Annotated in this window: 49 protein-coding genes and 1 tRNA gene (2 of these 50 only partly in view); 27 read left to right on the forward strand and 23 right to left on the reverse strand. The window is 62.9% G+C overall.

The annotated features are described in order from the left end of the window. Both EI983_RS07450 and EI983_RS07455 read left to right on the forward strand, forming a co-directional pair. Positions 1–3,067 carry the 3' portion of a vitamin B12-dependent ribonucleotide reductase gene (locus tag EI983_RS07450; RefSeq protein WP_157706747.1) on the forward strand. It extends 626 nt beyond the left edge of the window, so only the last 3,067 of its 3,693 coding nucleotides appear in the window; its start codon lies off the left edge, out of view; its stop codon occupies positions 3,065–3,067. Positions 3,068–3,092: 25 nt separating this feature from the next. Continuing rightward, the gene (locus EI983_RS07455) at positions 3,093–3,368 is read left to right on the forward strand and encodes a hypothetical protein (protein ID WP_157706748.1); all 276 of its coding nucleotides are present in this window, start codon (positions 3,093–3,095) and stop codon (positions 3,366–3,368) included. Between the two features lie 309 nt (positions 3,369–3,677). On the opposite strand, the gene EI983_RS07460 is transcribed toward EI983_RS07455, so the two are convergent. Beyond that, a complete protein-coding gene (locus tag EI983_RS07460; protein WP_157706749.1) occupies positions 3,678–4,214 on the reverse strand; it encodes a hypothetical protein in 537 nt (178 codons plus the stop codon). Positions 4,215–4,364: 150 nt separating this feature from the next. On the opposite strand from EI983_RS07460, the gene EI983_RS07465 reads away from it, so the two are divergent. Both EI983_RS07465 and EI983_RS07470 read left to right on the forward strand, forming a co-directional pair. Further along, on the forward strand, positions 4,365–5,120 hold the full coding sequence (locus EI983_RS07465) for a glycosyltransferase family 2 protein (RefSeq protein WP_157706750.1): 756 nt from the start codon (positions 4,365–4,367) through the stop codon (positions 5,118–5,120). A gap of 17 nt (positions 5,121–5,137) precedes the next feature. Further along, positions 5,138–5,908, forward strand: a complete 771-nt coding sequence (locus EI983_RS07470; RefSeq protein ID WP_157706751.1) for a TylF/MycF/NovP-related O-methyltransferase — start codon at positions 5,138–5,140, stop codon at positions 5,906–5,908. Between the two features lie 26 nt (positions 5,909–5,934). Here the strand turns inward: EI983_RS07470 and EI983_RS19220 are convergent, their stop codons facing one another. Further along, positions 5,935–6,102, reverse strand: a complete 168-nt coding sequence (locus tag EI983_RS19220) for a hypothetical protein (protein WP_198389393.1) — start codon at positions 6,100–6,102, stop codon at positions 5,935–5,937. Between the two features lie 98 nt (positions 6,103–6,200). On the opposite strand from EI983_RS19220, the gene EI983_RS07475 reads away from it, so the two are divergent. Continuing rightward, positions 6,201–7,364 carry a M24 family metallopeptidase gene (locus tag EI983_RS07475; protein WP_157706752.1) on the forward strand — a complete coding sequence of 388 codons (1,164 nt, stop codon included), beginning with the start codon at positions 6,201–6,203 and terminating at the stop codon, positions 7,362–7,364. Between the two features lie 9 nt (positions 7,365–7,373). Here EI983_RS07475 and EI983_RS07480 read toward each other — a convergent pair whose 3' ends face one another. Then, complete coding sequence (locus tag EI983_RS07480) at positions 7,374–7,877, reverse strand: RNA polymerase sigma factor (protein ID WP_157706753.1); 504 nt, start codon at positions 7,875–7,877, stop codon at positions 7,374–7,376. A 270-nt stretch (positions 7,878–8,147) separates the two neighbouring features. Between EI983_RS07480 and EI983_RS07485 the strand changes: the two genes are divergently transcribed. Beyond that, complete coding sequence (locus tag EI983_RS07485) at positions 8,148–8,390, forward strand: EF-hand domain-containing protein (protein ID WP_157706754.1); 243 nt, start codon at positions 8,148–8,150, stop codon at positions 8,388–8,390. Between the two features lie 99 nt (positions 8,391–8,489). Here EI983_RS07485 and EI983_RS07490 read toward each other — a convergent pair whose 3' ends face one another. Together EI983_RS07490 and rocF are read right to left on the reverse strand one after the other, a co-directional pair. After that, the gene (locus EI983_RS07490) at positions 8,490–9,545 is read right to left on the reverse strand and encodes an ornithine cyclodeaminase (RefSeq protein ID WP_157706755.1); all 1,056 of its coding nucleotides are present in this window, start codon (positions 9,543–9,545) and stop codon (positions 8,490–8,492) included. Between the two features lie 11 nt (positions 9,546–9,556). Beyond that, positions 9,557–10,483, reverse strand: coding sequence for an arginase (gene rocF, locus EI983_RS07495; RefSeq protein WP_157709020.1), 927 nt, complete (start codon positions 10,481–10,483; stop codon positions 9,557–9,559). A 121-nt stretch (positions 10,484–10,604) separates the two neighbouring features. Here rocF and EI983_RS07500 point away from each other — a divergent pair, with 121 nt between their 5' ends. Then, the gene (locus tag EI983_RS07500) at positions 10,605–11,033 is read left to right on the forward strand and encodes an Lrp/AsnC family transcriptional regulator (protein WP_157706756.1); all 429 of its coding nucleotides are present in this window, start codon (positions 10,605–10,607) and stop codon (positions 11,031–11,033) included. 9 nt (positions 11,034–11,042) lie between these two features. Here the strand turns inward: EI983_RS07500 and EI983_RS07505 are convergent, their stop codons facing one another. The 3 genes from EI983_RS07505 to EI983_RS07515 are packed head-to-tail and all read right to left on the reverse strand — an operon-like array spanning position 11,043 to position 13,130. Further along, positions 11,043–12,044: an aromatic ring-hydroxylating oxygenase subunit alpha gene (locus EI983_RS07505; protein WP_157706757.1), complete on the reverse strand. Its 1,002-nt coding sequence runs from the start codon at positions 12,042–12,044 to the stop codon at positions 11,043–11,045. A gap of 43 nt (positions 12,045–12,087) precedes the next feature. Beyond that, a complete protein-coding gene (locus tag EI983_RS07510; RefSeq protein WP_157706758.1) occupies positions 12,088–12,555 on the reverse strand; it encodes a disulfide bond formation protein B in 468 nt (155 codons plus the stop codon). Beyond that, a complete protein-coding gene (locus tag EI983_RS07515) occupies positions 12,552–13,130 on the reverse strand; it encodes a YqaA family protein (RefSeq protein WP_157706759.1) in 579 nt (192 codons plus the stop codon). The genes EI983_RS07510 and EI983_RS07515 overlap by 4 nt, the downstream gene beginning before the upstream one ends. 137 nt (positions 13,131–13,267) lie before the next feature. Here EI983_RS07515 and EI983_RS07520 point away from each other — a divergent pair. Together EI983_RS07520 and EI983_RS19425 are read left to right on the forward strand one after the other, a co-directional pair. After that, positions 13,268–13,351, forward strand: a tRNA-Leu gene (locus tag EI983_RS07520). Between the two features lie 764 nt (positions 13,352–14,115). Continuing rightward, positions 14,116–16,458, forward strand: a complete 2,343-nt coding sequence (locus EI983_RS19425; protein ID WP_281356457.1) for a Hint domain-containing protein — start codon at positions 14,116–14,118, stop codon at positions 16,456–16,458. A 143-nt stretch (positions 16,459–16,601) separates the two neighbouring features. Here the strand turns inward: EI983_RS19425 and EI983_RS07530 are convergent, their stop codons facing one another. Further along, the gene (locus tag EI983_RS07530; RefSeq protein WP_157706761.1) at positions 16,602–17,216 is read right to left on the reverse strand and encodes a nucleotidyltransferase family protein; all 615 of its coding nucleotides are present in this window, start codon (positions 17,214–17,216) and stop codon (positions 16,602–16,604) included. 60 nt (positions 17,217–17,276) lie between these two features. Then, positions 17,277–19,694 carry a GcvT family protein gene (locus EI983_RS07535; protein ID WP_157706762.1) on the reverse strand — a complete coding sequence of 806 codons (2,418 nt, stop codon included), beginning with the start codon at positions 19,692–19,694 and terminating at the stop codon, positions 17,277–17,279. Positions 19,695–20,059: 365 nt separating this feature from the next. Between EI983_RS07535 and EI983_RS07540 the strand changes: the two genes are divergently transcribed. From EI983_RS07540 to EI983_RS07550, 3 genes are all read left to right on the forward strand, one after another. Then, on the forward strand, positions 20,060–20,524 hold the full coding sequence (locus EI983_RS07540; protein ID WP_198389394.1) for a hypothetical protein: 465 nt from the start codon (positions 20,060–20,062) through the stop codon (positions 20,522–20,524). Positions 20,525–20,535: 11 nt separating this feature from the next. Then, entirely contained in the window at positions 20,536–21,201 is a 666-nt protein-coding gene (locus EI983_RS07545; RefSeq protein ID WP_157706764.1) for a hypothetical protein, read from the forward strand. Between the two features lie 164 nt (positions 21,202–21,365). Next, positions 21,366–23,795: a GcvT family protein gene (locus tag EI983_RS07550; protein ID WP_157706765.1), complete on the forward strand. Its 2,430-nt coding sequence runs from the start codon at positions 21,366–21,368 to the stop codon at positions 23,793–23,795. A 175-nt stretch (positions 23,796–23,970) separates the two neighbouring features. Here EI983_RS07550 and EI983_RS07555 read toward each other — a convergent pair whose 3' ends face one another. Continuing rightward, complete coding sequence (locus EI983_RS07555) at positions 23,971–25,284, reverse strand: HlyC/CorC family transporter (protein ID WP_157706766.1); 1,314 nt, start codon at positions 25,282–25,284, stop codon at positions 23,971–23,973. A 69-nt stretch (positions 25,285–25,353) separates the two neighbouring features. Between EI983_RS07555 and EI983_RS07560 the strand changes: the two genes are divergently transcribed. Then, on the forward strand, positions 25,354–26,175 hold the full coding sequence (locus EI983_RS07560; RefSeq protein ID WP_157706767.1) for a metallophosphoesterase family protein: 822 nt from the start codon (positions 25,354–25,356) through the stop codon (positions 26,173–26,175). Here the strand turns inward: EI983_RS07560 and EI983_RS07565 are convergent. Continuing rightward, on the reverse strand, positions 26,109–27,077 hold the full coding sequence (locus EI983_RS07565; protein WP_157706768.1) for a site-specific tyrosine recombinase XerD: 969 nt from the start codon (positions 27,075–27,077) through the stop codon (positions 26,109–26,111). The two genes, EI983_RS07560 and EI983_RS07565, sit on opposite strands and share 67 nt — an antisense overlap. Further along, positions 27,074–28,606 carry a hypothetical protein gene (locus EI983_RS07570; protein WP_246162335.1) on the reverse strand — a complete coding sequence of 511 codons (1,533 nt, stop codon included), beginning with the start codon at positions 28,604–28,606 and terminating at the stop codon, positions 27,074–27,076. Before EI983_RS07570 ends, EI983_RS07565 begins: the two co-directional genes overlap by 4 nt. A 299-nt stretch (positions 28,607–28,905) precedes the next feature. On the opposite strand from EI983_RS07570, the gene EI983_RS07575 reads away from it, so the two are divergent. Then, complete coding sequence (locus EI983_RS07575; protein ID WP_246162394.1) at positions 28,906–29,415, forward strand: shikimate kinase; 510 nt, start codon at positions 28,906–28,908, stop codon at positions 29,413–29,415. Beyond that, the gene (aroB, locus tag EI983_RS07580; protein ID WP_157706770.1) at positions 29,412–30,518 is read left to right on the forward strand and encodes a 3-dehydroquinate synthase; all 1,107 of its coding nucleotides are present in this window, start codon (positions 29,412–29,414) and stop codon (positions 30,516–30,518) included. The genes EI983_RS07575 and aroB overlap by 4 nt, the downstream gene beginning before the upstream one ends. Before the next feature lie 109 nt (positions 30,519–30,627). Here aroB and arsB read toward each other — a convergent pair whose 3' ends face one another. The 3 genes from arsB to tyrS form a co-directional block, all read right to left on the reverse strand. Next, positions 30,628–31,683 carry an ACR3 family arsenite efflux transporter gene (gene arsB, locus EI983_RS07585; RefSeq protein ID WP_157706771.1) on the reverse strand — a complete coding sequence of 352 codons (1,056 nt, stop codon included), beginning with the start codon at positions 31,681–31,683 and terminating at the stop codon, positions 30,628–30,630. Beyond that, complete coding sequence (locus EI983_RS07590) at positions 31,680–32,024, reverse strand: ArsR/SmtB family transcription factor (RefSeq protein WP_157706772.1); 345 nt, start codon at positions 32,022–32,024, stop codon at positions 31,680–31,682. The genes arsB and EI983_RS07590 overlap by 4 nt, the downstream gene beginning before the upstream one ends. Positions 32,025–32,163: 139 nt before the next feature. Next, positions 32,164–33,417 (reverse strand): tyrosine--tRNA ligase, encoded by a 1,254-nt coding sequence (gene tyrS / locus EI983_RS07595; protein ID WP_157706773.1) that lies wholly within the window; start codon positions 33,415–33,417, stop codon positions 32,164–32,166. A gap of 63 nt (positions 33,418–33,480) precedes the next feature. Between tyrS and EI983_RS07600 the strand changes: the two genes are divergently transcribed. From EI983_RS07600 to EI983_RS07615, 4 genes are all read left to right on the forward strand, one after another. Further along, complete coding sequence (locus tag EI983_RS07600) at positions 33,481–34,590, forward strand: anhydro-N-acetylmuramic acid kinase (protein ID WP_157706774.1); 1,110 nt, start codon at positions 33,481–33,483, stop codon at positions 34,588–34,590. After that, on the forward strand, positions 34,587–35,321 hold the full coding sequence (locus EI983_RS07605; RefSeq protein ID WP_157706775.1) for a maleate cis-trans isomerase family protein: 735 nt from the start codon (positions 34,587–34,589) through the stop codon (positions 35,319–35,321). Before EI983_RS07600 ends, EI983_RS07605 begins: the two co-directional genes overlap by 4 nt. Positions 35,322–35,598: 277 nt before the next feature. Next, positions 35,599–36,768 (forward strand): class I SAM-dependent methyltransferase, encoded by a 1,170-nt coding sequence (locus EI983_RS07610; protein ID WP_157706776.1) that lies wholly within the window; start codon positions 35,599–35,601, stop codon positions 36,766–36,768. A gap of 198 nt (positions 36,769–36,966) precedes the next feature. Further along, positions 36,967–38,919 carry an acyltransferase family protein gene (locus tag EI983_RS07615; protein ID WP_157706777.1) on the forward strand — a complete coding sequence of 651 codons (1,953 nt, stop codon included), beginning with the start codon at positions 36,967–36,969 and terminating at the stop codon, positions 38,917–38,919. Between the two features lie 527 nt (positions 38,920–39,446). Here EI983_RS07615 and EI983_RS07620 read toward each other — a convergent pair. The 3 genes from EI983_RS07620 to guaA all read right to left on the reverse strand — a co-directional run bounded on the left by EI983_RS07620 (position 39,447) and on the right by guaA (position 43,287). After that, the gene (locus EI983_RS07620) at positions 39,447–40,637 is read right to left on the reverse strand and encodes an OmpP1/FadL family transporter (RefSeq protein WP_157706778.1); all 1,191 of its coding nucleotides are present in this window, start codon (positions 40,635–40,637) and stop codon (positions 39,447–39,449) included. Positions 40,638–40,775: 138 nt separating this feature from the next. After that, entirely contained in the window at positions 40,776–41,687 is a 912-nt protein-coding gene (locus EI983_RS07625) for a DMT family transporter (protein WP_246162337.1), read from the reverse strand. Between the two features lie 16 nt (positions 41,688–41,703). After that, positions 41,704–43,287 (reverse strand): glutamine-hydrolyzing GMP synthase, encoded by a 1,584-nt coding sequence (gene guaA / locus EI983_RS07630; RefSeq protein WP_157706779.1) that lies wholly within the window; start codon positions 43,285–43,287, stop codon positions 41,704–41,706. A gap of 641 nt (positions 43,288–43,928) precedes the next feature. On the opposite strand from guaA, the gene EI983_RS07635 reads away from it, so the two are divergent. Beyond that, a complete protein-coding gene (locus EI983_RS07635) occupies positions 43,929–45,473 on the forward strand; it encodes a trimethylamine methyltransferase family protein (RefSeq protein ID WP_157706780.1) in 1,545 nt (514 codons plus the stop codon). Positions 45,474–45,514: 41 nt separating this feature from the next. Here the strand turns inward: EI983_RS07635 and EI983_RS07640 are convergent, their stop codons facing one another. After that, the gene (locus EI983_RS07640) at positions 45,515–45,850 is read right to left on the reverse strand and encodes a DUF6477 family protein (protein WP_157706781.1); all 336 of its coding nucleotides are present in this window, start codon (positions 45,848–45,850) and stop codon (positions 45,515–45,517) included. 290 nt (positions 45,851–46,140) lie between these two features. On the opposite strand from EI983_RS07640, the gene EI983_RS07645 reads away from it, so the two are divergent. Further along, complete coding sequence (locus EI983_RS07645) at positions 46,141–47,253, forward strand: DUF6456 domain-containing protein (RefSeq protein WP_157706782.1); 1,113 nt, start codon at positions 46,141–46,143, stop codon at positions 47,251–47,253. 49 nt (positions 47,254–47,302) lie between these two features. On the opposite strand, the gene EI983_RS07650 is transcribed toward EI983_RS07645, so the two are convergent. Together EI983_RS07650 and katG are read right to left on the reverse strand one after the other, a co-directional pair. After that, entirely contained in the window at positions 47,303–48,028 is a 726-nt protein-coding gene (locus EI983_RS07650; protein WP_157706783.1) for a VIT1/CCC1 transporter family protein, read from the reverse strand. 120 nt (positions 48,029–48,148) lie between these two features. Then, complete coding sequence (katG, locus tag EI983_RS07655) at positions 48,149–50,323, reverse strand: catalase/peroxidase HPI (protein WP_157706784.1); 2,175 nt, start codon at positions 50,321–50,323, stop codon at positions 48,149–48,151. A 147-nt stretch (positions 50,324–50,470) separates the two neighbouring features. Here katG and EI983_RS07660 point away from each other — a divergent pair, with 147 nt between their 5' ends. Then, on the forward strand, positions 50,471–51,451 hold the full coding sequence (locus tag EI983_RS07660; RefSeq protein ID WP_157706785.1) for a LysR substrate-binding domain-containing protein: 981 nt from the start codon (positions 50,471–50,473) through the stop codon (positions 51,449–51,451). Between the two features lie 124 nt (positions 51,452–51,575). Continuing rightward, positions 51,576–52,523 carry a lipoyl synthase gene (lipA, locus tag EI983_RS07665; protein ID WP_157706786.1) on the forward strand — a complete coding sequence of 316 codons (948 nt, stop codon included), beginning with the start codon at positions 51,576–51,578 and terminating at the stop codon, positions 52,521–52,523. A gap of 290 nt (positions 52,524–52,813) precedes the next feature. Here lipA and mepK read toward each other — a convergent pair whose 3' ends face one another. Next, the gene (gene mepK, locus EI983_RS07670; protein ID WP_157706787.1) at positions 52,814–53,383 is read right to left on the reverse strand and encodes a peptidoglycan L,D-endopeptidase MepK; all 570 of its coding nucleotides are present in this window, start codon (positions 53,381–53,383) and stop codon (positions 52,814–52,816) included. 344 nt (positions 53,384–53,727) lie between these two features. On the opposite strand from mepK, the gene EI983_RS07675 reads away from it, so the two are divergent. The 4 genes in view from EI983_RS07675 to EI983_RS07690 are tightly spaced (at most 34 nt apart) and all read left to right on the forward strand, a layout consistent with a single transcriptional unit that may run on beyond the window. Continuing rightward, positions 53,728–55,341 (forward strand): L,D-transpeptidase family protein, encoded by a 1,614-nt coding sequence (locus EI983_RS07675; protein ID WP_157706788.1) that lies wholly within the window; start codon positions 53,728–53,730, stop codon positions 55,339–55,341. Between the two features lie 27 nt (positions 55,342–55,368). After that, complete coding sequence (locus EI983_RS07680) at positions 55,369–56,463, forward strand: UDP-3-O-(3-hydroxymyristoyl)glucosamine N-acyltransferase (protein ID WP_157706789.1); 1,095 nt, start codon at positions 55,369–55,371, stop codon at positions 56,461–56,463. A 34-nt stretch (positions 56,464–56,497) separates the two neighbouring features. Next, the gene (locus EI983_RS07685) at positions 56,498–56,755 is read left to right on the forward strand and encodes an acyl carrier protein (RefSeq protein ID WP_157706790.1); all 258 of its coding nucleotides are present in this window, start codon (positions 56,498–56,500) and stop codon (positions 56,753–56,755) included. Further along, positions 56,752–57,671, forward strand: partial view of a beta-ketoacyl-[acyl-carrier-protein] synthase family protein gene (locus tag EI983_RS07690; RefSeq protein ID WP_157706791.1) — the 5' portion only. 289 nt of this gene lie beyond the right edge of the window; the window shows 920 of its 1,209 coding nt (coding positions 1–920); its start codon is at positions 56,752–56,754; the stop codon falls past the right edge of the window. Before EI983_RS07685 ends, EI983_RS07690 begins: the two co-directional genes overlap by 4 nt.

Here is a 57,671-nt window from a genome sequence, read left to right on the forward strand (position 1 = left end):
TCTCTGGGTGCGCGAGGCACGTCTTTTCAAATACGGCTCCGGCACTGGCACGAACTTCTCCTCCCTGCGCGCCGCTGATGAGCCGCTGTCGGGCGGGGGCAAGTCCTCGGGCCTGATGGGCTTCCTGAAAATCGGGGATCGGGCGGCTGGCGCGATCAAATCCGGCGGCACCACGCGCCGCGCGGCCAAGATGGTCATCTGTGACGCGGACCATCCCGATATTCAGGAGTTCATCAACTGGAAAGTGAAAGAAGAGCAGAAAGTGGCGAGCATCGTCGCGGGCTCGAAAATGCACGAGGCCAAGCTGAACGAGATCTTCAGCGCGATCCGGGCCTGGGACGGCAGCAGCGAGGATGCGGTTGATCCCAAGAAGAACGAGCAGCTGAAGGCAGCTATTCGCGGCGCCAAACAGGTGCAGATCCCTGAGACTTATGTAAAACGCGTGCTGGATTATGCGCGGCAGGGCTACGATTCGATCGAGTTTCCGACCTATGACACCGATTGGGATAGCGAAGCCTATGCCAGCGTTTCGGGGCAGAACTCCAACAACTCGATCCGCGTGACCGATGCCTTCCTCAAGGCGGTCGAGGAAGATGGCGACTGGGCGCTGATCAACCGCACCGACGGCAGCGTCGCCAAGACCATCAAAGCCCGCGATCTGTGGGAAGATGTGGGCCATGCGGCCTGGGCCTGCGCCGATCCGGGCATTCAATATCACGACACTGTCAATGCCTGGCATACCTGCCCGGAAGATGGCGAGATTCGTGGATCAAACCCTTGTTCTGAATACATGTTCCTGGACGATACGGCGTGTAATCTGGCCTCCATGAACCTGCTGCAATTTTACAAAAACGAACAATTCGACGCAGAAAGCTACATGCACGCCACGCGTCTGTGGACCGTGACTTTGGAAATCAGCGTGATGATGGCGCAGTTCCCCTCGAAAGAGATTGCGCAGCTTTCCTATGAGTTCCGCACGCTGGGTCTGGGCTATGCCAATATCGGCGGCCTGCTGATGAACATGGGGCTGGGCTATGACAGCGCCGAGGGCCGTGCCCTGTGCGGTGCGCTGACGGCGATCATGACCGGTGTCAGCTATGCCACCTCCGCCGAGATGGCGGGCGAGCTGGGACCGTTCGAAGGCTACAAGCGCAACAAGAAACACATGCTGCGCGTCATGCGCAACCACCGCAACGCCGCTTATGGCGCCACCGAGGGCTATGAAGGGCTCGCCGTCAAACCGGTGCCGCTGGACCTGGCCAACTGCCCCGACAGCCGCCTTGTGGATCTGGCGATGGCCAGCTGGGACGAGGCGCTGAAACTGGGCGAAAAGCACGGCTATCGCAACGCGCAGGCCACGGTGATTGCCCCCACCGGCACGATCGGTCTGGTGATGGATTGCGACACGACCGGGATCGAACCCGATTTCGCTCTGGTGAAGTTCAAGAAGCTTGCCGGTGGCGGCTACTTCAAGATCATCAACCAATCGGTGCCCGCCGCCCTTGCCAAACTGGGCTATGGCAGCGCACAGATTGAAGAGATCGTCAGCTACGCGGTCGGCCACGGCACCATCGGCAACGCGCCGGGCGTCAACCACACCTCGCTGGCAGGGCACGGCTTCGGCGCAAACGAGCTGGCCAAGATCGACGCCGCCCTGGGCAGCGCCTTCGACATCCGCTTTGTCTTCAACCAGTGGACCCTTGGCGAGGAGTTCTGCAAGAACGTGCTGGGCATCCCGGCGGAGAAGCTGAACGACCCGACCTTCGACCTGCTGGCCAGCCTCGGCTACTCCAAGGCCGATATCGACGCGGCGAATGACCATGTCTGCGGGACGATGACGCTGGAAGGCGCGCCGCATCTGAAGACAGAGCACTATCACATCTTCGATTGCGCCAACCCCTGCGGCAAGAAAGGCAAGCGCTTCCTCAGCGTGAACAGCCACATCGATATGATGGCAGCCGCACAAAGCTTCATCTCGGGCGCGATCTCGAAGACGATCAACATGCCCAACGATGCGACCATCGAGGATTGCCAGGCTGCCTATGAGCGCAGCTGGCAGATGGGGGTGAAGGCCAACGCGCTCTACCGTGACGGCTCCAAACTGTCACAGCCTCTGGCCGCCGCCCTGGTCGAGGATGACGACGACGCCGCCGAAATCCTCGAAACAGGCACGCCGCAGGAAAAGGCCGCTGTACTGGCCGAGAAGATCGTCGAGAAGGTGATCGTCAAGGAAGTTGTCAAATCGCACCGCGAGAAGATGCCGGAGCGCCGCAAGGGCTATACCCAAAAGGCGGTCGTCGGCGGGCACAAGGTTTACTTGCGCACGGGCGAATATAGCGACGGTAGCTTGGGCGAAATCTTCATCGACATGCACAAGGAAGGCGCGGGCTTCCGCGCGATGATGAACAACTTCGCCATCGCGGTGTCGGTGGGCCTGCAATATGGCGTGCCGCTGGAAGAATTCGTCGATGCCTTCACCTTCACCAAGTTCGAACCGGCGGGCATGGTGCAGGGCAACGACTCGATCAAGAACGCCACGTCGATCCTCGACTATATCTTCCGCGAACTGGCGGTCAGCTACCTCGACCGCACCGATCTGGCGCATGTGAAGCCCGAGGGCGCGAGCTTTGACGATCTGGGCCGCGGCGAGGAAGAAGGCGTCAGCAACATCTCGGAAATGTCCGACAGTGCGGCCAACCGCTCGCTCGAGGTGCTCAAGCAGATCAGCTCGACGGGCTACCTGCGCAAGCGTCTGCCGCAGGAGCTGGTCGTGCTCAATGGCGGTCAGTCGGCCGAGGCCGTGGCGCTGAACGGTGCCGTGGACCCGGTGGCGGCGCTTGAGACGCTGGTGCCCGAAACCGCCGTTGCGGCGGCGGGGTCGGTGACCGCCTCGATCAGCACGACCACGGCAGTGGCGACGGGCACGGTCGAGATGGACGCGCGCACCAAGGCCAAGATGCAGGGCTATGAGGGCGAAGCCTGCGGCGATTGCGGCAACTACACGCTGGTGCGCAACGGCACCTGCATGAAGTGCAACACCTGCGGCGCCACGTCGGGCTGTAGCTGAGCCGGGGCCGCGAGGGAGCAGAGCCATGGCCAGGATGAGCTACACCGCAACGATCGAATGTGACGGGGTGACGTCGGAACCCCTTGAGATCGAGGTGACGCTTGACGGCGGTCTGGGGCGCGGCTCTTTCGCGGTGCCGCCGGGGCTGGCGGGGGTGGTGATGAACGCCTCCACCCACGCCACGGTACGCACCGAGGAAGGCGAGGAGTTCAAGATCCTCTTTCACCGCGTGCTCTTTCCGGAATGCGTGGCGGAGTTCGAAACAAGCGGGCCGGTGCCGATGGGCCGGAAGGTCGCCTAGACAGGGCGGCGCCGCGACAGAGATCACGCACCTCTGGTGGGGGCGTGTAGGGGGCAAGGGGCTGAACCTCCACCAGCGACAGCCCGCCCCCGACGAAACAAAGGGCCAAGCGCGCACATGCCAGCGCGGGCCGAGGGACAGGGTGGGGGCGGACGATCAGTCCTTGCCCATCCTCACACGGGGCGGGTGCGCTCGCCCCCGACGACGTTCAGGCCGCAGGCAGAAACCGGGCGGTACAATCAAGTGAGCCTGGACGGCGAAACTTATCGGGGGGCCTTGTGCCCCCCGTTTTTCTTTTGAAAAAAGGGGCTAACGTGTCTGCTCTTCGGCCGTTTTGGGTTTCTCCGGCTCGGAGAAAAGCGTGAAGCGCGCGCCTTTGCCCCGCGTGCCATCGGGCGCCACAAAACGTGCTTCGATCTCGGCGCTGATGGTCTTGTGGCGGGCAGGCGGGCCTTCGAACCAGCTTCCCAGATGCTGGAAGTCTTCCCGCGCGCCAAGGGTGGAGCTGATCGGGCCTTCGGGCAGGGCGTACCTGGGAAAGCTGCCGTCGATCACGCGCAACTCAAGCCCAAGATCGGCGAAGGTGACCGGCGCGCCCGGGGGCAAGGCGATGGTGAAAGAAACATAGCCCTGGCCGCCGCAGAGCGATTCCTGCGCGGCGGAGCCGCGGCCGAGCGAGACATCCCGCACGACCGGGGCATTTTGGCTTATGAAACTGGTGATGTCCGCGTTCGCCGCGCGCTCTGTGCTGAAGGGCGCGTAAAAGACCGGCGGCGGCTCGCAAGCCTCAGCCATGGGTGACCAGGCCAGCAACATGCCGACCGAGATGGGGATCAATCGGATCATCTCATGCGTCCTCGAAATACGCTCTTTCAAATAGGCCCAGTTTAGCACAGAGCCGGTCAGATGTGCACTTTTACCATCCCCGTGACGAGTTTGCCTGCGTGAATGGTATTAAATGTTGCGCAACCCCGGGCGCTGGGGCAAGCAGCGGCCATGGCGCGCGATCCCTATATCAGCATCTGCATCCCGGCCTATGAAATGGGCGGGCAGGGGGCAGAGTATCTGCTGGACAGTTTCGAGCACCTTTTGCGCCAAAGCTACGAGCAATTCGAGGTGATCGTCTCGGACCAGTCCGACGATGAGGGCGTGGCGACGATCTGCAAGGCCTATGCCGACAGGCTGGATATCACGCGGCTCGACAATCGCGGCGGTGCGCGGCAGGCTTCGGCCAACACCAACAACGCGATGCGCGCGGCCCGGGGACAGGTGCTCAAGGTGCTGTTTCAGGACGATTTTCTGTGTGATCCCACGGCCCTTGCCCAACATGCCGACGCCTTCTCGAAAGAAGGTGCGCAATGGCTGCTCTGCGGCTCGGGGGTGACCCATGACGGGCAAAGCCTGGAAAACACCATGGTGCCCCGGCTCGATCCCAACCTTTACCTTGGCAAGAACACGGTCAGCAGCCCCTCCGTGCTGGCCCTTCGGGCGGGCACCGGGCTGGAGTTTGACGAAGAGCTGATTTGGCTCATGGATGTGGATATGTACAAGCGCTGTCAGAAGGTGCTTGGCGCGCCGCATATTCTTGAGGCGCCGATGGTGGCCAACCGGCTGCATCTGGGGCAGGTGAGTGCGGGCGTGTCTCCCACCCTCAGACGCCGTGAGCTGCGCTATATGCGCGCGAAGCATCAAGCCGATGAGACCTTGGGCAACCGCCTGCATTACTATAAACAGATGCTCAAGGCCCGCTGAGGCCGCAAGGAGAGCCAATGGATCCGTTTACCGCCATCGTTCGCCGCCTGCGCAAGGCGCTGACCCGCGCGCCCTACAAGTATGACTATTACGGTGACCACCTGGCTGTACGGAAAAAATATATTCCGTTTCAGCATGATGCGCGGTTTCAGCAAGCCTGGGAACAAACCTGCCGCGAGAGCGAACCGCACTGGATTGGCGGTACGCCGGATATCCGCTGGCGCGTGCATGTCTGCATCTGGGCCGCCGAATGCTGTCTGCGTTTGCCCGGGGATTTTGCCGAGTTCGGGGTCAACACCGGGCTGCTGTCCACAATGATCCTGCGCAACACCGAGTTTGATGCGTCGGGCAAGAAGTTCTTCCTCTTCGACACCTATGACGGCATCCCCGAAGACATGGCCTCGGAACGTGAGCTCAAGGGCGTGCACAAGATGAACCGGAACATGTATTCCGGCAATCCGGCGAATGTGAACATCATCGAGTTTTGCAAAAAGCAGTTCGGCCCGCATCCCGGCGCGGTGCTGGTGCCCGGGTTGTTGCCGGGCTCGATCGACGATGTGGAATTTGACGCGCTCAGCTATATCTCGATCGATCTGAACATCACCGCGGCCGAGATCGGCACGATCGAGAAGATCTGGGATCGGATCACGCCCGGCGGGATCATCGTGCTGGATGATTACGGTCTGACCGGCCATGAAGAGCAGAACGCGGCGTGGAACGCGTTCGCCGGCGCGCAGAACCGGATGATCATGGCGCTGCCCACGGGGCAGGGGATCCTGATGCGCTGAGAGATTGGTGCGTGAAATCACGCACCCTACGGCCCCTCCCGATCCTGCTCTAACCGCTCAAGCCCCACGAAAGGCGGAAGCCAGTTGTCGCGCCGCACCATCCAGAGTTCATAGATGGGGCTGAACTGGTCCGGCGCGCCTGAGGCCTCAAAGCGCAGATCGCCGCAGAAGCACCCGCCGCTGGTCGTCTTCATGATCACTCTCCGTGCCTTTTGCCTGGCCCTCTATTCTCTCCGGCGTCATGTCCCAATTCAAATGGTCCGGTCCGGCCTGATGATCTATTGTGCGTCGTATGAGCCTCACACTTGCTTTGCCCCGTTCAACCTATGACCAGCGCGCTGAGCGCCTCACCTCCTATCTGGCCGAGCAGCAGCTTGACGCCGCTCTCATTCTCGGACCGGAGGCACAATATTGGCTTTGCGGCTATGACACGTTTCTCGGCGCGGTTCTGCCGCAGGCTTTGATCTTCGCGACAGATGGGCCGGAGCCTGTTCAGATGGTTTGGGATGCGGATGTGGCCCTTGCCCGCCAGACGAGTCTGATCCGCGATATCCGGACCTACCGGTTTGGCGTCGATACACCGGCATCGACCTTCGCTCGTGTTCTCAAGGAGACCGCGAGCCCGTTACGACGGGTCGGTGTTGATCTCTCCAGCCATGCCGTGCCTTATGCCTTTGGGTCTGAGCTTGTGGCGCAGATCGATGGCGTTGAGATCGTTGACATTGCCCCTGAGCTTGCGCGCATGCGGAGCGTCAAGACACCTCAGGAACTCGCATTGATGCGCGTCGCGGGCCGCTACGGAGACGCAGGGCTTCGTGCGGCAACGGATCGTGCACGCCCCGGCATGACCGAAATCGAGCTGGCGGCAGATATCGAATATGCCATGCGTAAGGCGGGCAGTGATTATGCCTCCATCCCGACCGAGCTGGCCAGCGGCACCCGGTCGGTCTTGGGCCACGGTACACCAACGGACCGGGTACTGGAGGCAGGTGATCTCGTTCATGTTGAAATCGGAGGTGTCGCACGGCGCTACAATTGCGTGGCCATTCAGAGCTTTACCGTGCCGGGAGCTGATCCCGATCCAAAGGCGGTTGAGCTTTACGGCGTGGCGCGGGATTGTCTTGGCATTGGGCTTGCTCAGCTCAAGCCCAATGTCCGCGCCTGCGATGTTGAAGCTCCTGCACTGCAACGTCTGCGGGACGCGGGGCTGCGCGACGGCTTCAAGATGCGCTTCGGCTATGGCGTGGGTATTGGATACCCCCCGACTTGGCTGGAGCCCCTGAAGATCACTCGGACCTCTGACGATCTGCTTGTGCCCGGAACGACCTTTGTGCTGCATGCCTGTCTGCTGGATGAGGCGCATCAGCTTGGGGTGTTGGTGGGCGGCACCTATGCCATCACGAACGACGGCTACGAGATGTTGTCGGGCGCGGGGGCTATGGAGCTGACGGGCTAGCTGGCCCATTCAAATCAACTCGGCCACCGGCGCGGTTTTGGACAGGCCCATTTCCGTGCGCAGCTGCCCGCGAGCGCGCGCCAGCCTGGACATCACTGTGCCGGTGGGCACGCCGGTGATCCTTGCAAGCTCCGCCGGGCTGGTTTCGCCCGCAGCTACAAGCCGGATCAGGCGGGCCTGGTCCGCGGGCAGTTTGCCGATCGCCTCGGCAATCTCCTGCAGCGCCAGGCAGGCAAAGGCGTCCGGTGGGGCCGTCAGCATGTTCTCTTCCAGCTCACTGCCGGGCAGGCGGTTGCGCAGATGCTGGCGAAAGGTATTGCGCAGCGTGGTCATGGCATAGGCACGCAGATTGTCGATGGGATCGCCGCGCGACATCTTTTGCCACAGTTTCACCAGCACATCCTGGGTCAGGTCCTGCGCCTGATCGGCATTGCCGGTCAGGTGGCGTGCCACGCGCAGAAGGTCGGGCTGCAAACCGGCGATATCGCCGGGCAGTGCGTGGATTTGGGGCATTCTGGGATCACTCCGCTCAAGGGGTGAGGCTGCTCAGCTCAACCTGACCCTTTGGCATGGCGATTTCAAACCGGCATTTTCCGCCGATGGTTGCATCCGGGCCTTTTTGGGCAACCTCTCGCCAACACAGTGCGCCACCATGGGCAAGGCTTCGCGCGTCCGCATTGATGCGGCGTGCCGGGCGGATGCAAACCGCGCAAACCCCGTCTTGTTCGGTGAGCGTCGCAAAACGCGGCGCCTCGCCTGAACACTGTCTAAAGGAGACAACTCATGACCAAATTCATCGCATCCCTTCTCAGCCTCGGCTTTATGGCCACCGCGGCCATCGCCGCCAGCGAGATCGACACCAATGGTGACGGGATGATGACCATCGACGAAGTGCAGGCCGTCTTCCCTGACGTGTCCGCCGAGGCCTTTGCCGAAGCCGACACCAATGATGACGGTGCGCTGGATGACGCCGAGATGGTGGCCGGGCAAGAACAGGGGCTGCTCCCGGTCGCGGCTGACGGCTGACCACCGTCGGTTCCCCCGGGTCGGCACTCTCGTTCCCCAGTACCCAGACCGGCCCGGGGGCATATCAGAGTAGGGTGCGTGATATCACGCACCTTACCTCTAGCCCTTCGCGCGTTGCAGCATCCCGAACAGATCGCGCGGGTCATCCGGATCAGCCAGCAGGTCGAGATCGAAATAGAGGTCGGTCCCCGCAATCCGGTCGCGCACGAAACGCAGCGCCGAGAAATCCTCGATCGCAAAGCCGACGCTGTCAAAAAGCGTGATCTGCTTGTCCGAGCTGCGCCCCGGCTTCAACCCGCTCATCACCTCCCACATCTCGGTGACGGGATGATCCTCGGCAAGTTGCTGGATTTCGCCTTCAATGCGGGTCTGCGGCGGATATTCCACAAAGATATCAGAGCGGTGCAGCACCCCCGGGGCAAGTTCGGTCTTGCCCGGACAATCGCCGCCGATGGCGTTGATATGCACGCCCGAGCCGACCATGTTGTCGGTCAGGATGGTCGCGTATTGCTTGTCGGCGGTGCAGGTGGTGATGATCTGCGCGCCTTCCATGCTTTCCTCGGCACTTTTGCAGGCCACCACGTTGAGCCCGGTGCCTTCGAGGTTGCGCCGCGCCTTTTCCACCGCCGCAGGGTCGATATCGTAAAGCCGCACGGTCTTGAGCCCGCAAATCGCCTTCATCGCCAGCGACTGAAATTCAGACTGCGCGCCCGAGCCGATCATCGCCATCGTGTCGGCGCCCCTGGGGGCCAGATAGCGCGCCACCAGACCCGAGGTGGCCGCCGTGCGCATCGCGGTCAGCATCGTCATCTCGCTCAGCAGCACCGGATAGCCCGTGCCGACATCCGCCAGCAGGCCAAAGGCCGTGACGGTCTGCAACCCGTCTTTCGTATTCTTGGGGTGGCCGTTGACGTATTTGAAGCCATAGACCTCACCATCCGAGGTGGGCATCAGTTCGATCACCCCTTCGGCCGAGTGGCTGGCCACGCGCGGGGTCTTGTCAAACAACTCCCAGCGTTTGAAATCGGCCTCGATATAGTCGGCAAGGCCGCGCAGCATCGGTTCGATCCCGACATGGTGAATGAGCCGCATCATGTTATCGACCGACACAAACGGCACCAGCGCCTTGTCAGAGGGGTTGAGGTTGATCGTCATGGCGGGCTCCTTCACGAATAGGCGCGCGTGGGACGGGTAAAGACCCGGCGGCCCAGGGCGGAACAGGCAAGGTCCACCATCACCTGCGCGGTGCGCCCGCGCTCGTCGAGAAACGGGTTCAGTTCGACCAGATCGAGCGAGGTCATCAGCCCGCTATCGCTGATCATCTCCATCACCAGATGCGCCTCGCGCATGCTGGCCCCGCCCGGCACGGTCGTGCCCACGGCAGGCGCAAAGCTCGGGTCGAGGAAATCCACGTCGAGCGAGACATGCAGAAACCCGTTGGCCCGCTTGACCGTGTCGAGGAAGGCCGCCAGCGGTCTGGCAATGCCGCTCTCGTCGATCTCGCGCATGTCGTGGTAGCGGATGTTGGAGGCCTGCATCACCTCGCGTTCGGGCGTGTCGACCGAACGCAGCCCGATGATGCAAATCTGCTCTTGCGGGATCGGATGGCTGACCTCGGGAAAGCCGTCAAAGCCGGGCTCGCCCGCCACATAGGCCAGAGGCGTGCCATGCAGGTTGCCCGAGGCCGTGGTCTGCGGCGTGTGATAATCGCTATGGGCATCGAGCCAGAGCACGAATTGCGGGCGGCCTTGTGTTGCGGCGTGGCGGGCCGCACCGGCAACTGATCCAAGCGACAGGCTGTGATCGCCGCCCAGAAAGATCGGCAAGCCGCCATTGGCCAGCGCCGCTTCGGCGGCATCGGCAAGGGTGACCGTCCAGCCGATGGTCTCGGCCGGGGCAACGAGGTGTTCCGGCAGGCTTGCAGGGGCCTCGGCCGGAGCAGGGGACAGGTTCCCCATATCGCTGAGCCCGTGCCCAAGCTCCACCAGCGCGTCGGCAATGCCGGCCACGCGATAGGCATCGGGCCCCATCAGGCAGCCCCGTCGCGCCTTGCCGCTATCCACGGGCGCTCCAATCAGAATACAGTTTGTCATCCCGGCCTCATCGGTCATGTCGTGATTTCGCACAGAATTATTCCGAAACGAGTTGATTTGAACGGATCAATTTGCACTAATCGGGCGGTGAATCGACAAAACGAATGAAAGAAGTGCCATTATGGACGAAACCGACCGCCGCCTGATCTCTGCCCTGCGCCACGATGCGCGCGCCTCGCTGTCGGATCTTGCGCAAACCCTCGGGGTGTCGCGTACCACGGTCCGGGGCCGGATCGAGCGGTTGCGCCGCTCTGGTGAGATCCTGGGCTTTTCCGTGGTGCTCAAGGGCGATGCGGCCCGCGACCCGGTGCGTGGGTTGATGATGCTGGGGATCGAGGGGCGTGGCACAGACCGGATTCTGCGCCAGTTGCACGGCCTGTCGGCAGTGCGCGCGATTCACGCCACGAACGGCCGCTGGGATGTGATCGTGGAACTGGGCACCGAAACGCTGGAAGAACTTGATGCGATCCTGTCCCAGATCCGCCGCTTCGACGGTGTGGCCCAGTCCGAGACCAGCCTCTTGCTCAGCACCCGCAAATCCGCCTCCTGAGCTTTGCCGTCAGGCCCCAGAAAATTCGCAGGATTTTCTCAGCCGGTCCTGAAAATACGCCACCCCTTGCTCATGCCGGGGCGACAGGGGGCCGGGCCTGTAGCCGCCGCTCTCATAGTTTTTCTGCGTCTCGATACAAATCTCGAAATCTTCCCGGACGACCGCCAGATTGTCTGCAATCGTCTTGTCGCATGACGGATCGTTCGGGTCGGCGAAGTAGAAATTGTAAATCAGTTCCGTGCGCCGATGGTCGATCGGATTGATCCGCGAGGTGTTCATGCCCCCCGAGAACAGCGACAGCGTCCAGTTCGGCCACATCCAGAGCCATTTGCCGCGATAGAACAGCCCCGCCTTGGGTGGCGCCGACATGCGCACCAGCCCGTCAAGGGCCACGGTCTCGAATGCTTCGAATTCGATGGCGGCATGAAAGGCCGGATGAATGCCCGGAATATGGTAGCCTTCGACGAAATTGTCGGTGTAGATTTTCCAGTTCGCATCGAAAACAAGCCGCTCTTCATGGACCCATTGGAATTGTTCGATCGGCTCGTCCTGCAATTCGGCCAGGGTCGCGCCAAGCTGGGCCTCAAGGCTCTGCTCGGGGGCGATGGCGACAAAAAGCAGTCCACGCCAGATCTCGAAGGCGACGGTATCAAGCGCCCATTCGGACATCTCGAACCCCGGATCATCCCCCCACCACGGCACGTTCAGAAGCGACCCATCCTCGCCCCAGACCCATTGGTGATAGGGGCAGCGGATCGTATTGCAGCGCCCGGTGCCCTCGGGCAACAGGCGCGCACCGCGATGCCGACAGACATTGCGAAACGCGCGCAGTCCATCCTTCGCATGAATGACAAACACCTTCTGCCCGGCGATTTCCGTGGCGATGTAGTCGCCGCGCTCGGCCAAACGGGAAGCCGGGCCAATCAACTGCCACGTTCTGGCAAAAATGGTCTGCACATCACCGGCGTGAATATCGGGGCAGGTATAGTGTCTGGGGTCGAGATTGCGCATGCGCGCAGGCTAGGCGCAGCCGGTCCACCCGGTCAAGCGGTGTTCACACCCGAGCCCGCGCCGCCATCGCCCAGAGCAGCGCAAATCCCAGCGCCGCGACCGCGTTCCAGCTGGCCATCGAGAGGCCCAGCATCTCCCACGGGACTTCGTCGCAGCGCACCAGGGGGGCGGCCATGATCTGTTCAAACAGGTCTTCGGCGCTCATTCCGCCCGCAGCAGAGGACGTGCACGAAGACGGCCCTTCCCAGAACCCGCGCTCCACCCCGGTGTGATAGAGCCCGATCCCTGCGGTGGTCAGCGCGGCCAGCATGCCAAGGAGCGGCAGCCCCCGGCCGGGCACCGCCAGCGCCAGCACGCCGATGACAATCGCCGCCGCATGCGGCCAGCGCTGCCAGAGGCAAAGCTTGCAAGGGGCCATGCCACCGAGATGCTGAAAGGCAAACGCGCCCAGCAGCAGCGCCGCCGATCCGCCCGCCGCCAGAACGATCAGAAGGTGCCGGTTCAGGGTCATAGGAGTTTGATCAGATAGAAACCGCCAAAGAGCAAGACGACAAACGCGATTGTGACCAGCCCCAGCCGTTTCTCGATGAAGTCGCGCACGGGCGTGCCATATTTCCAGAGAAGCCCGGCCACCAGGAAAAACCGGATGCCGCGCGCCAGGATCGACGTGGCGATAAAGGTAAAGAGTGGCATGCCGGTCCAGCCCGACATGATGGTGATGACCTTGTAAGGAAAGGGCGTGATCCCGGCGGTAAGCACGGCCCAGAAGCCGAAATCGTTGAAGCGGGTGCTGAACTCGGCCATCGCGTCACCCTTGCCAAGGCTTTCGAGGATGGGCTGTCCAAGCTGCTCATAGGCCAGCGCCCCGATCGCATAGCCCAGCAGGCCCCCCAGCACAGAAGAGACCAGCGCCACCAGCGCGATCAGCCAGGCCCGGCTCGGGCGCGCAAGGATCATCGGGATCATCAGCACATCAGGCGGGATCGGAAAGACCGAGCTTTCCACAAAGCTCACCACCGCCAGAACCCAGAGCGCGTGGGGATGATCGGCCATGCGAAGGGTCCAGTCATAAAGGCGTCTGAGCATGGCGGTGTTCCGGTCGCTGTGTCGGTGCTCTCTGAGCATGTGGCGCGTGTGGGGTCAAGCGCTGTGGCGCGCAAGGCCGAAAAAACCAAGGCTGGGTCTGGACGCGGCTCGGCGGCTTCGCTAGAGCTAGCGCATGTGCCCAAGTGGCGGAATGGTAGACGCAGGGGATTCAAAATCCCCCGCCTTCGGGCGTGCCGGTTCGAGTCCGGCCTTGGGTACCAGCCGATTGCCGAAATGAATGCCCGAAGACGGGTTGCGGGGACGTCTTTCAAAGGCGGCCGCCCACCAGACGGATGCGGTTTGAACGCTCCGGCCACGATTCGGCTGGATTCGCGAAATGGGAATGAAGTTTGTTTCCAGAACTGCGATTTTTAGCGGCTTTTCCAAAAATTAGACATGAAACAAGCATAAGTTGTTAACCTTGTTGGGCCTTCTTTTGCCATGTCTTTGCCATAATTGGACTGTTTTCCGCGCGGAAACAGACCTCAACCTCAGGATGTGCGCGGATTCGGGCAAATGCAGCACATCGGCCAGGGTTTTAAGCAGAGTGGGCCAAATTTGGTTGTTCTCACTATGGAAACAATCACGAAAATCCGCCCCCGAGAAACGTCAGAAATGGGGCCGTATTACCCACTTTTGGTCCCGGCAATGGCAAGATTTTGACAATTTTCCCTTTTGCCGGTCAGGCGGCGGCTTGTAGAAATGACCAAGCCCAACTGGGGGGTGCAAAGTGGTCGTGGGGGCGGCCGCATAGCTGTCACGTCACAAGTGTCGTGCTGAGCCGTGCGGGTCGGGGTGAGCTCACCGGATAAACCGGTCACCCCGCTCCCGACCGATGCTTTCACTGCAAAGCATCGACGGCACTGCAATGTCCTGTCGGCATCTCAGTTATGAGGAAATAGGGGTTTACCGCGCCGAGGCGCGGTGTGTGTCACCCGGGGGTATGACCGGGACGAGATGAAGGGGTCGGGATATGCCTGTAAGAATGCTTGATTGGTCACTGTTTGGGTCAACCGGGGTTGATATCACCTCCGGACAGACAGTCGACACCGGTGGGGTCGCCGTTACGGTGGATTTTCTGGCCCAGGACGAAGGTGCTGCCGCCCGCAATCTCGAATTCGACCAATATGTCGCTCCTGGTGAAAACTTCGATTCGACCGAAGGCCTCAAGCTGTTCGGTTCGGGTGGTGAAGGCGGGGTCGATGACACCTCGACCACGACCCTGACATTTGCCTCGACCGATGCCGCCTTTGGCGATGCGGTCGAAAACGTGTCCTTCCGCATCAATGACCTCGATCTGGGGCAGGGCGGTCTGGACTACACGGACATTGTAACGATCCGCGCATATGACGCGGAGGGCAATTTGGTCGACGTGACCCTGACCCCGGGCGGCGACATTCTGACCTCTGGCGACACCGCGACCGGTAATGATTCCGCTTCGACCTTTACCCCGCCGACCGACCCCGACACCTCGCTTCTGGTCGAGATCGCGGGTCCGGTGACCCGCATCGAGATCGATTATGACAATGGCGGCGTCGATCAACAGGCCGTTTGGGTGACCGATATCGAGTTTTCCACGACCGAGTTCAACGGCGGGCCGGACGGTTATGTCGACGGCAATGACGATCCCAACCTGATCGACGATATGTATGACGGCGATCCGAACGGGGATTTCGTCGACAACAACGATGCGCTTCTGCCCGGCGAAGTGGGCAATGACGATATCATCCGCGCCGGTGGCGGCGACGATACGGTCGAGGCCGGTGACGGCGATGACGAAGTGCTCGCAGGCGACGGCAATGACAGCGTCAATGGTGGCGTCGGTGACGACAACCTCATGGGCGAGATGGGCAATGACACCCTGATCGGTGGCGACGGCTCGGACTTCGTTGCGGGCGGTGACGGCAATGACCTGATCGACACCTCCAAAGATGGCACCACGCCGGTTCTGCCGGAAGAAGGCTTTGACGATCCGACCGGCGTGCCGGTGGACCCGCTGCCCGATGACGACCGCGACTATGTCGAAGCCGGCACTGGCGACGACACGATCACCACGGGCGACGACGCCGACACGATCTTTGCCGGCTTTGGCAATGACGTGATCGACGGCGGCATCGATGACGATGTCATCCGGGCCTCGGTTGGTGACGACAGCGTCATCGGTGGCGAAGGGGATGATGACATCCTCGGCGGGACCGGCGATGACACCATCATGGGTGACGGCGGCATCTATGGCGATGAACTGGCCAATGACGGCACCGATCCCGAGCCCACCAATAACGAAGACACCATCTCGGGCGGTTCGGGCAACGATGTGATCTATGGCCAGGATGACAATGACGTCCTGAACGGTGGCATCGGCGATGACACGATCGACGGCGGCGTGGATGACGACGACATCCGCGGCAATGACGGCAATGACGTCCTGATCGGTGGCGATGGCAACGACACGATCCGGGGCGGCAACGGGGATGACACCATCTCGGGCGGCGACGGCATCGACCTCCTGGAAGGCAGGGCGGACCGCGATGTGTTTGAGGATGTTGGCGCAGGCGACACCGTGGACGGTGGCACCGGTGGCGACGACTTCGATACGCTTGATCTGACTGGCCTCGGGTCGTTCGAGATTGTTGGCGAAACCGTCGACCCGGATGGCGACAGTACCTCGGGCACGGTCAACTTCCTGGATGCCGACGGCAATGTCACCGGCTCCCTGGTGTTCACCGAGATCGAGAATCTGATCCCTTGCTTCACGCCGGGCACCGTGATTGCCACGCCGCGCGGCGAGCGCCGGGTCGAAGACCTGCAGGTCGGCGACCGGATCATCACCCGCGACAACGGGCTGCAGGAAATCCGCTGGATCGGTCAGCGCGACCTGACCGGTCAGGAGCTGATCAGGTCTCCGCACCTCAAGCCGGTCCTGATCCGCGCCGGGAGCCTCGGGCACGGCCTGCCCGAGCGTGACCTGCTGGTCAGCCCGCAACACCGGATGCTGATCAATTCCGAACGTGCCGCGCTCTACTTTGAAGAGCGTGAGGTTCTGGCAGCGGCCAAGCATCTGACGGGCCTGACCGGTGTGGACACGGTCGAAACCCCGGCAATCAGTTATATCCACTTCATGTTCGATCAGCACGAGGTTGTTCTGTCGAACGGAAGCTGGACAGAAAGCTTCCAGCCCGGTGAGCAGGTGCTTGACGGGATGGGCGATGAGCAACGCGACGAGATCTTCGATTTGTTCCCGGAGCTGCGCGAGAAGGACGGGCTGGAAGGCTATCAGGCCGCCCGCCGCTCGCTCAAGAAGCACGAAACGAAACTTCTGGTCGAATAGACCAACCCTTTGCAGCAAGCCGGGCCGTTTTCATCACAGGCGGCCCGGCGACCCCGAAGTCGGCCATGTGGGGGTGAGTTCCGGTTTCGAAAGCCGCACCCCCGGGTTTCTGAGGAGACCCGGGGGTGTTGCTGTTTTTGGGGTTAGCCTGTGCTGTTTTGCCGGGTGCGCCAGGCGGCCCAGTCGTCCTGGGTGTCAAGATCGGTCAGCGCCGCCGCGCCGGGCAGGGGGCAGGGTATGATCTCTTCGCCCGCCATCGCCCCTCGCGCGCCTTCGCCATCGGGCAATGCGCGCAGGGCCGCAAACAGGCGGGGCGGAAATACCACAGGATGACCCGCCGCGCCCCGCGCATCCGCCGCGCGGACCACGGCGCCGGGATTGCATGAGGATTGGCGTGCAACTTTTTCTAAATATTCGGTTTTCAACTCTGGCATATCTGCGGGAAGGATCATCACTCCGGCACAGCCATCGGGCACGGCACCCATCCCCGCGCGGATCGAGGCGGCCATCCCGCCCGCAGGGTCAGGCAATGTGATGAAGCTCAGATCCAGATCAGCCAGCGCCGCCCGCCGCGCATCGCGCCCCTCGCTGAGCACCACGACAACCGGCGCCCCCGTCGCCAGAGCCCGCTGCGCCACCACCCGCAGCAGCGGCGCGCCGTCGATATCCTCCAACAGCTTGTCGCGTCCCTGCATCCGCGACGACGCGCCCGCCGCCGGAATGAGGATCACCAGATCTGACGCGATGCTCGCTTTCATCTTGCCAGAAATACTCTCGCCGGAGGCATCCGTCGAGAGCCACACGCGCCGCCGCCGGGCTCAGCCACGCATCCGCGCCCCATCGGCGTCAAAGAGCGGCTCGGTGATCACAACAGCGGGGCGCATCTCTCCGAGGATCTCGATTTCGGCGCGCATCCCGGCCTCTGCCAGCGCCCGTGGGATCAACGCCAGCGCAATCGACTTCTCCGCATGGTGCGAATAGCCCCCCGAGGTACAGAACCCCTGCACCTCGCCATTGATCCAGACCGGCTCATACCCATGCACATCGGCGTCGGAGGCATCGACCTCGAAGCTGACAAGCTGCCGCTCCGCACCCTCCGCGCGCTCTTTCTCGGCTGCGGCGCGCCCGATGAAATCCACGTTCTTTTTCCAGCTGATGAACCGGTCCATCCCGGTCTCGCCCGGAGTGTAATCCGGCGAGAACTCATTGAGCCAGCTGCCAAAGAACCGGTCCAGCCGCAGTGACATCATCGCGCGCATGCCAAACGGGCGCATGCCGTGTTTTTGCCCTTCGGTCCACAGCACGTCCCACAGCGCGCGCTGCGCCATCGGATCGCAATAGATCTCATAGCCCAGATCGCCGGTATAGCTGACCCGCTGGATCAGACAGTCCACCATGCCCAGGCAGGCGCGGCGCAGGTCCATGAAACGCATGTCATCCACCTTGTCGCGGGTGCAGGCCTGCAGGACTTCGCGCGCCTTTGGCCCGGCAATCTGGAACCCGTTGAGCCGGTCCGAGATGTTCTCGACGCGCACGCCGTCTTCGCCATTCTGCTCGAACCAGCGCATGTGATAGGCCTGCGCGCCGTAGCTGGCGGTTAGCTGAAACGCCGTGTCGCTCAGGCAGGACACCGTGAAGTCGCCGATCAGCCGCCCCTTGGGCGACAGCATCGGCGTCAGCGAAATGCGCCCCGGTTGCGGAATACGCCCCGCCATGATCCGGTCCAGCCAGCCGCGCGCGCCCGGGCCGGTGACAAGGTATTTACCAAAGTTGTGCACCTCGTTGATGCCCACGGCGCCACGCACGGCCGCAACCTCGCGCCTGGTGGCCTCCCAGGCATTGGAACGGCGGAAGCTGGGTGTCTCATAGCGCGGCTCGTCGCCTTCGGCGAAGTAATTGACCACCTCGAGCCCGTACTGCTGCCCCCAGACCGCGCCCATACGGTCAAAGATGTCGTACATCGGCGTGGTGCGGAACGGGCGCGCGGCGGGCAGTTCCTCGTTGGGATAGGCGACGCTGAACCGCTTCTGATAATTCTCGATCACTTTCGGCAGGGTATAGCCCTTGGTGATCACATCGCCGAAGCGGGCCACGTCCATCGCGCTTACATCGCGCTCGCATTCGCCCTCGACCATCCATTGCGCCAGCATCAGGCCCACGCCGCCGCCCTGGCTGAACCCTGCCATCACACCACAGGCCGACCAGTAATTGCGCATTCCCTGCACGGGGCCCACCAGCGGGTTGCCGTCAGGCGCAAAGGTGAAGGGGCCGTGAATGACCGATTTGACGCCCGCGCGCTCCAGCGCGGGGAAGCGTTTGTAAGCAAACTCAATCGAGTCTTCGATCTTGTCGAAATCATCCGGCAAAAGCTCGTGACCAAACTCCCAGGGCGTGCCATCGACGGCCCAGGGCCGACAGGGTTGTTCATAGAACCCGATGCAGAGGCCTTTGCCCTCCTGCCGCAGATAGCTTTCGCCCGCAGGGTCCATCACATGCGGGTGTTCCCCGCCGCCCGCCACGATCTCTTCGATCTCGGGCACATTCTCGGTGACGAGGTACTGATGCTCCATCGGGTGCAGCGGCAGGTAGACGCCCGCCATCGCGCCCACTTCGCGCGCCCAGAGGCCGCCTGCGTTGACCACATGCTCGGCATGGATGGTGCCTTTTTCGGTCACCACATCCCAGGTGCCATCGGCGCGCGGGTTGGTCTCCAGAACCTTGCAATGGGTTTCGATCGTGGCCCCGCCCATGCGCGCGGCCTTGGCATAGGCATGGGTGGTGCCGGACGGGTCAAGGTGACCATCGAGCGGGTCGTAAAGCGCGCCGATTATGCCTTCGATATTGGTCACCGGGGCGATCTCGCGGATCTCGTCGGGGCCCACGATATGCGTGTCCAGCCCCATATACCGGTGCTTGGCGCGTTCGGCGACCAGCATATCATAGCGGTCCCGGTTATCCGCCAGCGTCACGCCGCCCACATGGTGCAGCCCGCAGGACATGCCGGTGATCTCTTCCAGCTCTTTGTAAAGCTTGATCGTATAGCCCTGAAGGGCGGCCATGTTGGTATCGCCGTTGAGCGTGTGAAACCCCCCCGCCGCGTGCCAGGTAGAACCGGAGGTCAGCTCGGACCGTTCGATCAGCATGACGTCGGACCAGCCCAGCTTGGTCAGGTGATAAAGCACGGAACAGCCGACAACGCCGCCGCCGATCACGGCCACTCGGGTGGTGGTTTGCATGGGAGGTCTCCTTGGTGGCTATGTGAAAGTTCTCTGGCCTGCGATGATGAGCGGCTAACTTGGTAGCGACAAGCAGTGTCGCAAACGTGATTTTGACGCTATTGCGCGCTGACCCCCGGCTCCTGTAACGTGGTCGGGTATAACAAAGGGGAATTACGATGCTTTATCGTATTTTGTTCCTGTGTGTTTTGACATTTTCTTTGTCCGTTTTCTCAATGACCGATTTTGGGCTGTCGCCGGGCTCACCGGGCTTTGCAGGTGGGGAGGGTGGCAACAACGCCTCCAAACCGAAGGCCGAAAAAAAACCCAGCAAACCAAAAGAAACCGATGCGCAAAAGAAAAAGCGTATCAAAGAGGGGCAGAACTTGGTCAAGTCGCTCAAGCGAGACCTGCTGAAAGCCGCTGAAAAGGACAAGCTGCGCGGGGTCATGAGCGATCCGAACGAGTTGCGTTATCTGTGGCAGTCGATCGACAAGGCCTTCAAGTTGCTGGAAGGCACCAAGCACCAGCATGAGCCGTCCGAGGTCACCAACCTGCTCAACCGGATGACGCGGCGCGGACAGGACGAAGAGCTGCGCGAAAACGCCAAGAATGTGAAGTTCGGAATGAAGGCGTCGCGGCTGGAGTGGGACGCAGAGGAAGCCGGGCATGAATTGCAGAAAGTGCCCGACAGCGATGCGCGCGAGAAGGCCCGGCTGCAAAAGAAGTATGAACGCGCCCGACGGTGGTATCATCAGGCCGCCCGTAAAATCCCCGAGCCGCTGCGCAGCCAGGTGTTTCAGCCTATGCCGGAAGAGCCTATGGGCACCCGCCCGGCCAATTTCAACTGATGGGTGGCGGTATGCGCAGCCTTATCGTGATGGGCCTGTCGGTGATGCTCTGTCTTGGTGGGACGGGGCCGGAGGGGCTGGGGATTGGTAAGGTGGTCTATGCCGGTGGGGATGGGGGCAACAATTCGTCCACCAAACCGTCGGGTTCAGGCAAGAAGGCGGCCAAGAAGGATAAAAAACCCGTCGCTTATGTGCCCGACACCGATGATCTGCGCGCCTCCAAAGGCCCGCAGGCGCGCATGCACGACAGGCTCGAGGACTTGGCCCGCAAGGACGGCCTCCAGGGGCTGGGCACCAATCTCAAACGGCTCAAGAAATTCCGCAAGGCGCTGGACCGGTTGATCAAAACCGCCAAGACGCGCGAGGAAAAGCGCAAGGCGGCAGAAATCCTGACGCAGCTGAAACGCTACCGCGATCAGAGCAAGAACAAACCGCTGAGCAAGAACGCTGAGCGTATTTTGTCATCGCTGGGCGCCTTGGATGCTCTGGATAAGGTCGAGACCGCTGAAAGCGCCTTTTACAAGGCAAAGCTGACGACAAAGGGGACCGGCGACGACATCGAGACAAATGAGACGTACAAGGACGCGGTGAAAGACTACAAGGATGCGCTCAAAAAAGTGCCGAAAACCCCGCGCTCCCAGTTTCCGCGGTTTGAGAGCACCTTGCTGAAGAACTGACCCGCATCCGGGGCCTGGATCCCGGGCCTGCGCGAAACAACGCCTCTCTGTCGGAAATACGAGGCCGCAAATTTCCCGCTGCGACATATGCTGTCGCAAAGCGGTGGAACGGCTGGGCGGATTGCGCCTAAGCTGGCTCCAAACACAACACGGGAAGTGACCTCATGAAGACCCATGCTCAGGCAGTCGTGATCGGCGGTGGCGTTATTGGCTGCTCGATCCTTTACCACCTCACCAAGCTCGGCTGGTCCGACGTGATGCTGCTGGAGCGCGATGAGCTCACCTCGGGCTCCACCTGGCACGCGGCGGCGAATATCCACGGGCTGCATGACAGCGCCAATATCTCGCGGCTGCAAAACTACACGATGAACCTCTACAAAGAGCTGGAGGCCGAGACCGGCCAGAGCTGCGGCGTGTTCCAGCCCGGTTCGCTCTACCTGGCGCAGACCGAAGCGCGGGAACACCAGCTGAGGCTTCAGGCGGCCAAGGCAAAGCTCTATGGTTTGCAGTTTCACGAGATCACGCGCGAAGAGGCCGAGGAAAAGCATCCGCTGGTCAATTACGACGGCATCCGCTGCATCATGTGGGAAAGCAATGGCGGCAACGTGGACCCCTCGGGCGTGACCAATGCCTATGCGGTGGGCGCGCGTCAGCGGGGCGCGGAAATTCACCGCTTCACCCCCGTCACGGGAACCGAACAACAGCCCGACGGCACCTGGATCGTACGCACGCCCAAGGGCGATATCACGACCGAATGGGTGATCAACGCCGCGGGTCTCTGGGGCCGTGAGGTGGCCGCGCTGGCGGGCATCGAAGTGCCGCTGCAACCGACCGAACACCAGTATTTCGTGACCGAAGCCATGCCCGAGATCGAGGCGATGGACCGGCGCTTGCCCTCGGTCGCGGACCGGGACGGCGAATACTACCTGCGCCAGGAGGGCAAGGGCCTTCTGATCGGGGCCTATGAGAAGGACATGAAATTCTGGGCCGAGAATGGCACGCCGCTCGATTTTGCCCATGACCTTTTTGCTGATGATCTTGACCGGATCATGGAAAACGTGATGCGCGCCATGGACCGTGTGCCGGCTGCGGCTGAGGCGGGCGTGAAGCGGGTGATCAACGGCCCGATGATCTGGTCACCGGACAGCAACGTGATCCTGGGCCCCGTGCCGGAGCTGAAGAACTATTTCATGTGCGGCGGGATCATTCCGGGCTTCAGCCAGTCGGCTGGTATGGGCCTGATGGTGGCGCAATGGATCATCGAAGGCGAGATGCAGTATGACATGTTCCCCTGGGATGTGGCGCGCTTCGGCCTTTGGGCCAACAACAAGGAATTCGTCAAGGCCAAGGTGGCCGATCAGTACGGGCATCGCTTTGCCATCCACTACCCCAATGAAGAGCGCGAAGCGGGTCGGCCCCTGCGCACCCGTCCGATCTATCAGATGCAAAAGGACATGGGGGCTGTCTTTGGCCTCAACTACGGCTGGGAGCATCCGCAATGGTTTGCCGGTGAGCCCGGGGCGAAAGACACCAACGGCTTTACCCGGCAGAACTGGTGGGGGCCGGTGGGCGAGGAATGCAAGATGCTGCGCGAACGCGCGGGCATCATCGACATTTCCAACTTCGCCAAATACCGGGTGAAAGGGCCGGGGGCCGAGGACTGGCTCAATGCTGTATTTGCCAACAACATGCCCAAGACCGTGGGCCGGTCGTGTCTGACGCCGCTCATCTCCGTGCGTGGCGGGATCGCGGGGGATGCCACGGTGACGCGCACCGCCGAGGATGAATTCTGGATCGTCAGCTCGGGCATGGCCGAGCGCTATCAGAAACGGTTCTATGACATGGTTCCGCTGCCGGAAGGCACGACATTCGAGAGCCACACCGAAGCGATGTGCGGCTTCAACGTGGCCGGGCCGAAATCGCGCGAGATGCTGCAACGCATGACCAACGCGTCGCTGGCGACCGAGGACTTTCCGTTCATGCGGTCGCAGATGATCGACCTTGCCGGGGTGCGTTGCCTGGCGCTGAGGGTGAGCTTTACCGGCGATCTCGGCTGGGAGCTGCATTGCGCCACCGAAGATCAGGAGAAGCTCTATGCGGCGCTTCTGGAGGTGGGCAAGGAGTTCGGCGCAGGCCCCGTGGGCGCGCGCGCGCTGATGTCGATGCGGGTCGAGAAGGGCTATGGCTCCTGGAGCCGCGAATACAGCCCCGAATACTTCCCGCATGAGGTTGGCTTCGGGCCGCTCTGCAAGATGCAGAAGGACTTCCTGCACAAGGAGGCCGCAGCCGAGCAGATGGCCAAGGACCCGCGTGAAATCCTCGTGCTGATGCATATCGACGAGGCCGCGGTGACGGCGTCGAATGCGGATGCAACCGGCGGTGAGCCAATCTTCAGGGATGGCAAGGGGGTCGGTCGCGTGACCTCGGGCACCTATGGCTACACCGTGGGGATGAGCCTGGCGCTGGGCTATGTGAAATACGGGCTTGCCGCCCCCGGCGATGAGGTCGAGGTGATGGTGCTGGGCCAGCCGCACAAAGCGCGCATCCTGCACGAGCCGCCCTTTGACCCCAAGGGCGAGAAGCTGCGCGCCTGATTGCTGCCATAAGGTGCGCCTGCGGCGCGCTTAGTATCTCGTTGTCGTCGTGCCTCCTCCGCCTCGGCGCGGAAGGGGGACGCGACACGATGATTCAAAAGGCGCGACTCTGGCTGAGGCTGGATGCCTCCGGCGGGAGTATTTCGGGAACAATGAAAGCGAAGCGGCGCAGCTTTCAGAGTTTGCGCATCTTGAGTTGTGTGATCCGGTTGTCCTGCCGCGCCATCACCTCGAAGCGGAAGCCGTGGAAGATGAAGACCTGGCCCACTTTCGGGATGATCTGCGCCTCGTGGATGACAAGCCCCGCCACGGTGTTGGCCGCGTCGTCGGGCAAGGTCCAGTCGGTGGCGCGGTTGAGGTCGCGGATCGTCATGGCGCCGTCGACCAGAAGCTGATTGTCCTCGGCACGGGTGATCATCTCGGCCTCATCGGCTTCGTCGAACTCGTCGGTGATCTCGCCCACGATCTCTTCGAGGATGTCCTCCAGTGTGATCAGCCCCTGCAAGGAGCCGTATTCGTCGATCACCAGCGCAAAATGGCTGCGCATGCGCAGAAACTGGCGCATCTGATCGTCGAGCGTGGTCGTCTCGGGCACGAAGTAAGGCTTCATTGCCACATCGCGGACATCGAAGTTTTTCAGGGCCTCGGCGGCGGTGCCGTCGAACGAGGTGATCAGCTTGTGCATCGCGCGCAGCAGATCCTTGGCATGCACAACACCGATCACGTTGTCCGGATCATCGCGAAACACGGGCAGGCGGGTGTGGTTGCTTTGCAGACATTGGGCAAGGATCGCCTCGGGGTCGTCGGTGACGTCGATCATCTCGATCTGGGAACGGTGGAGCATGATCTCTTCCACCGCCCGGTCGCCAAGATCGAGCGCGCCGAGAATCCTGTCGCGGTCTTCCTTTTCCACAACACCTTCGGAATGGCCCAGATAGAGCGCGCCGGCGATTTCCTCGCGCACGGCGAGGATATGGCTGTCAGGATCGGTCTGCACCCCGAAGATGCGCAAGACGCCGCGCACCAGCATACGCACGGCCCCCACGACGGGGGCAAAGATGCGGATCACCACCGAAATGATCGGCGCGGTCCGGGCCGCGGCGGTTTCGGCATTGGTGATCGCATAGGTCTTGGGCAGCACCTCGGCAAAGATCAGAACCAGAAGGGTCATCACCAGCGTGGCCAGCGCCACGCCGCTCTCGCCGAAAAGCTTGGTGAAGAGGGCCGTGGCAAGCGAAGCCGCGAGGATATTGACAAGGTTGTTCCCCAGAAGCACCGAGCCGATCAGGCGCTCATTGTCCTCGGTGATCTTCAGTGCCTGCTCGGCCCCGCGCGAGCCCTTGTCGGCCCGGGCGCGCAGCTTGCCGCGCGAGGCGGCCGTCAGCGCCGTCTCGGAGCCCGAAAAATAGGCCGATAGGATCAGGAGCCCCAGGATCGCGCCCGAGGTCATCCAGAACGCGCTATCAAGTGTCAGTGAGCCGTCTTCCATTATGTGATATATCCCTTTAGTCCTCATGGTTATGGGGCGCAGGCAGGCGTCATTCAAGGGATCAGGCCGATGAAGCTGCGCGATTTGGGCGAGAGTGACGCAGCCCTGCTGCTGTTTGGCGGGCCCTATTCCAATTTGCAGGCGCTGGATGCGCTGTTCGAGGTGGCCGGGCGGCTTGGCATCCCGCCGGAACGGATGATCTGTACGGGCGATCTTGTGGCCTATTGCGCAGATCCCGCCGAGGTGGTGGCGCGCGTCCGGGCCGCGGGCATCGCCGTGGTGGCGGGAAATTGTGAAAAGCAGCTTGCGGCCTATGAACAGACCTGCGGCTGCGGGTTTGAGGCGGGCAGTGCCTGTGATCTGCTCTCTGCCGGGTGGTATGCGCATGCCGATGCCCGTCTCGGCGCTGAGGAGCGGGCGTGGATGGGGGGCTTGCCCGACGTCATCAGCTTTGGGCATCACGGGCGGCGGATGGCGGTGATCCATGGCGGGATCAGCGATGTCAGCCGGTTTTTGTGGCCCACGTCGCCCGACGGCGATTTTCAAGAAGAAATTGATATTATACAATCTCTTGTGTCACATACTTCATGCATTTTCGCGGGGCATTCCGGGCTGCCCTTCACGCGGCGGATCGGAGAGGTTGACTGGATCAATGCCGGGGCCATCGGGCTGCCGCCGCATAATGGGGCGCCGCAGACGCGTTATGCGCTTTTGCAGGACGGGCGGATTACGCTGCACAAGCTGGAGTATGATCATGACGCCGCCGCGCGGGCGATGCGACAGGCCGGTCTGACCCAGGGCTATGACCGCGCGCTGATCAGCGGTTATTGGCCGTCAGAAGATGTGCTGCCGCCCGATCTGCGCCGCGATGCCTTGTCTGCCATGGGGTGATGTTCCAGCACCAGCTCCTTCAGACGCTCTTCGAGGACATGTGTATAAATCTCGGTGGTGGCCACGTCGGCATGGCCCAGAAGGGTCTGGATCGCGCGCAGGTCGGCCCCGTTGGCCAAAAGATGCGTGGCAAAGGCGTGGCGCAACCGGTGTGGCGTGACAGTCTCGGGCGAGACACCGGCCGCAACGGCCAACTCCTTGATCAGCATATAAAAACGGTGCCGCGTAAGGTGGCCTGATTTGCCCGAGGATGGGAACAGAAACGCAGAAGCGGGCTTGCCCCTGGCCTTGGCCGTATCTTCGGCCTGGTCACGCAGGGTCAGCCACAGGCTCAGCGCCTCACGGGCAGGCGGAGAGAGCGGCACCAACCGCTCCTTGCCGCCCTTGCCCTTGATCAGCAACATGCGCGGATCCCCACGGGCTGCCGCCACAGGCAGCGAGACCAGCTCGGTCACGCGCATACCGGTGGCATAAAGCAGCTCCATCAGGCAGGTGTTGCGCGCCCGATCCTGTGGGTTGCGCCCCGAGGCGCGGGCTGCCTCCAGCAGGCGGTCGACATCGGCCTCGCTCAGGGTCTTGGGCAGACGTTGATCGCGGCCCGGGCCCTTGATCCGGATGGCCGGGTTATCCTCGCGCAGACGCTCCTCGAAGGCGAAGCGGTATAGCTGCTTGATCGCCGAGAGCCGCCGCGCACGAGTGGATTTGGCAAGGCCCTGAGTGTCACAATGGACCATGTAGGATTCGACATCCGCCTGAGTGGCTGTTGCCAGGTCAACGCCTTGATCCGAAACCCAGTTTTCAAAATCCGTGAGATCTCTGGCATAGGCGGCCAGGGTGTTTTCGGCAGCCCCTTGCTCGGCGGCCTGGGCTTCGAGAAAACTGGAGAGCCAATATGTGCTCATGAGCCTGTATCAAGCAGAAGCAGTTGAAGCGCCGCGCGCCGGGCGGCGTCCTGCAATCCGACGGCGCGGAGCGTGGCCAGACCGTCGGTCAGCGCTGTGCTTGCCCCGCCCGCACCACGTTCCACGCGCTCGGCAGCGCGCAGGATCGCCTCGCCAAGCTTGCCCTCGTTCAGAAGCGCCAGGTCATCTTCGGCGGCGCCCCGCGCGGTCAGCCCGGCAACGATCGCTTTCTCGCGGGCGGTGTTGGCATCCTCGGCGGACGGCGCGCCGCGCGCGATCCCAACAAGCAGCCGCTCACGCGCATTTTCAGGCTGATGGCCGGTGGCGGCCACCTCGTAATCGGAGGACAGAAGGGCAATCTCGAATGCCAGTGTCTTGGTCGCGTCGGTAAGCTCAAGTGCTTGTAATTTATCGCTGAATATCTGCGCGAACGGCACCTGTAATCCTTGCGAGACAGCTGCGTCCCAGGCGGCGGGCAGGGTCTTGCGCACATCGTCGACCGATTGCCGGAACAGGGCCCGGTCGAAATCCTGTATGGCCGAGACCCGGTCCCATATGCCCCCGGACGCGGCGGGCTGCCGCTCGGTGAACAGCCCCAGAAAGCGGCTGGCGGGCAGGGCGCCGGTCCGGGCCAGCCGTTCGGCCGCCTCAAGCTCGGTCTTCCATCCGGCGGTGCCGCGCAGATCGGCAAGGGCGAAGGCCACCGGCAGACGGCGCGTGGACAGCGGTGCGCCGGCCGCCTCGAAGAGCCGGAAAACAAGCGGCGAGGGCAAGGCCGGCGCCTCGGGAATCGCAAGAGTTTCAATGAGTTCCGGGTCGAGATACTGCGCCAGAAGGTCGGCTTCGGCCCCCTTGAGCGCCCCCAAGGCGGTGGCGGTGTCATAGGTCAGTGCCGCCGTGTCCCAATCGCCCGCGCGGGCGGTGCAATAGACCCGCGCGCCGAAATCGGCGCTCAGCTGCGGCGTGGCGCGCAGCATGGCGCAGGGCTGATCCTCGTCGCCAGACAGCAGGGTCAGGCTGAGCCAGGTGTCAAACAGCGCCGGATTGCGCGGCCCGGCGCGTTCGAGCAGGGCGCGGGCGGGTTCAACCGCCCCATATCCGACCAGCGCATGCACCCGCGCGCGCAGGAACGCAGCGTCGGCGCTGGCGTCATGGGGCGGGTCGGCTTCGGCAAGTAAAAGTGTGTAATATAAAGCCTGTATGGCCGGAAGTGGATGTGCTTCTAGCTTTGACAACAGGCTGCGCAAAGTGGCTTCGCTGCTCGCGGACCAAAGCGTAGGCGGCAGGCCCGTCGTGGCGGTGGGCAAGAGCCCCACCGCATCGGCGCGCACCTCACCAAGGGCGGTCACCTCGACCTCGGGCGTTGTGGCCGTGTCGGTGACCGGCGGCTCATTGAGGTCGGGCAGGCGCGGCTCGGCCAGGGGGACGGTGCTGTGCCTGTCGAGCCAGTCGATGGCCGAGAGCGGCTGCTGCGCGCTGGCCACGGGCGCGAGGCAGAGGCAGAGCAGAAGGGGGCTAGTTCGTATCAAGGATGATTTCCTGACGAATCTCCCGCGTCTCCGGCGAGAAGTCCGCGCCGAGAAAGGGGCCGATATACGCATAGGCTATGAGGGCTATAAATCCCAGAACACACAGGTAAATCAACCACTTGAGGAGTCTTAGCATGGGCTGCCTGCTCGGTATTGTTTTGCTTTTCTTCAACTTTATAACTGGCCTTTTCAGCAAGATCACGTCATTCAGGAAAAAACTGAAGGATTTGGCAGCGGAGCGCCGAAGCGTGGACCATCAGGAACGTTGGACACTGAAGAAAACCGTTGTCCTGGTGGGGATGATGGGGGCGGGGAAAACCGCTGTGGGCAAGGCGCTTGCGCTGCGCCTTGGTGTGCCGTTTCTCGACTCGGATGCCGAGATCGAAGAAGCGGCGAACATGACAATTGCCGAGATATTTCAAAGGGATGGCGAAGCTTTCTTTCGCGACCGGGAAACCGAGGTGATCGACCGGTTGCTGGAGGGAGAGCATGGGGTGCTGTCGACCGGCGGCGGGGCCTTCATGGCCGAGCGGAACCGCGACCTGATCTCGCGCAAGGGGATATCGGTCTGGCTCAAAGCCGATCTAAAGCTTTTATGGAATCGCGTAAAACACAAGGATACCAGACCGTTACTGCGCACAGCTCACCCATATGAGACGCTCAGATCGCTTTATGAGGCGCGGGTGCCGGTCTATGCCGAAGCCGACCTCGCCGTGGAGGCGCATCAGAGTTACTCCATCGAGATGATGACCGACAAAGTCGTTAACGCGCTGGCGGCGCGGCCGGATGTTTTGGAGGCCGAGGAATGACCGAGACCGTACATGTCGATCTGGGATCGCGCTCTTATGACATTCTGATCGGGCCGGGGCTTCTGGCTGAGGCCGGGGCCCGGATCGCACCATTTCTGGCGCGGCCGCGCGTGGCGATTGTCACCGACGAAAACGTCGGGGCCCTGCATCTGGAGGCGCTGCGTAAAGGGTTGGAAACAGGTGGTATTTCCAGCGAAGCGCTGATCCTTCCCGCAGGCGAGGCGACAAAATCCTGGCCGCATTTCGAGCGCACGGTCGAGTGGCTTCTGGAACAGAAGGTCGAACGCAACGACGTGGTGATCGCCTTTGGCGGCGGGGTCATTGGCGACCTTGTGGGATTTGCGGCCGCGGTGCTGCGGCGGGGCGTGCGGTTTGTTCAGATTCCCACCTCCCTGCTGGCGCAGGTGGACAGTTCGGTCGGTGGCAAGACCGGGATCAACGCACCGCAGGGCAAGAACCTGATCGGGGCGTTCCATCAGCCGAGCCTCGTGCTGGCTGATATCGACGTGTTGGGCACCCTGACGGAACGCGATTATCTGGCCGGATATGGCGAGGTCGTGAAATACGGCCTGTTGGGAGATAGTGAATTCTTTCAATGGCTTGAAAGCAATGCCTCACGCGCGGCAGAGGGGGATGAAGCGGCAAGGATCGCCGCCGTCAAACGCTCGGTCGAGATGAAGGCCGAGATCGTGCAGCGTGATGAGACCGAACAGGGCGACCGGGCGCTCTTGAACCTGGGGCATACCTTCTGCCATGCCCTTGAAAAGGCAACGGATTATTCGGATCGCTTGCTGCATGGCGAAGGGGTGGCCATTGGCTGTGCGCTGGCGTTCGAGCTGTCGGCGCGGTTGGGGCTGTGCTCGCAAGAAGATCCGAGCCGCGTGCGCGCCCATCTGCGCGACATGAAGATGAAGGTTGATCTGTCTGATATTCCTGGGGAATTGCCGGATGCCGATACGCTGATCAAGCTGATGGGGCAGGATAAAAAGGTGATCGACGGGCAGCTTCGGTTCATCCTGGCGCGCGGGATTGGCGAGGCGTTTGTGACCGGCGATGTGCCGCCCGAGGCGGTCAAGGCGGTGCTGGACGACGCGCTCAGGTAATTTTGTACAAAACGTACAAAATCACCCCCTGTTTTGTACAATCGGCGGATTGCGCCGATGTGCCGCGGTCGCGCCCTTCATCAATCTGTAACCTCATGGGGCCAGCTGATCAGCCGGGGAACCAGTGACGGGTGCGGTTGGCGAAGGCCACCAGCGACAGCATGACCGGCACCTCGACAAGCACGCCCACCACGGTGGCCAGCGCCGCCCCCGAGCCCAGCCCGAAGAGGCTGATCGCCACCGCGACGGCCAGTTCGAAGAAATTCGACGTGCCGATCAGCGCGCAGGGCGCGGCCACGTTGAACGGCACCTTCCACAGCTTGGCCATGCCATAGGCCACGAAGAAGATCCCGTAGCTTTGGATCAGGAGCGGGACCGCGATCAGCGCAATGATCAGCGGTGTGTCGAGGATGACCTGACCCTGAAACCCGAACAGCAGCACGACCGTGACCAGGAGGCCGATCACGGTGATCGGTTTGACCCGGTCCCGGAAGGCGTCAACCGCGGTCTCGCCGCCCTGTGCCATCAGGCGCGAGCGGGTGAGGATACCCGCGGCCAGCGGGATCAGGATATAGAGCACGACCGAGAGAAGCAGCGTCTCCCACGGGACTTCGATATCGGTCACGCCCAGCAGGAAAGCCACGATGGGGGCGAAGGCAAAGACCATGATCACGTCGTTCACGCTGACCTGGACCAGCGTATAGGTCGCGTCGCCCCGGGTGAGCTGTGACCAGACAAAGACCATCGCCGTGCAGGGGGCTGCCCCCAGAAGGATCAGCCCGGCGAGGTAGGCCTGCGCGTCATCCGGCGGGATCAGCCCGGCGAACACATGGTTGAAGAAGAGCACGCCGAGAGCGGCCATGGTGAAGGGTTTGATCAGCCAGTTGACCAGCAGCGTGATGATCAGCCCCTTGGGCCGGTCGCCGATATGGCTGAGCGCGGAAAAATCGACGCCGACCATCATCGGATAGACCATCGCCCAGATCAGCAGCGCGACCGGCAGGTTGACCGAGGCGATTTCGAGCGCGGCGAGGCCCTGAAAGAGGCCGGGGATGAGATTGCCCAGGGTGATGCCCGCCCCTATGGCCAGCGCCACCCAGACAGAGAGCCAGCGCTCGAAACGGCCCATGCCGCCGGTGGCGTCGGGTGCGGTGTGGTCGGTCATGAGGGGGCTCCTTCGGAGGGGGTGATTTCAGCGATGAGGGGCTGGCAGAGGGCGGGGTTGCCGCCGCAGCACTCTTCGAGCAGGAAGGCGAGCAGGCCGCGCGTGCCGTCGAGATTGGCGGAATAGCGGATCGAGCGGCCGTCGCGCTGTGAGCGGATGAGCCCGGCCTGATGCAGGATGGACAGATGGGTGGACATGGTGTTCTGGCGGGTGCCGAGGGTGTCGGCGATCTCGCCCGCGGGCATGCCGTCCTGGCCCGCGCGCAGAAGCAGCCGAAACGCGTCGAGCCGGGTGTCCTGCGACAGGGCGGCGAAGGCGGCGAGGGCGGTTTTTTTATCCATATATCGGGATATATTGATATATAGGCTGATCCGCAAGCGCTATCCGAAGGGCCGTCATGGGGCGGTTGCCGCGGCGTGGGGCCCCAAGAAAATGCACATTTTCTTGGCCAGAATTTGTGCAAATTCTGGGGCGCGTGGGTCAGGTGTTGAGCTTGACCAGAGCGTGGCGCTTCTTGCCGGCCGAGAGCTTGACCGGGGAGGACAGGGCGGAGGCGTCGAGCATGAGGCCCGCGTCGGTCAAAGGTGCGTCATCGATTCGCGCGCCGTTCTCGGCGATCAGGCGCTTGGCGTCCTTGCCGGATTTGGCGAGGCCGGACCGGACGATGAGCTGCACCACCGAGATGCCATCGCCCAGCTCCTCGGGGCTGAGCTCCAGGGTGGGCAGCTCATCCCCGACGCCGCCTTTCTCGAACACCTCGCGGGCGGTGGCCTCGGCGGCGCGTGCGGCCTCCGCCCCGTGCAGAAGGGTGGTTACCTCATTTGCCAGCACGATCTTGGCATCGTTGATCTCGGAGCCTGCCAGCGCGCCCAGCCGGTCGCATTCGTCCAGAGGCAGCTCGGTATAGAGCTTCAGGAAGCGGCCGACATCGGCATCGGTCGTGTTGCGCCAGAACTGCCAGAACTCATAGGGAGAGCGCATTTCGGCATTGAGCCAGACCGCGCCATCGGCGGATTTGCCCATCTTCTTGCCGTCCGAGGTGGTCAGCAGCGGCGAGGTGAGGCCATAGATCTCCTGATCCAGCACGCGGCGGGTGAGGTCGATCCCGTTGACGATATTGCCCCACTGATCCGAGCCGCCCATTTGCAGAAGACAGCCGTAACGGCGGTTCAGCTCAAGGAAGTCATAGGCCTGCAGGATCATGTAGTTGAATTCAAGAAACGACAGCGATTGTTCGCGGTCGAGGCGGGATTTCACCGATTCAAATGACAGCATCCGGTTGACCGAGAAATGCCGCCCGATATCGCGCAGGAACTCGATATAGTTCAGCTCGTCCAGCCATTCGGCATTGTTGACCATCACCGCGCCGGTCGGGGTGTCGGAATAGTCGATATAGGTGGCAAAGACTTTTTGGATGCCGTCGATATTGGCCTGAATGGCGGCGTCATCGAGAAGCGGGCGTTCATCGGCGCGAAAGCTGGGATCGCCCACCTTGGTGGTCCCGCCGCCCATCAGGGTGATCGGTTTGTGACCGGTCTTTTGCAGCCAGCGCAGCATCATGATCTGGATGAGCGAGCCCACATGCAGCGAGGTCGCCGTGGCGTCAAAGCCGATATAGGCGGGCACCACGCCGGACAGCATCGCGTCATCGAGCGCCTGATAATCGGTGCAGTCGGCAAGAAAGCCGCGCTCGATCATCACGGACATGAATTCGGATTTGGGGTGGTAGGTCATTTGGCTTGTCCCGCTTGGCGTTGCGCGGCATGTATAGGCATGGTTTGAGCGAAGGAAAAGGCCATGATGAAAGCCGGGCCGGTCTGGGCGTTGGGCGCGATGTCGGGCACGTCGCTTGACGGGGTGGACGCGGCGCTGCTGCGCACCGATGGCGAGCGTATCCTGGAATTTGGCGAGAGCGGCTATCAGGGGTATTCGGAGGCCGAGCAGGCGGTGCTGAGGGCCGCGTTGGGCCGTTGGCAGGGGGAGGATGTGGCGGATGCGCTGGCCGTGGTGCAGGGCGCGCATATCGACCTGCTGAGCCGGTTCGAGGGCGCGGAGCTGGTGGGCTTTCACGGTCAGACCCTGGCGCATGAGCCGCGCGGGCGGGGCACGCATCAGCTGGGCGACGGCAGTGCGCTGGCCGAGGCGCTGGGGGTGCCGGTGATCTGGGACTTCCGCAGCGCCGATGTGGAGCTGGGCGGGGAGGGCGCGCCGCTGGCGCCGTTCTTTCATTTTGCCTGCGCCAAGTGGATCGGGGCCGAGCGGCCTTTGGGTTTTCTCAACCTCGGCGGGGTCGGCAACCTGACCTGGGTGGACCCAATGAAAGAACGCCCGGAAGAGGAGGGCGCGCTTCTGGCCTTTGACACCGGGCCTGCGAATGCACCGATCAACGATCTGATGATGGCGCGGCGCGGGCAGGCGTTTGACCGCGACGGCGCGCTGGCCCGGCAAGGCCGGGTCGAGGAGGGCGCGCTGGAGCTTTTCCTGGACGAGGGGTATTTCCGCCGGATGCCGCCGAAATCGCTCGACCGGGATGCGTTTGCGGACATGATCGGGCTGGTGGGTGAGCTTGGCGACGCCGACGCGGTGGCGACGCTGACGGGGATGAGTGCCGCGGTGGTGTTACAGGCGATGGAGCATTGCCCGTCCCTGCCCGAGAGGATGCTGGTGACGGGCGGCGGGCGGCACAACCCGGTGCTGATGGAGATGCTGCGCGCGGCCCTTGATTGCCCGGTGATGCCGGTCGAGCAGGTAGGACTTGACGGGGACATGCTGGAGGCGCAAGCCTTTGCACATCTGGCCGTGCGCGTGCTGCGCGGCCTTCCCACATCGGGGCCAAGCACCACGGGCGTCCGCGCGAGCGTGTCCGGAGGGGTGCTGAGCCGACCGGCGACAAGAGGTGCCGCATGAGAGATTATCAGTTTGAGACCCGCACCAAGACCCGTCTTGGCATGGTGGTGCTGAGCACAGACGAGACGCTGGAGGACGAGGCGCGGCAGGTCATCGAGGGGCGGGAGGTGAGCCTGTTCCATTCGCGGATTTATTCGGCCCCGTCGGTGACCCCGGAGAGCCTGAAGGCGATGGAGGTGCTGATCCCGGCCTCGGTCGAGCTGTTCCCCGAAGGCCTGGATGCGATTGCCTATGGCTGCACCTCGGCCTCGGTGATGATGGGGCCGGAGGCGGTGCAGGAGCAGGTGCGCAGCATCGCGGCGCAGGGCAAGGCGCCGGTGACCAATCCGATCACGGGGGTGATGCGGGCGCTTGGCGCGCTGGGGGCCGAGAAGATCGGGCTGGTGACGCCGTACACGTCGCAGGTGGCGGGCCCGATGCGGGCGTTTCTGGCGCAGCACGGGATCGAGACGCTGAAGGAGATCAGCTTTGGCGAGGAGATCGACCCGAACGTGGCCCGGATCAGCGAGGCCTCGACGCTCGAGGCGGTGCTGGAGGCGGGCCGCATCGATGGGGTGCAGGCGGTGTTTGCCAGCTGCACCAACCTGCGCGCCTTCGGGATCATCGAGGAGGCCGAGGCCGAGCTGGGCCTGCCGGTGATCAGTTCGAACCTGGCGCTGGTCTGGGACCTTTTGCGGATCGGCGGGGTTGACGCCAGGGGCTGGGGGCCGGGACGGTTGTTTGCGCTCTGATGGTGCGTGAAATCACGCACCCTACGGGGTAGGATGTAGGGTGTGTGCTTGCACGCACCTGTCGCGCCCCGATTGACATGCAGGGCATGGCGGATCATGCCCCCACCATTTTGACGTGCAACTGAAGGGCGATCCGGTTTGGTGGGCCCGCAATCCCAGCTGGCAGGGCAATGCACCGGCGAACGCCGCGCCAATGCGCTTGATAGCCGTGTGAAAATCTGCAACACCGATGGCCAACTGGCCCGTTCGGGTCCTGATTGGCGAAAAGGGATTGCAGATGACAAACGCATATGACGAACTTTATGCCCTGGGCAGCCCGGATAACGTGTACTCGACCGCGCTTCCGGATGGCTCCTTCATTCCAACATATGTATCCAGTTACGATCCGCGTCCCGAGGAGTTCCTGACCCAGTTCAATCGCGTGCGGGCCGGCAAGGACTGGTCAGAATGTTCGTTTCTGGATCTTGCGTCCAGCGAAGGCTCGACGACGCTGGGCATCGCGCAGATGGGCTCAAACGTTCATGGTGTCGAAGGGCGCGCGGGGGCGCTGAACCGGGCGAATGTCATCCGTGATCTCATCGGGTTTTCCAATGTGACCTACGAGTTGGGCAATGTCATGGATGCGACCAAGTACCGGAAGGTCAGCGGTATCTTTGCGTCCGGCATCTTGTATCATCTCGAAGATCCGATCGGCTTTCTTGAGCTCTGTGCCGAACACGCAAGCGATTTCATCTATATCGACTCTCACCGGATGCCGTATGACCATGAGGATGTGTCAGCAACGCCGTTTGTGAATTCGCTGTCCAATCCGCATGTGATCGACGCGCATGGGCTGTCCATCCGGGGCATCGAGTTCAAGGAAGCGAATACGAAAGACGAAGAAGAAGACGGCGTTCTGAGGCGGCCGCGGACCGGGATCGGCAACACATTTTCCGTTTGGTTGTCGCTGGACGACATGATCGAGCTGATGGCCAAGCTGGGCTTTCCCTATCATCAGCGCATTCATGACCGGAGTAACTTCCTGCGCTCGCGCACGGCGTTTTTCAGGGAAAATCCGAGCGATGCGACAAAGGTAACGCCATACACCCAGCCGCTTCCGGAAAGAAAACCGGCCTTGGCCGCGATGCAGGCCGCGAAGGCACGGGATGTGGACTATATCAAGCGCAACAACCTGTCGGTGACGATTGTCGGGGTGCAATCGCAAATCGAGGGAATACAGCACAAGCTCGACGCCGAAAACATCGCGGTCGACCGCATTGTCGTGCTGCCCGGGCAGGACGGGAAGCCGGTGCATCTGGGGCAGCTGACCAAGATCCTGGAAGGTGTGAAGGGCTTTGTGGTGGTCGCATCGACCAATCCGCATCAGATTTATCAGCAGCTCATCCTCTTTCCCGAGATTACCTATGTCTGCACAAGCTTTGGTATGGTGATCAAAGAAGCGGGATAAGTCGGACCGCGGGCGGAGGGCGGCGGTACGGCCTCAGCCATGGCCGCCGTCACCGGGTCTTTGTGCACCTCACAAGAGGCTTGATCATCCGGGCGCCAATCCGCTAGAGCAGGGGCACCCTTGGGGGTCAGGGAATTGGACGCGAAATCATTGCCCTAGGCATTTGGCCAAACCCCGCCGTGAACGCAGTTGAGGCCGATGCACGATCTTGCCTATCGCAAAGAGCTGGACGGGGTGCGCGCCATCGCGGTGGTGAGCGTGATCCTGTTTCACGTGGGCTTTCCGTCGATGCCCGGCGGCTATGTGGGCGTCGATGTGTTCTTTGTGCTCTCGGGCTATCTGATCTGCGGGCAGACCTATCTGCGGCTGCGCGATGGCACCTATTCGGCGACGGATTTCTTCGCGCGGCGCATCCGGCGTCTGTCGACGGCGTATTTCGCCTGTTTTCTGGTGACGGCGCTGGTGGCGCATATGCTGTTCCTGCGCGAGGATCTGGCCGAGATCTATGCCAATCTGATCGGGTCAGTTACTTTCACAAACAACTACAACCTGTTGTTCAGTCAGGGATATTTCAATCAGGATGCGCATGAGAACCCGTTCTTGCACACCTGGTCGCTGTCGATCGAAGAGCAGTTCTACATCGTGCTGCCGATCCTCATTCTGCTGACGCGGCGGTCCTTGACGGCATTCACGCGGATGCTGGTGGCGGGGTTTGTCATCTCGCTGGCGCTGGCGCTGTTGTCGGGACAGCAGATCTATCTGCGCGACCAGAGGTTTTTCGCCACCTCCTTCCGGGTGTGGGAGCTGGCCCTGGGCGGGCTGGTCTTTGTGGCGCTGGAGCGGGGCTGGCGGCTGCCCCGGGGGCCGGTGCTGCCGCTGATCGGTCTGGCGCTGGTGATCGCGCCGGTGGGTTGGATCGACGATAGCTGGCTTTACCCCGGGTTTATCACCCTTGCCCCGACGCTGGGCACGGCGCTTCTGATCGCCACGGCCTCGCCTGCCGAGGGGTATGTGGGCCGGGCGCTGGCGGCGCGGCCGATGGCCTATATCGGGCGGATATCCTACGGGGCCTATCTGTGGCACTGGCCGCTGATCGTCTATGCCACGACCCTGTGGGGCGCGCTGAACGACGAGTTCCGCACCGGGCTGGTTCTGGGGTCGCTGGCGCTGGGGGCGATGAGCTATCACCTGATCGAACAGCCCATTCGCCGGGTGAATGTGCGCACCCACAAGGAATGGCTTTACGCGATGTTCGCGGTGCAGACGGTGATCCTGCTGCTTCTGGCGGCCTGGCTGTCGCACCAGTCCACGAAGGAAGAGAGCTTCGAGGATCTGGCGATGCAGAAGATCAAGACCGAGATCGGCAATTTCCACGATCGCTGGGACGATTGCTGGAACAAGATGGGCCCGGACGAGTATTGCCGGATTGGCGCCGAGGGCGAGGGCGAGGTGGATTACATCGTCTGGGGCGACAGCATGGCCAACAGCGCGCTGCCCGGCTTTGACGCCTATGGCAAGGCCACGGGGCAACGCGGCTTCATGGCGACCGCCGCCGCCTGTGCGCCGCTGCCGGATATCTCGCGCGAGTATGGCGGGGCGGAGACCTGCATTGCGTTCAACGACGGGGTTCGGGCCTATCTGAAAGACGCGCCGCCGATGACTGTCTATCTGATGGCGCGCTGGACCTATTATGCCGAAGGCTACGACAATCAGCGGTCCAACACCCCGAACGAGGCGGTGATGGTGGACCGCGCGGGCGCGGAACTGCCGGGACCCAATATCGAGATTTTCGAGCCGGCCTTTGCGGCGCTTCTGGATGAGATCGGGGAACGGCACGAGGTCAAGGTGATGAACCTCTGGCCCGTGGCCCCGTATTCGGTGCCGGTGGTGATGCTGCGCGAGGCGTGGTTTGGCACCTATGTGCCGCCGATCACGCTGGAGGCCTATGAGGCGCGAGGCGGGCGCGTCGTGGCGCTGCTGGAGCGGCTGGCCAAGGAGCGGGGCATGCAGGTTTTCGCACCGCATGAGACGTTGTGCGCCACGGGCACCTGTGTGCTGCACGAGGACGGCGTGCCGCTCTATGTGGATCAGACGCATCTGGGGCAGGCAGGCAACCGGGTGCTGGAGCGGATGCTGCTGGGCCAGGAGTGACAGACGCCTCTGCCGACACCTGAAGGCGGTATGGCTCACCGGGGGGAGCGCAAAAAGGCCTTGTGCCGTTGGCCCGATGGGCAGGCGTTTGAGTTTGCAACAAGGGCGCAGCGGTGAGGTGATTGGTGGGTTTGCGCCCTTTGCGGAGCTTCGAGCGATACACAACAGGCCGGTTAACAGCCGCGCAGCGGCCCGGCCCATCCACCGACCGAAAGTCGATTGCCTGTAATCGACGCAGGTGCCAGCCCCCACCTGGGCTGGCGATATGGAGGGGCTGGGTGCTTCGCTCGTTCTGCGCGCGGATGTGGCGGGGATAAAGTGCCCCGGAACGCCCGTCAGGATCGCCATCCCGGGGGCTGGCCCTGGGCCGCCTGTGGCGCGTCGGTTGAACGGCAGCAACGTCCCGCAAAGCAGCCCGTGCGACCGACCAAGAGCACAGCGGGGCAGGCCGCCACGGCACAAAAGAAAAAGGGCGCGGAGAATGTTCCCCGCGCCGCTTTGCGTTCTGTTGCCGTCAGTCGGCTGGCTTAGAAGTGGAAACCCAGCTTCAGGCCGGCGCTGATGGCGTCGTTGTCGCTGAAATTGCCGCGCGCAGTGTCGGGCGTGCCGGTTTCCGGCAGGGCATTGCCGAACATGGTGTAACGCACACCGCCCGAGAGGGTCACAGCGTCGCTGATCTTGTACTGCGCGCCCAGGGTCACGGCGGTCTGGCCGTTGGTGGGGGCGAGGGGCGACACCAGGTTGTCGCTGCCACCGTCTTCGTAGCTCACGGCGATGCTGGCCGAAAACTTGTCGGTGAAGCGGCGGCCGATGCCGATCTCATAGGTGATCGTGTCGTCCAGCGACGCGAGGTTGCCGGGGGCGTTGACCACGGCGGGTGCCGGTGCGGGCAGGCCGGTGGGCAGGTTGCGGCCCGGAGGCGTCAGGGTGAAGGCGCTCCATTCCGACCAGCGGACCGAGCCGAAGAGCAGCGTGTCTTTGGCGATGCCCGACTGCACGTCGAGCGAGATCGACTGCGGCGTTTCCGTTTCGGTCACACCCTGGGTGAGCGGGATGCCCACAGGGCCGCCGACTGCGGCCGGGAAGCTTTCGGTGGCGACCATCGAAAGGTCAACCGCCGAATGGTAGGTCAGCGCCGCGCGGAACGCGATTTTCGGAATTTCATAGGCGCCGCCGACGACATAGCCATAGCCGGTGTCGGAGCTGAAATTCACGTTGTAGCCGTTGAAGCCGCCATAGGCGAGGCCCGACAGCGTGATGTTGCCATTGGCGCGCACGGACCGCGGGCCGCCATAGACCGAGATCCGGTCGGTGGCCTGGTATTTCAGCAGGGCGGTGATGGCGTGGGTCTCGGCGTCGGCTGCGGTGCCGCCGAGCATGGTGGTGGCCGGGTTGCCGCCATAGCGGGTTTCGGCGCCATAGGGTTGATCATAGATCAGCGAGAACGAGAGTTTCTCGCTCATATCGAGTTTGATCCCGGCGCTGGCCAGGCCGAACTCACCAGCGATATTGCTGATCGAGTTGTTGGCCGGGAAGCCGACGGTCGAGGCGTTGTCCACGCCCGAAATGCTGGGCGACACGAAGCCGAAGGACAGCTCTGCGTAGTTGCCCTTTTCAAAAATCATGTCGATCGGCGTATAGCTCCGGTCCAGGCCACCTGCCTGGGCTGCACCTGCCGCCACGGTCAGCACTGAGGCCGCCATTGCGAGTTGTTTCATTTCGCTCTCCTCCGAAACACACTTTGGCGGTCACTACTACAAGCCTTTGAACTTCGGTCAATCTTTGACGCCACGTCACGATAAACTGGTGACGTAACGGCGGTTCAAAGGACACACTTTTGCGGCGAAACCGGGGTTTCAGGCGCGATTGCGGCGGGTTTCCGACCAAATGTTGAGGTAATTGCCGCCAAAAATCAGCAACGCCCCTAAAATGACAAAAAGGTCGAGCGGCTCGTCATAGAGCAGCACGCCGACCACGGCGATGACCGGCAGCCGGGCGAAATCCACCGGGATCACCACGGTGGCGGGCGCGATGGAGAGCGCCGTTGTCAGGCAGAAATGCGCGGTCAGCCCGCCGATGCCGATGATGACAAGCCAGGGGGCCGTGTGACCGCTGGGCAGGGCGATATCGCCGTCGAGCCCCGCACAGATCAGGCCGAAGGCAATCTGCATGACGGTCATCCAGAACAGGATACAGGTGAGCGTATCGGTGCGCGTCAGCCGTTTGGTGAAGATCATCGACAGCGCAAAGCCGATGGCCGAACAGGCGGCGGCAAGCGTGCCCCAGTTGACGGTCTCGGGCGCGGGGCGGGCCACGATGAGAATACCGATAAAGCCCAGGGCGGCGGCGAGGACGCGCATCCGCGTGAGTTTCTCGCCCAGCAGCAGCGGCGCCAGGATCAGCACCCAGAGCGGAGAGGTAAACTCGAGCGCGAAGACCTGCGCCAGCGGGATCGCGGTGAGCGCAAAGAACCACAGGTTCTGTCCTGTGAAATGCGCCAGATTGCGCGCCAGATGCAGCGGCATGCGGTGGCTGCGCACGCTGGCCAGCCGACCCAGGGACGCGGCGATCGGGACCAGGATGAAAAACCCCACGATGGAGCGGTACATCATGATCTCGAACGTATCGAGCTCATGCGCGACAGCGCGGCCCGCCACGGCCATGAGAGAAAACGACGCGATGGAGCCCAGCATCCAGACGGCCGCACGCAGGGCATGGGCGGTATCGGCGACGGGATGCGCGTCGGGGGGCGGGGTGGCGTCGGTCATCTGCAGGGCGGCGGGATCACTCCCACTCGATCGTGCCCGGCGGCTTCGAGGTGATGTCGTAGGTCACGCGGTTGATGCCCGGCACTTCGTTGATGATGCGCGTGGCGGTCTCGCCCAGAAAGTCATGGCTGAACGGGTAATAATCCGCGGTCATGCCATCGACGGAGGTGACGGCGCGCAGCGCACAGGCGAAGTCATACGTGCGCCCGTCGCCCATCACGCCCACGGTGCGCACCGGCAGGATGGCGCAGAAGGCCTGCCAGATCTCATCGTAGAGCCCGTGCTTGCGGATCTGCTCGATATAGACCGCATCCGCGAGGCGCAGGATGTCGAGCTTTTCGCGGGTGATCTCGCCGGGGCAGCGGATGGCGAGGCCGGGGCCGGGGAAGGGGTGGCGGCCGATGAAGCTGTCGGGCAGGCCCAGTTCACGGCCAAGCGCGCGGACCTCGTCCTTGAAGAGCTCGCGCAGCGGTTCGACCAGTTTCAGGCCCATCTTCTCGGGCAGCCCACCAACATTGTGGTGGGATTTGATCGTCACCGACGGGCCGCCGGAGAAAGAGACCGATTCGATCACATCGGGGTAGAGCGTGCCTTGCGCCAGAAACTCCGCCCCTTCGATGGAGTTGGCATGTTTCTGGAACACGTCGATAAAGAGCTTGCCGATGATCTTGCGCTTGGTTTCGGGGTCAGACTGGCCTTCAAGCTCGCCCAGGAACAGCTCGGATTCGTCGGCATGAATGAGCGGAATGTTGTAGTGGTCGCGGAACATCGAGACCACCTCATCGGCCTCGTTGAGGCGCAAAAGGCCATGATCGACAAAGACGCAGGTCAACTGGTCGCCAATGGCTTCGTGAATGAGCACGGCGGCGACTGATGAATCGACCCCGCCCGAGAGGCCGCAGATCACATGCCCGTCGCCCACCTGTTCGCGGATCAGCCGGATTGCCTCTTCGCGATAGGCTTTCATCGTCCAATCGCCGGAAAACCCTGCCGCGCGCACGAAGTTTTCATAGAGCTTGGCGCCGTTCGGGGTGTGGTGCACCTCGGGGTGGAACTGCACGGCGTAGAAGTGGCGCGAGGTGTCGGCGGTGATCGCATAGGGTGCGTTGGGCGAGGTGCCGAAGACCTCGAAGCCGGGGGCGAGCTGGCTGACATGATCGCCATGGGACATCCAGACCTGCTCGCGGTCGTCATCGCCGGCGAACCAGCCGTTGAGCAGGTCGAGCTTTTGCACCGTGGGGGTGACAAAGGCGCGGCCGAACTCCGCCGTGCCGCCCCCGCCCGAGATCTTGCCGCCTTCGACGCGCCCGCCCAGTTGCTGCATCATCACCTGCTGTCCGTAGCAGATCCCGAGGATCGGCACGCCCATGGTATAGGCGGTGTCGGGGGCGCGGGGGCTGCCCTCGCGGGTGACGCTGTCCGGCCCGCCGGAAAAGATGATGGCCTTGGGCGCGAAGCTGGCAAGAAAGGCGTCATCCACGTTCTGATAGGGGTGGATTTCGCAATAGACATTCAGCTCGCGCAGGCGGCGCGCGATGAGCTGTGTCACCTGGCTGCCGAAGTCGATGATGAGAAGGCGGTCGTGCGATGTATCGGTCATGTTTGCCTAGTAGGCGCATGCGCGGGCTATGGCAAGTGGGCAGGGGGATGCAGCGGTGGCGCAGGTGTGAAAGGGGCTGTCTTGTCGGCGGGGGATGTCACAGATCCGGCCGGATCGTCGCAAATTGATGTGCGCTCTAATGGCGGCTCTGCGCGCTGAGCGGACGCCCGATCAGTGACCCACAGGCCGGTTAACAGCCGCGCAGCGGCCCGGCCCATCGCCAGCCCCCCTACCTGGGCTGGCGATATGGCAGGGCTGGGGGCCTCGCTCGTCTCAAGCGCGGGTGTGGCGGCGATAAAGTGCTTTAGATCATCTGACAGGATCGCCACCCCGGGGGCTGACGATGGGCCTCTTCCAGCTCTCACGTCAGTGTCCGCTAAACCCCGCGCAACATCCATTTCCGTGCTTGGGCGTCGCGGAGGGAGGGGCGGGCTGCGTTTGCGACAGGACGGGATCGGAGGCCAGCCAGAACAGAGGCGCCCGGACCGCAAAACAATTCTCCGACATTGCAACGAGGAAGAATGTCGCTTTCACGCGTTAAAGGGCGGATTCCTTCCGCGAGCGCGCAAAGCCTTATTATAAAAGCCATGAAGAACATGCCCGGAACCGGGCGCTTAACTCATGCAAGGGTATCCAAAGACATGACCGAAGCAGCAGCACGCAGACGGGGACGGGGAGGCGGCGGGGCCGCGCGCCGGGCGGAACGCACCGCCGTCAGCATCGAGACCGCAAAATACATCGAGCGGAACATCCCCAACTTCGAAGTGCTCAACGAGGAAGCGCTGGAGATCATCGAGACCAACGCCGAGACGGTGCTGGAAGAGATCGGGGTCAATTTCGTCGAGAACCCCGCGGCGCTGGAGCGTTGGCGGCAGGCGGGCGCCGATGTGCAGGGCGAGCGGGTGCATATCCCCCGTGGCCTCGCGCGCGAATTGATCAAGACCGCGCCCGGCAGCTTCACCCAGCATGCGCGCAACCCCGAACGCTCGGTCGAGATTGGCGGGCGCAACCTGGTTCTGGCGCCGGTCTATGGCCCGCCCTTCGTGCGCGATATGGATGGTGGCCGCCGCTATGCCACGATGGCCGATTTCGAGAAATTCGTGAAGCTGGGCTATATGTCCAAATGGCTGCACCATTCGGGCGGCACGGTGTGTGAGCCGACGGATGTGCCGGTGAACAAGCGTCACCTCGACATGCTGCACGCCCATATGACGCTGAGCGACAAACCCTTCATGGGTTCGGTGACGGAACCCAGCCGCGCGCAGGACAGCGTGGATATGGCCGGGCTCTTGTTTGGTAAAGAGTTCGTGCAGGACAACACGGTGATGACCTCGCTCATCAACATCAACTCGCCGATGACCTTCGACGATGTGATGATGGGCGCGATGGAGGTTTACGCCGAGAACAACCAGGCCTGTATCGTGTCGCCCTTTATCGTTGGCGGGGCCATGGCGCCGGTGACGGTGGCCGGCACCCTGACGCAGGTGATGGCCGAGGTGCTGGCGGGCATCGCCTATAACCAGCTGTGCCGTGCCGGAGCGCCGGTGATCATGGGCGCCTTCGTGACCTCGATCGACATGAACTCGGGCGCGCCCACCTTCGGCACGCCGGAGGCGGCGCATATCACCTATGGCGCGGGGCAGATCGCCCGCCGCCTGGGGCTGCCTTACCGGTCGGCAGGGTCGTTCACCGGCTCGAAACTGCCCGATGCGCAAGCCGCTTACGAGACGTCGAACAGCCTGAACATGGGCCTTCTGTCGGGTGTGAACTTCATGCTGCACGCCTGCGGCTGGCTGGAAGGCGGGCTGGTGTCGTCCTTCGAGAAGTTCGTCATGGACGCCGATCAGCTGGGCGTGCTGCATCACCTGGCCAAGGGCATCTCGATGGATGAGAACGGGCAGGGCATGGACGCGATCCGCGAAGTGGGCCCGGGCGGGCACTACCTGGGCTGCGCCCATACGCAGGCGAACTTCAAGAGCGCGTTCTGGCGGACCAATATGCTCGACTATAAGCCGTTCGAGCAATGGGCCGAAGAAGGCGAGCGCGATACGATGACGCTGGCCAATCTCAAGATGAAGCAGATGCTGGAGCAGTATCAGCAGCCTGCGCTTGATCCGGGCATTGCCGAATCGCTGGCCGCGTTCGTGGCCGAGAAGAAAGCCTCGATGCCTGACGCCTTCTCCTGAGGGAACACACGCCCCGGCCTCCGGGCCGGGGCGCGATTGGGTCATCCCTTGACCGGCTTGAACTGAATGGGCTGCGCGGGTTCGATCCGCGGCGGATAGGCGGCGCGCACGATCCGCGCCTCTCCCATCAGCGCGATCAGCAGATCCACATGATCGGCAGCCGAATACCCGGCGTCGCAGAGCTTGCGGCGGCGGTTCATGCTGGTTTCCATCTCCAACAGGCGCGAGAGGCTCTCGCTGCTGTGCGGTATCGGCGCGGGCCCGAAGAGACGCCGCAGATGCAAATCGCGCCGATAGGTGGCGGCGCCGATCCGGGCGGCCTGGATCAGAAGGCGAGGGCGGTTGATTCCGTTCAGCTTGTCGAGCAGATGGTGCATGTAAGAACTCCCGATTGTTCGGTCCCGCCGGGCGCCCAAGACATCACGCATCGGCGGAACGCTGTGTCGTAAGGTCTTGATTGCACAACCTTAGGCGGTGTTGCGTTTTGTCAGAAATCACCGAACGCACCTCTGCGTGATCGTTTACCATTTCGATACAATGGCTAAGAAGTTGGAAACAATTAACGAACCGATAACGATTTCCCGTATAGGTAGTAACGTCCTGTGGATAACCCTGTGAATAATCACACAGGCCCGGGCGATGGGTGGCAGATGTGGAGGCTCAGACAATGGGGAACGGTCCGAGAGTGGCCGCGTGGAAAGATGTAGTGCCCGACTGGGTGCCGCGCCCGGCGGTGCATTATCTGGCCCATACCGAAGCAGGCCTGCCCATCCGGGAACTCGCGCGTGGCGCGGGCTGTCATGCGTCGACCGTCCTGAGACAAATCCGCAGTTTTGAAACCCGGCGCGAAGACCCGCTGGTGGACGCGGCTCTGCACCGGCTTGGCCGACGGGTATTTTTACGAGGTACCGGTTCTTCCAGAGAGGAGACACGGATGATTGCACATAGTGCCGAACACGAAGCCGACCCCGCCCTGACCGAGGGGGAACTGCGCCAACAGGCGCTGCGGGTGCTGCGACGCCTGTGCGAGAGCGGCGCGCTTCTGGTGGTGGCCGACAACATGGACAAGGCGGTGATCGTGCGCGAGAGCGCCGATAACGAACCCACGCGGACGGGGATCGTCGAGAAAAAGGTGGCCGAGGCGCTGGCGCTGAAGGGCTGGCTGCAATGTGGCAAGACGGGGCGGATCACCCGCTATGCCATTTCATCCGCCGGGCGCGATGCGCTGAGCCGGTTGATGGCCGAGGCGGAGAACAAGGCGCTGGGATTTGCCGATGCGCAGGCCCGGTTCGACGGGCCGGGGCATGAGGCCCCTCCGGCGCAGGCCGATCCGGGGCCCCGGCGCGGGCGGCGGCGGCGCTATGGCGGAACCGAATCGCCCCTGGTCGTGCTGGCGCGGCGCAGGGACAAGAGCGGGCAGAGCTTTCTGACCGACGATCTGGTGCGTGCGGGAGAGCGGCTGCGCGAGGATTTCGAGTTGGCGCAGATGGAAAGCCGCGGCGCACAGGATTGGGAGAGCTATCTCGACATGCCTGCGGTCGGAGACGCGCCCACCGAGGGCAGCACCGCGCGGGCCCGGGTGATCGGCGCGCTGCGCGATCTGGGCCCGGGTCTGGGCGATGTGGCGCTGCAATGCTGCTGTTACCTGGAGGGGCTGGAACGGATTGAGAAGCGCATGAACTGGTCCGCGCGCTCAGGCAAGATCGTGCTGCGGATCGCGCTTCAGCGGCTCAGACGGCATTACGAGCAACTGGGCGAGGCGGCGCGGATGATCGGTTGATCGGGGCGCTGCACGCCGGTGCCTCTCGGGGCGGGCCATTTGGGGGCACCTAGCCGCCGACGAGCCAGCCAACCCCATAAGCCACAACCGCGCAGACGCCACCAACGGCGAGGGTTTCCCACAGGCTGCGCCAGAGGTCCTCGCCGGTGGTGTTCCAGCGCAGAAGACCGAGTGAGGCCAGGGCCAGCCCGGTGGCGAGCACCGAAAGGTAGAAGGTGGTCGCCGTCGGCGCCAGCAGGAAGTAAGGGACGAGCGGTATGGCCCCGAAGATGACAAAGGCACAGAAGGTGAAGATACCGTTGAGCGCCGGGCTTTCCTCGTTGGGATCAACCATACCGAATTCGTAGGTCATCATCAGGTCGGCCATGATGCCGGGGTGGCGCGACAGGATCGTGGCGGTGGTGTCGGCCTCGCCCGGGGGCAGGCCGCGCTGGCGCAGGATTTCAAACAGCTCCATGCGTTCCTGTTCGGGGTTGGCGGCGATCTCGCGCAGCTCGGCGGCGCGGCGGGAATGGTAGAGATCGTGCTGCGAGCGCAGGGACAGAAACTCGCCCAGCCCCATGCTGACCGCATCGGCAAAGAGGTTGGCGAGACCAAAGACCAGCACCGCCAGCCCGCCGATCTGAGCGACACCTTCGGCCTGCGCCCCGGCGAAGCCCGCGACGATGGCGAAGGTGGTGACGATCCCGTCATTGCCGCCATAGACGATCTGCTTGAGATATTCCTGCATCTGCCCGAGCTGATGTGCGTCGCGGCGATGTGCCTGCCAGTCCATGCTTGGTTGCCCTTATGCTGCTCAGATACCTGTCATGCTATAGCCGTGCAGGCAGAGATGCAAAACGCCCGAAGGGGATCCTCCGGGCGTTTCACTGCGGTTAGATAAGCGCGGTGCGGCTCAGGCCAGGTCGAACCGGTCGGCTTCCATCACTTTCACCCAGGCGGTGACGAAATCGCGGACGAACTTGCCTGCGTTGTCGTCCTGGGCATAGACCTCGGCGATGGCGCGCAGCTGCGAGTTGGAGCCAAAGACCAGATCGGCACGGGTGCCGGTCCATTTGACGCCGCCACCGGCGCGGTCATGCGCCTCGTAAGAGCCGTCACCGGCCGGTTTCCACTCCACATCCATCGACATGAGGTTGGTGAAGAAATCCGCCGTCAGCTGGCCCGGGCGGTCAGTCAGCACGCCGTGCTGGCTGTCGCCGTGATTGGCGCCAAGCACGCGCATCCCGCCGACCAGCACGGTCATCTCGGGCGCGGAGAGGCCCAGAAGCTGCGCGCGGTCGACCATCATGTGTTCGTCGCGGGCCGCGAGGTTGGACTTGCGGTAGTTGCGGAAGCCATCGGCCTGCGGCTCCATCGGCGCAAAGCTTGCGGCGTCGGTCTGCTCTTCGGTGGCGTCCATCCGGCCCGGGGTGAAGGGCACGGTGATGTCATGGCCTGCGGCCTTCGCCGCCGCTTCGACCGCGGCACAGCCGCCGAGCACGATCAGGTCCGCGAGTGACACGCGCTTGCCACCGCTCTGGAAGTCGGCCTGAACGGCCTCGATGGCGCTGAGGGCCGCGGCCAGCTTGGCCGGTTCGTTGACCTCCCAGTCCTTTTGCGGAGCGAGACGGATGCGCGCGCCGTTGGCGCCGCCGCGCTTGTCGGAGCCACGGAAGGTCGAGGCCGACGCCCATGCGGTGCGCACGAGCTCCGCGTTGGACAGACCGCAATCGAGCAGCTTGGCCTTGAGGGCGGCGATATCGGCATCCCCGATCAGCTCGTGATCGACGGCCGGGATCGGATCCTGCCAGATCAGGTCTTCGTCGGGCACTTCCGGGCCGAGAAAGAGCGATTTCGGCCCCATGTCGCGGTGGGTCAGCTTGAACCAGGCGCGCGCGAAGGCCTCGGCGAATTCCTCGGGGTTTTCGTGGAAGCGCTTGGAGATCGGCCCATAGATCGGGTCGAGCTTCATCGCCATATCCGCCGTGGTCATCATCAGCGGGACCTTCTTGGAGGGGTCCTCGGCATCGGGGGCCATGTCCTCTTCGTCGGGGTTTATGGGGGTCCACTGATTGGCGCCTGCGGGAGATTTGACCAGTTCCCAGTCATATTTGAAGAGCACGTCGAAATAGCCCATGTCCCATTTGTCGGGGTTCGGGGTCCAGGGGCCTTCGATGCCCGAGGTGATGGTGTCGCGGCCCTTGCCCTTGCCATAGCTGGACATCCAGCCAAAGCCCATGGCCTCAAGCGGGGCGGCCTCGGGCTCGGGGCCGACATGGGCGGCATCGCCTGCGCCATGGGCCTTGCCGAAGGTGTGGCCACCGGCGGTCAGCGCCACGGTTTCCTCGTCATTCATGGCCATGCGCGCGAAGGTCTCGCGGATGTCCTTGGCCGAAGCCAGCGGGTCGGGGTTGCCGTCGGGGCCTTCGGGGTTGACGTAGATTAGGCCCATCTGCACGGCAGCGAGCGGGTTTTCCAGCTCGCGCTCGCCCGAGTAGCGGCTGTTTTCGGCAGAGCTGTCGGCGAGCCACTCATCCTCGGAGCCCCAATAGACATCTTCCTCGGGCTCCCACACATCGGCGCGGCCGCCGCCAAAGCCGAAGGTGCGCCCGCCCATCGATTCAATCGCGGCGTTCCCGGCGAGAACGTAGAGATCGGCCCAGGAAATTTTGTTGCCGTATTTCTGCTTGATCGGCCAGAGCAGGCGGCGGGCCTTGTCGAGGTTGCCGTTGTCGGGCCAGGAGTTGAGCGGGGCAAAGCGTTGCTGGCCGGTGCCGGCGCCACCGCGGCCGTCGGCGGTGCGATAGGTACCTGCCGCGTGCCACGCCATGCGGATGAAAAAGCCACCGTAATGGCCATAGTCGGCGGGCCACCAGTCCTGGCTGTCGGTCATCAGCGCGTAGAGGTCTTGCTTGAGTGCGTCGAAATCAAGCGATTTGAACGCCTCGGCATAGTTGAAATCGGGATCCATCGGATCGCCTGCGGGGGCGTTCTGATGCAGGATTTTCAGATTGAGCTGATCGGGCCACCAGTCGCGATTGCTGACATGTTGCGCGCCGTGCATCGGGCATTTGAGTTCGCCGTCCATGAGGTCCTCCGGTTGGGTTGTGTTTGGTCAGAGCGGTCAGGCCGGAGCAGAGATCGGCAACCGCTTCTTTGGAATGCTTCTAAGTTAGATATTGCGCAGGCGATAAAATCCAATTGCAGTTTCATATGATTTCGATAATGAAAACCTATGAATGTGACCTTCCGCCAACTCACCTATTTCAAGGCCCTGGCCGAGCAGCGGCATTTTGGCCGGGCGGCGGAGGTGGTGAATGTGTCGCAACCGGCCTTGTCCGTGCAGATCCGCGAGATGGAGGCGGCCCTTGGTCAGCCACTTGTCGAGCGGCGCGCGCGCGAGGCGGTGCTGACCCCGTTCGGACGGATGATCCTGCACCATGCCGAGCGGGTGCTGGCCGAGATGCAGGCGCTGAACGAGGCGGCGCGCTGGCGCGGGGGGCTGAGCGGGCGGCTGAACCTGGGGCTGATCCCGACCGTGGCGCCCTATATCCTGACCGATGTGCTGGAGGCGCTGCGCACGGGAGACATTTCGCTCGATGTGCAGGTGCAGGAGGCCAAGACCGACCGGCTGATCCGGGCGTTGCAATCGGGTCAGCTTGACGCGGCGGTGATGGCGCTGCCGGTGGTGGGGGAGGGGCTGATCGCGGTGCCGCTTTTCGAGGATCCGTTCCTTCTGGCCGGGTCGGCGGCACGGCTGGAGGCGCTGGGAGAGCAGAGCGAGGCGCTCCGGCCCACCGGGCTGGGCGCGGCGCCGCTTCTGTTGCTGGAGGACGGGCATTGCCTGACCGATCAGGCGCTGGAGGTTTGTGGGCGAAACCGCTCCCATGCGCAGATCGACACCGGCGCGTCATCGCTGCCGACACTGGCGCGGCTGGTGGCGGCGGGGTTCGGGCTGACGCTGATTCCCGAACTGGCGGCGGTGGCAGAGCTGCGGGCCGCGCCGGACATGCGCGTGATACGCTTTGCCGCACCGGAGCCGAGCCGCCAGATCGGGCTTGTGCGGCGCACCTCCAGCCAGGGTGAAGAATGGTTCGCGGAATTGTCGTCAATCCTCGCGCGGGTGGGCGAAAGATTGTTAAACGCGGCACGGCTGGAGCTTGCCAAAAAAAAGGAGCCCGCACCCAAAACGGGCACGGGCCGAAACACCAGATAACCTTGAAACGCGGTGGCACTGGTTACATTTTCCCGTCTGCCCGGAGGCTTGGGGCAACTGGTACTCCCCACCGCTATGGACTATATTTGCGCAAGGTTACGAAACCATTCGCGGGGAATAAATCGTGAGAGACCTCAAAATCCCGGAGCAGCGTCACCCGGAAAAACAGCGCCGTCCCGACAGCCCGCGACTGAAGAAACCCGACTGGATCAGGGTCAAGGCGCCGGTCGGCAAAGGCTATCAGGACACGCACAAGATCATGCGCGAGCACAAGCTGGTGACGGTCTGCGAAGAGGCGGGCTGCCCCAATGCGGGCGAGTGCTGGAACCAGGGTCATGCGACGATGATGATCATGGGCGAGGTCTGCACGCGGGCCTGTTCCTTCTGCAATATCGCGACGGGCAAGCCGGCCGAGGGGCTGGATGCGTTCGAGCCGGGGCGCGTGGCCGATGCGGTGCAGAAGCTGGGGCTGAACCATGTGGTGGTGACCTCCGTCGACCGCGACGATATCGAGGATGGCGGGGCGGCGCATTTTGCCCAGACCATCCGCGCCATCCGGCATCGCAGCCCGGAGACCACGATCGAGATTCTGACGCCGGATTTCCTGCATTGCGACCCGTGCGTGCTGGAAGTGGTCGTTGAGGCGCGGCCCGATGTGTTCAACCACAACCTTGAAACCGTGCCGGGCCTCTATCCGGCGGTGCGCCCGGGCGCGCGCTATTTCCACAGCTTGCGGCTGTTGCAGCGGGTCAAGGAAATGGACCCGATGATGTTTACCAAATCGGGCATCATGGTGGGGCTGGGTGAGACCCGGCAACAGGTGCATCAGGTGATGGACGACATGCGCGCGGCGGGCATCGATTTTCTGACGATCGGGCAATACCTGCAACCGACGCCCAAGCATCACCCGGTTGACCGTTATGTGCATCCCGATGAGTTTGCGGCCTATGAGAAGGCGGCCTATGGCAAGGGGTTCCTGATGGTCTCGGCCACGCCGCTGACACGGTCGAGCTATCACGCGGGCGATGATTTTGCCCGGCTGCGCGACGCGCGGCAGGCCAAGCACGGATAGGCGACCCGAAGAGGTTGCAGGGGCCTTTGCCCGGCGGATCCGGTTCACAGATACGCCCGGCATTCGATTGGCGGAATCACTGGCGGGTGGTGCGTGTGAACACGCACCCTACAGCTTGCTGAACACGCAGATGGGACGGTCTGGCAGGTTCGTGACCTGCCGCTCCCCGAGCTGTGCATTCAGAGCGAGGCGGCCTCAACCAGACCTGGAGGCGGCACGAACCGGCCAAAAAAAACACCGGCCACAAGGACCGGTGCTTTCAGGTTGTACATGAAACTTCGAGTGGTTTTTTAGCTGCCCCAGGTGCGGACCGGGCCACAGTCCATATGGACGAAGTTGGACCCCGAATAACGGCCGACGCCCCCGCCACGGCAGGCGGCAGCGGCGCGGAACATCTGATTGACCGAGCGCGAGCTGAGCCGCAGATCGGCCGCTTCGCCCTTCATATGGCGGGAATTCTTGGCGACCCCGCGCGAGCGCGAGCGCAGCATCGCGTTGGTCTTGGGGCTGCGGTAGCCGGACAGCAGCATATAGGGTTCGTGCGCGTCCAGCAGGTTATGGGCTGCAGCCATGATATCAATGGTGCGAATGTCGATGTTGCGCACGTCATTGGTGCGCCAGTCGCGCATGAAGAGGGTGATCTCTTTCACGGCGTCCTTGATGTAGCTGCCTTCGATCCAGTAGATCGTGTCTATCTTTTCACCGGTGCGCGGCGATGTCATCCGGATGCGGCGAATATCGCCTGCACCGCGAAGCAACCCTGCTGCATTTGAAAAAGTTGGAGCGGCTGCGATTGTGGTGGCTGCGAATGCCCCTAAAACCCCACGCCGCGTCATGCTCAGCGAGCTAAATTCCGTCATGTACCTAGCGCCTGTCCCGTCGCTTACCTGTTATGCCGCAAGTTTGCGGCCCTGCCATCTCATCCCCAGATGCAGTATTCTTATGGCACATTAAGAATCACCGAAAAAGGGTGTTTTTGTCGCAAGGGGAACTATCAAGAATTTTCGGCATTTTTTTGCGCAAAAATTGGTTAATGTGCTCGATTTGCGCAGGCGGCTCTGCGTCGCCGTCGCAACACTCGCCCCGGATTTACGGTTTTTTCGGCGATCTGTCAGAGATTTGATTGGACATCGGCCTGTGCGGAGCGGGATAAAATAAAGGTAGTTTTTGATATTAACGCGCGAACAATTTGGGGAAGACAGAAATGATTTTGGGATTGAGCCGGGCTGGGCTGCGGGGCGTGGCGCTGGCTGTGACTGTGGCAGTGGCCCAGTTTGCCGGGCCTGCGCCGGTGGCGGCCGGGGTGACGGCGTTCAAGCAGGCGGTGGCGGAAGCCGCATCGAGCGACCGCGATGTTGCTGATTTCTATCGGGAAAATAATTATGAGCCGGTCTGGACCGGCGCGGATGAGGATGATGCGGCCCGGCGTCAGGCGCTGTTTCTGGCGCTGTCGGGGGCACAGGCGCATGGGCTGCCGCTGAACCGCTACGATGCCGATGCGCTCTATGCGATGCTGCGCGATGTGGGCAGCCCGCGCGACCGCGGCCTGGCCGAAGTGGCGCTGACCAAGACCTTTCTGCGGTTCGCGCAGGATCTGCGCAGCGGGGCGCTGATCCCGGCCGAGGTGGTGCGCGATATCAAGCGCGAGGTCACCTATGACGACCGCACCAAGACGCTGGAGCGTCTGAGCCGCGAAAACCCGCGCGCGTTTTTCCGCTCATTGACCCCCGGTACGACCGAATATGCCCGCCTGATGAAAGAAAAGGCGCGGCTGGAGCATCTGATCACCCAAGGTGGGTGGGGCCCGACCGTGCAGGCCAAATCGCTGGAGCCGGGCGATACCGGGACGGCGGTCTTTGCCCTGCGCAACCGGCTGATCGCCATGGGCTATCTGCGCCGCAGCGCCTCGGCCAGCTATGACGGGCTGATGCAGAAGGCGGTGCAGCAGTTTCAGGAGGATCACGGTCTGAACACCGACGGGGTGGCCGGTGCGACCACGATGAAGCAGATCAATGTCAGCGCCGAGGAGCGGCTGAAATCGGTCATCGTGGCGATGGAGCGCGAACGCTGGTTCAACAAGAGGCGTGGCTATCGGCATGTGCTGGTGAACCTCACAGATTTCAGCGCGCGCATTGTCGAGAATGACCGCATCGCCTTTGCCACCCGCGCGGTGGTGGGCAAGAATGTGAGCGACCGGCGCAGCCCGGAATTTTCCGACGTGATGGAATTCATGGTGATCAACCCGACCTGGAACGTGCCGCGGTCGATCGCCACGAAGGAATACCTGCCGATGATGAAGCGCAACCCAAACGCGGCGGGGCATCTGAGGCTCTATGACAGCCGTGGCCGTGTGGTGAACCGCGCCAATATCAACTTTGCGGCCTATACCGCGCGCAACTTCCCCTACGCGATCAAGCAGCCGCCAAGCTCGCGCAATGCGCTGGGGCTGGTGAAGTTCATGTTCCCCAACAAATACAACATCTATCTGCATGACACGCCGCAGAAGAGCCTGTTTGCCCGCGATGTGCGCGCCTTCAGCCACGGCTGTATCCGGCTTCAGCAGCCTTTCGAGTTTGCCTATGAGCTTCTGAGCAAGCAGACGGATGACCCCGAGGGGCTGTTCCATTCCAAGCTCAGGACCGGGGCGGAAACCAAGGTCGATCTGGAGCAGCCGCTGCCGGTGCATATCATGTATCGTACGGCCTTCATCGACGCCAAGGGGCGCGCGCAGTATCGCGACGATGTCTATGGCCGCGATGCGCTGATCTGGCAGGCGCTGGAACGCGAGGGGGTTTCCCTGCCTGACATTCAGGGCTAAACCGGCCCGCAAAGGCGGGAGGCGAGTATGGCCCATTCGGTGAAAGAGATTGCAGCGGCGCTGGAGGCGGAGGCCTTTGGCGCCGTTGACATTGAGGTGACCGGTGCGGCGGAGCCTGCGGATGCGGGCGCGACCGATCTGGCGCTGGCGATGAAGCCCGCCTATGCCGAGGCTCTGGGGCAGGGGCAGGCCCGTGCGGCCATGCTCTGGGCCGGGGCCGACTGGCAGGCGCTGGGGCTGGAGGCAGCGATTCTGGTGCCGCGCCCGCGCTATGCCATGGCGGGGCTGACGCAGATGCTGGACCCCGGTGAGGGCTGGGAGGCGGGTGTCGTGCACCCGTCGGCGGTGATCGATCCCGGTGCGGAGCTGGGCGAGGGGGTCACGGTGGGCCCGCTGGCGGTGATTGCGCGTGGCGCACGGATCGGCGCCGGATCGGTGATCGGCCCGCAATGTTTTGTCGGGGTCGGGGCAGAGATCGGCGAGGGCTGTACCTTGCGCGAAGGGGCCAGGGTGGCCGCGCGCGTGCGCCTGGGCCGGGGCGTCATCCTGCAGCCGGGGGCGGTCATCGGCGGCGACGGGTTTTCCTATGTCACCCCCGAGGTCTCGGCCATCGAGAAGGTGCGCGAGACGCTGAAGGATACCGGAGATGCCGAGGCACAGGCCTATGCCCGCATTCACTCGCTCGGCTCGGTCTGGCTTCAGGATGGCGTCGAGGTGGGGGCCAACACCACCATTGACCGCGGCACGATCCGCGACACGGTGATCGGCGCACGCACCAAGATCGATAACCTTGTGCAGATCGGCCATAACTGCATCACCGGCACCGATTGCCTGATCTGCGGCATGGCCGGGCTGGCAGGCTCTGTGACGCTGGGCGACAACGTGGTGATGGGCGGGCGTTCGGCGGTGGCCGATAACACGCGCATTGGCAGCAATGTGGTGCTGTCGGGCGGCACCAAGGTGATCTCGAACGTGCCGGATGGGCGGGTGATGATGGGATACCCCGCCACCAAGATGGACACGCAGATCGAGCTCTACAAATATCAGCGCCGGCTGGGGCGGCTCTTCGCTGATGTCGCAGCCCTCAAGAAAACGGTTTTAAAAGGCGGAAAGAGCGACTAAATCCGGCGCAGCAAGTCCGATAGGGTAGTCGCAGATGAGCATCAGGGATCGCGTCATCAACATCATCGCCGAACAGGCGGTGCTTGAGCCGGAAGATGTGACGATGGAGAGCACGCTGGAAAGCCTCGGCATCGACAGTCTGGGGCTGGTGGAGAGCATCTTTGCCATCGAGGAAGAGTTCGACATTTCGGTGCCGTTCAATGCCAACGCGCCCAGCGAGAGCGATTTCGACATTTCAAGCGTGGCCTCCATTGTGGCGGGGATCGAACAGCTGGTGAAAGAACAGTCGTGAAACGGGTGGTGATCACCGGCGCAGGCACGATCAATGCCCTGGGCCAGGATGTGCCCTCGACGCTGGAAGCGATGCGCGAGGGGCGCTGTGGCATCTCGGAGCTGGAGTTTCGCGATGTGGAGCGGCTGGCCATCCGCATTGGCGGGCAGGTGAAGGGCTATGAGCCCGAGGACCGGTTCAACCGGCAGCAACTCGCCCTGTATGACCGGTTCACCCAGTTCACGCTGATCGCGGCACGTCAGGCGATTGCGCAGGCGGGGCTGGAATTTGCCGGAGAGCTAGCGGCGCGGGCGGGCGTGGTGCTGGGCAATTCGGGCGGCGGGATGACAACGCTCGATGAAAATTACCGCTCGGTCTATGAGGAAGGCAAGAACCGGGTGCATCCCTTTGTCGTGCCCAAGCTGATGAACAACGCGGCGGCGAGCCATGTGTCGATGGAGTTCAACCTGAAGGGGCCGAGCTTTACCGTCGCGACCGCCTGTGCCAGCTCTAATCACGCAATGGCGCAGGCCTTTCAGATGGTGCATGGCGGGATTTCCCCGGTGATGATCGCGGGCGGGTCGGAAAGCATGCTGTGCTTCGGCGGGGTCAAGGCCTGGGAAGGGCTGCGCGTGATGTCGAAGGATGCGTGCCGTCCGTTCTCGGCCAACCGCAACGGGATGGTGCAGGGCGAGGGGGCCGGCATTTTCGTCTTTGAGGAATACGAGCATGCCCGCGCGCGCGGGGCTGAGATGCTGGCCGAGGTGGCCGGCTTTGCCATGTCCTCGGACGCGGCGGATATCGTGATGCCCTCCAAGCAGGGCGCGGCGCGCGCGATCAAGGGCGCGATGCAGGATGCGCGGGTGAACCCCGAAGAGGTGGGCTACATCAATGCCCACGGCACCGGCACGGCGGCCAATGACAAGACCGAAAGTGC

This window comes from Roseovarius faecimaris (genome assembly GCF_009762325.1).
Taxonomy (GTDB): Bacteria; Pseudomonadota; Alphaproteobacteria; order Rhodobacterales; family Rhodobacteraceae; genus Roseovarius; species Roseovarius faecimaris.

Coding starts and splice junctions, on each gene's coding strand:
- EI983_RS07455 (WP_157706748.1), top strand. CDS start 3,093: ATGGCCAGGATGAGCTACACCGCAACGATCGAATGTGACGGGGTGACG.
- EI983_RS07460 (WP_157706749.1), bottom strand. CDS start 4,214: ATGATCCGATTGATCCCCATCTCGGTCGGCATGTTGCTGGCCTGGTCA.
- EI983_RS07465 (WP_157706750.1), top strand. CDS start 4,365: ATGGCGCGCGATCCCTATATCAGCATCTGCATCCCGGCCTATGAAATG.
- EI983_RS07470 (WP_157706751.1), top strand. CDS start 5,138: ATGGATCCGTTTACCGCCATCGTTCGCCGCCTGCGCAAGGCGCTGACC.
- EI983_RS19220 (WP_198389393.1), bottom strand. CDS start 6,102: ATGAAGACGACCAGCGGCGGGTGCTTCTGCGGCGATCTGCGCTTTGAG.
- EI983_RS07475 (WP_157706752.1), top strand. CDS start 6,201: ATGAGCCTCACACTTGCTTTGCCCCGTTCAACCTATGACCAGCGCGCT.
- EI983_RS07480 (WP_157706753.1), bottom strand. CDS start 7,877: ATGCCCCAAATCCACGCACTGCCCGGCGATATCGCCGGTTTGCAGCCC.
- EI983_RS07485 (WP_157706754.1), top strand. CDS start 8,148: ATGACCAAATTCATCGCATCCCTTCTCAGCCTCGGCTTTATGGCCACC.
- EI983_RS07490 (WP_157706755.1), bottom strand. CDS start 9,545: ATGACGATCAACCTCAACCCCTCTGACAAGGCGCTGGTGCCGTTTGTG.
- rocF (WP_157709020.1), bottom strand. CDS start 10,483: ATGACAAACTGTATTCTGATTGGAGCGCCCGTGGATAGCGGCAAGGCG.
- EI983_RS07500 (WP_157706756.1), top strand. CDS start 10,605: ATGGACGAAACCGACCGCCGCCTGATCTCTGCCCTGCGCCACGATGCG.
- EI983_RS07505 (WP_157706757.1), bottom strand. CDS start 12,044: ATGCGCAATCTCGACCCCAGACACTATACCTGCCCCGATATTCACGCC.
- EI983_RS07510 (WP_157706758.1), bottom strand. CDS start 12,555: ATGACCCTGAACCGGCACCTTCTGATCGTTCTGGCGGCGGGCGGATCG.
- EI983_RS07515 (WP_157706759.1), bottom strand. CDS start 13,130: ATGCTCAGACGCCTTTATGACTGGACCCTTCGCATGGCCGATCATCCC.
- EI983_RS19425 (WP_281356457.1), top strand. CDS start 14,116: ATGCTTGATTGGTCACTGTTTGGGTCAACCGGGGTTGATATCACCTCC.
- EI983_RS07530 (WP_157706761.1), bottom strand. CDS start 17,216: ATGAAAGCGAGCATCGCGTCAGATCTGGTGATCCTCATTCCGGCGGCG.
- EI983_RS07535 (WP_157706762.1), bottom strand. CDS start 19,694: ATGCAAACCACCACCCGAGTGGCCGTGATCGGCGGCGGCGTTGTCGGC.
- EI983_RS07545 (WP_157706764.1), top strand. CDS start 20,536: ATGCGCAGCCTTATCGTGATGGGCCTGTCGGTGATGCTCTGTCTTGGT.
- EI983_RS07550 (WP_157706765.1), top strand. CDS start 21,366: ATGAAGACCCATGCTCAGGCAGTCGTGATCGGCGGTGGCGTTATTGGC.
- EI983_RS07555 (WP_157706766.1), bottom strand. CDS start 25,284: ATGGAAGACGGCTCACTGACACTTGATAGCGCGTTCTGGATGACCTCG.
- EI983_RS07560 (WP_157706767.1), top strand. CDS start 25,354: ATGAAGCTGCGCGATTTGGGCGAGAGTGACGCAGCCCTGCTGCTGTTT.
- EI983_RS07565 (WP_157706768.1), bottom strand. CDS start 27,077: ATGAGCACATATTGGCTCTCCAGTTTTCTCGAAGCCCAGGCCGCCGAG.
- EI983_RS07575 (WP_246162394.1), top strand. CDS start 28,906: ATGATGGGGGCGGGGAAAACCGCTGTGGGCAAGGCGCTTGCGCTGCGC.
- aroB (WP_157706770.1), top strand. CDS start 29,412: ATGACCGAGACCGTACATGTCGATCTGGGATCGCGCTCTTATGACATT.
- arsB (WP_157706771.1), bottom strand. CDS start 31,683: ATGACCGACCACACCGCACCCGACGCCACCGGCGGCATGGGCCGTTTC.
- EI983_RS07590 (WP_157706772.1), bottom strand. CDS start 32,024: ATGGATAAAAAAACCGCCCTCGCCGCCTTCGCCGCCCTGTCGCAGGAC.
- tyrS (WP_157706773.1), bottom strand. CDS start 33,417: ATGACCTACCACCCCAAATCCGAATTCATGTCCGTGATGATCGAGCGC.
- EI983_RS07600 (WP_157706774.1), top strand. CDS start 33,481: ATGATGAAAGCCGGGCCGGTCTGGGCGTTGGGCGCGATGTCGGGCACG.
- EI983_RS07605 (WP_157706775.1), top strand. CDS start 34,587: ATGAGAGATTATCAGTTTGAGACCCGCACCAAGACCCGTCTTGGCATG.
- EI983_RS07610 (WP_157706776.1), top strand. CDS start 35,599: ATGACAAACGCATATGACGAACTTTATGCCCTGGGCAGCCCGGATAAC.
- EI983_RS07615 (WP_157706777.1), top strand. CDS start 36,967: ATGCACGATCTTGCCTATCGCAAAGAGCTGGACGGGGTGCGCGCCATC.
- EI983_RS07620 (WP_157706778.1), bottom strand. CDS start 40,637: ATGAAACAACTCGCAATGGCGGCCTCAGTGCTGACCGTGGCGGCAGGT.
- EI983_RS07625 (WP_246162337.1), bottom strand. CDS start 41,687: ATGACCGACGCCACCCCGCCCCCCGACGCGCATCCCGTCGCCGATACC.
- guaA (WP_157706779.1), bottom strand. CDS start 43,287: ATGACCGATACATCGCACGACCGCCTTCTCATCATCGACTTCGGCAGC.
- EI983_RS07635 (WP_157706780.1), top strand. CDS start 43,929: ATGACCGAAGCAGCAGCACGCAGACGGGGACGGGGAGGCGGCGGGGCC.
- EI983_RS07640 (WP_157706781.1), bottom strand. CDS start 45,850: ATGCACCATCTGCTCGACAAGCTGAACGGAATCAACCGCCCTCGCCTT.
- EI983_RS07645 (WP_157706782.1), top strand. CDS start 46,141: ATGGGGAACGGTCCGAGAGTGGCCGCGTGGAAAGATGTAGTGCCCGAC.
- EI983_RS07650 (WP_157706783.1), bottom strand. CDS start 48,028: ATGGACTGGCAGGCACATCGCCGCGACGCACATCAGCTCGGGCAGATG.
- katG (WP_157706784.1), bottom strand. CDS start 50,323: ATGGACGGCGAACTCAAATGCCCGATGCACGGCGCGCAACATGTCAGC.
- EI983_RS07660 (WP_157706785.1), top strand. CDS start 50,471: ATGAATGTGACCTTCCGCCAACTCACCTATTTCAAGGCCCTGGCCGAG.
- mepK (WP_157706787.1), bottom strand. CDS start 53,383: ATGACGGAATTTAGCTCGCTGAGCATGACGCGGCGTGGGGTTTTAGGG.
- EI983_RS07675 (WP_157706788.1), top strand. CDS start 53,728: ATGATTTTGGGATTGAGCCGGGCTGGGCTGCGGGGCGTGGCGCTGGCT.
- EI983_RS07680 (WP_157706789.1), top strand. CDS start 55,369: ATGGCCCATTCGGTGAAAGAGATTGCAGCGGCGCTGGAGGCGGAGGCC.
- EI983_RS07685 (WP_157706790.1), top strand. CDS start 56,498: ATGAGCATCAGGGATCGCGTCATCAACATCATCGCCGAACAGGCGGTG.